At 64.6% G+C, this 57,671-nt stretch carries 45 protein-coding genes (1 of these 45 running past the window's edge); 24 read left to right on the forward strand and 21 right to left on the reverse strand.

Annotated features, from left to right (window positions below; all coding sequences use genetic code 11):
• From ASF04_RS20315 to ASF04_RS20345, 7 genes are all read right to left on the reverse strand, one after another.
• On the reverse strand, positions 1-3,515 hold a 3,515-nt coding region (locus ASF04_RS20315), incomplete at its 3' end, for a YDG domain-containing protein (RefSeq protein ID WP_229205141.1).
• Positions 3,516-3,583: 68 nt separating this feature from the next.
• The gene (locus tag ASF04_RS20320) at positions 3,584-4,546 is read right to left on the reverse strand and encodes a tetratricopeptide repeat protein (RefSeq protein ID WP_229205142.1); all 963 of its coding nucleotides are present in this window, start codon (positions 4,544-4,546) and stop codon (positions 3,584-3,586) included.
• A 141-nt stretch (positions 4,547-4,687) separates the two neighbouring features.
• The gene (locus ASF04_RS20325) at positions 4,688-5,410 is read right to left on the reverse strand and encodes a phage tail protein (RefSeq protein ID WP_082488939.1); all 723 of its coding nucleotides are present in this window, start codon (positions 5,408-5,410) and stop codon (positions 4,688-4,690) included.
• Between the two features lie 433 nt (positions 5,411-5,843).
• The gene (recD, locus tag ASF04_RS20330) at positions 5,844-7,832 is read right to left on the reverse strand and encodes an exodeoxyribonuclease V subunit alpha (RefSeq protein ID WP_056146603.1); all 1,989 of its coding nucleotides are present in this window, start codon (positions 7,830-7,832) and stop codon (positions 5,844-5,846) included.
• A gap of 122 nt (positions 7,833-7,954) precedes the next feature.
• Positions 7,955-11,689 (reverse strand): exodeoxyribonuclease V subunit beta, encoded by a 3,735-nt coding sequence (gene recB / locus ASF04_RS20335; RefSeq protein WP_056145982.1) that lies wholly within the window; start codon positions 11,687-11,689, stop codon positions 7,955-7,957.
• Positions 11,686-15,186, reverse strand: a complete 3,501-nt coding sequence (recC, locus tag ASF04_RS20340; protein ID WP_056145985.1) for an exodeoxyribonuclease V subunit gamma — start codon at positions 15,184-15,186, stop codon at positions 11,686-11,688. Before recC ends, recB begins: the two co-directional genes overlap by 4 nt.
• Positions 15,187-15,235: 49 nt before the next feature.
• Positions 15,236-18,280 carry an ATP-binding protein gene (locus ASF04_RS20345; protein ID WP_056145988.1) on the reverse strand — a complete coding sequence of 1,015 codons (3,045 nt, stop codon included), beginning with the start codon at positions 18,278-18,280 and terminating at the stop codon, positions 15,236-15,238.
• A 127-nt stretch (positions 18,281-18,407) separates the two neighbouring features.
• Here ASF04_RS20345 and ASF04_RS20350 point away from each other — a divergent pair, with 127 nt between their 5' ends.
• The 4 genes from ASF04_RS20350 to ASF04_RS20365 all read left to right on the forward strand — a co-directional run bounded on the left by ASF04_RS20350 (position 18,408) and on the right by ASF04_RS20365 (position 25,483).
• Positions 18,408-19,187, forward strand: a complete 780-nt coding sequence (locus tag ASF04_RS20350) for a hypothetical protein (protein ID WP_056145991.1) — start codon at positions 18,408-18,410, stop codon at positions 19,185-19,187.
• A 27-nt stretch (positions 19,188-19,214) separates the two neighbouring features.
• Positions 19,215-21,653 carry a hybrid sensor histidine kinase/response regulator gene (locus ASF04_RS20355; RefSeq protein ID WP_082488902.1) on the forward strand — a complete coding sequence of 813 codons (2,439 nt, stop codon included), beginning with the start codon at positions 19,215-19,217 and terminating at the stop codon, positions 21,651-21,653.
• 17 nt (positions 21,654-21,670) lie between these two features.
• The gene (locus tag ASF04_RS20360; RefSeq protein ID WP_056145992.1) at positions 21,671-24,331 is read left to right on the forward strand and encodes a M1 family metallopeptidase; all 2,661 of its coding nucleotides are present in this window, start codon (positions 21,671-21,673) and stop codon (positions 24,329-24,331) included.
• A gap of 456 nt (positions 24,332-24,787) precedes the next feature.
• Complete coding sequence (locus ASF04_RS20365) at positions 24,788-25,483, forward strand: YceI family protein (protein WP_056145994.1); 696 nt, start codon at positions 24,788-24,790, stop codon at positions 25,481-25,483.
• A 125-nt stretch (positions 25,484-25,608) separates the two neighbouring features.
• Here the strand turns inward: ASF04_RS20365 and ASF04_RS20370 are convergent, their stop codons facing one another.
• On the reverse strand, positions 25,609-26,238 hold the full coding sequence (locus ASF04_RS20370) for a LysE family translocator (protein WP_056145997.1): 630 nt from the start codon (positions 26,236-26,238) through the stop codon (positions 25,609-25,611).
• A gap of 166 nt (positions 26,239-26,404) precedes the next feature.
• Here ASF04_RS20370 and ASF04_RS20375 point away from each other — a divergent pair, with 166 nt between their 5' ends.
• Together ASF04_RS20375 and ASF04_RS20380 are read left to right on the forward strand one after the other, a co-directional pair.
• On the forward strand, positions 26,405-29,284 hold the full coding sequence (locus ASF04_RS20375; RefSeq protein WP_082488903.1) for a hybrid sensor histidine kinase/response regulator: 2,880 nt from the start codon (positions 26,405-26,407) through the stop codon (positions 29,282-29,284).
• A gap of 70 nt (positions 29,285-29,354) precedes the next feature.
• Positions 29,355-30,731: an MFS transporter gene (locus tag ASF04_RS20380; RefSeq protein ID WP_056145999.1), complete on the forward strand. Its 1,377-nt coding sequence runs from the start codon at positions 29,355-29,357 to the stop codon at positions 30,729-30,731.
• On the opposite strand, the gene ASF04_RS20385 is transcribed toward ASF04_RS20380, so the two are convergent.
• The gene (locus tag ASF04_RS20385) at positions 30,728-31,621 is read right to left on the reverse strand and encodes a LysR family transcriptional regulator (RefSeq protein WP_056146004.1); all 894 of its coding nucleotides are present in this window, start codon (positions 31,619-31,621) and stop codon (positions 30,728-30,730) included. The two genes, ASF04_RS20380 and ASF04_RS20385, sit on opposite strands and share 4 nt — an antisense overlap.
• A gap of 126 nt (positions 31,622-31,747) precedes the next feature.
• On the opposite strand from ASF04_RS20385, the gene ASF04_RS20390 reads away from it, so the two are divergent.
• The 4 genes from ASF04_RS20390 (at position 31,748) to ASF04_RS20405 (ending at position 34,195) form a co-directional block, all read left to right on the forward strand.
• The gene (locus ASF04_RS20390) at positions 31,748-32,347 is read left to right on the forward strand and encodes an FMN-dependent NADH-azoreductase (protein WP_056146007.1); all 600 of its coding nucleotides are present in this window, start codon (positions 31,748-31,750) and stop codon (positions 32,345-32,347) included.
• A 35-nt stretch (positions 32,348-32,382) separates the two neighbouring features.
• A complete protein-coding gene (locus tag ASF04_RS20395) occupies positions 32,383-33,264 on the forward strand; it encodes a pirin family protein (RefSeq protein ID WP_056146010.1) in 882 nt (293 codons plus the stop codon).
• A gap of 101 nt (positions 33,265-33,365) precedes the next feature.
• Positions 33,366-33,698: a multidrug efflux SMR transporter gene (locus ASF04_RS20400; RefSeq protein WP_056146013.1), complete on the forward strand. Its 333-nt coding sequence runs from the start codon at positions 33,366-33,368 to the stop codon at positions 33,696-33,698.
• A gap of 29 nt (positions 33,699-33,727) precedes the next feature.
• The gene (locus ASF04_RS20405) at positions 33,728-34,195 is read left to right on the forward strand and encodes a hypothetical protein (RefSeq protein ID WP_056146016.1); all 468 of its coding nucleotides are present in this window, start codon (positions 33,728-33,730) and stop codon (positions 34,193-34,195) included.
• Positions 34,196-34,203: 8 nt separating this feature from the next.
• On the opposite strand, the gene ASF04_RS28325 is transcribed toward ASF04_RS20405, so the two are convergent.
• Positions 34,204-35,292 (reverse strand): DUF1906 domain-containing protein, encoded by a 1,089-nt coding sequence (locus ASF04_RS28325; RefSeq protein ID WP_229205143.1) that lies wholly within the window; start codon positions 35,290-35,292, stop codon positions 34,204-34,206.
• Between the two features lie 180 nt (positions 35,293-35,472).
• On the opposite strand from ASF04_RS28325, the gene ASF04_RS20415 reads away from it, so the two are divergent.
• From ASF04_RS20415 to ASF04_RS20425, 3 genes are all read left to right on the forward strand, one after another.
• Positions 35,473-38,742, forward strand: coding sequence for a winged helix-turn-helix domain-containing protein (locus tag ASF04_RS20415; protein WP_056146019.1), 3,270 nt, complete (start codon positions 35,473-35,475; stop codon positions 38,740-38,742).
• On the forward strand, positions 38,739-39,107 hold the full coding sequence (locus ASF04_RS20420) for a hypothetical protein (protein WP_056146022.1): 369 nt from the start codon (positions 38,739-38,741) through the stop codon (positions 39,105-39,107). The genes ASF04_RS20415 and ASF04_RS20420 overlap by 4 nt, the downstream gene beginning before the upstream one ends.
• Positions 39,108-39,198: 91 nt before the next feature.
• Positions 39,199-40,167: a succinylglutamate desuccinylase/aspartoacylase family protein gene (locus ASF04_RS20425; RefSeq protein WP_082488904.1), complete on the forward strand. Its 969-nt coding sequence runs from the start codon at positions 39,199-39,201 to the stop codon at positions 40,165-40,167.
• Here the strand turns inward: ASF04_RS20425 and sugE are convergent.
• Positions 40,164-40,481, reverse strand: coding sequence for a quaternary ammonium compound efflux SMR transporter SugE (gene sugE, locus ASF04_RS20430; RefSeq protein WP_056146025.1), 318 nt, complete (start codon positions 40,479-40,481; stop codon positions 40,164-40,166). The two genes, ASF04_RS20425 and sugE, sit on opposite strands and share 4 nt — an antisense overlap.
• Positions 40,482-40,594: 113 nt before the next feature.
• Between sugE and ASF04_RS20435 the strand changes: the two genes are divergently transcribed.
• Positions 40,595-40,954, forward strand: a complete 360-nt coding sequence (locus tag ASF04_RS20435) for a DUF1304 domain-containing protein (RefSeq protein ID WP_056146027.1) — start codon at positions 40,595-40,597, stop codon at positions 40,952-40,954.
• 83 nt (positions 40,955-41,037) lie between these two features.
• Here the strand turns inward: ASF04_RS20435 and ASF04_RS20440 are convergent, their stop codons facing one another.
• Positions 41,038-42,087, reverse strand: a complete 1,050-nt coding sequence (locus ASF04_RS20440) for a hypothetical protein (protein ID WP_056146030.1) — start codon at positions 42,085-42,087, stop codon at positions 41,038-41,040.
• A gap of 192 nt (positions 42,088-42,279) precedes the next feature.
• Between ASF04_RS20440 and ASF04_RS20445 the strand changes: the two genes are divergently transcribed.
• The 8 genes from ASF04_RS20445 (at position 42,280) to ASF04_RS20480 (ending at position 47,885) form a co-directional block, all read left to right on the forward strand.
• Positions 42,280-42,681 carry a CsgE family curli-type amyloid fiber assembly protein gene (locus ASF04_RS20445; protein WP_056146033.1) on the forward strand — a complete coding sequence of 134 codons (402 nt, stop codon included), beginning with the start codon at positions 42,280-42,282 and terminating at the stop codon, positions 42,679-42,681.
• 48 nt (positions 42,682-42,729) lie between these two features.
• Entirely contained in the window at positions 42,730-43,134 is a 405-nt protein-coding gene (locus ASF04_RS20450; RefSeq protein WP_082488905.1) for a curli assembly protein CsgF, read from the forward strand.
• Complete coding sequence (locus ASF04_RS20455) at positions 43,131-44,039, forward strand: CsgG/HfaB family protein (protein WP_056146038.1); 909 nt, start codon at positions 43,131-43,133, stop codon at positions 44,037-44,039. Before ASF04_RS20450 ends, ASF04_RS20455 begins: the two co-directional genes overlap by 4 nt.
• Positions 44,040-44,085: 46 nt before the next feature.
• Positions 44,086-45,054 carry a hypothetical protein gene (locus ASF04_RS20460; RefSeq protein ID WP_056146041.1) on the forward strand — a complete coding sequence of 323 codons (969 nt, stop codon included), beginning with the start codon at positions 44,086-44,088 and terminating at the stop codon, positions 45,052-45,054.
• 105 nt (positions 45,055-45,159) lie between these two features.
• Positions 45,160-45,417, forward strand: a complete 258-nt coding sequence (locus ASF04_RS20465; protein WP_056146045.1) for a hypothetical protein — start codon at positions 45,160-45,162, stop codon at positions 45,415-45,417.
• A gap of 2 nt (positions 45,418-45,419) precedes the next feature.
• The gene (locus tag ASF04_RS20470; protein ID WP_056146049.1) at positions 45,420-46,385 is read left to right on the forward strand and encodes a hypothetical protein; all 966 of its coding nucleotides are present in this window, start codon (positions 45,420-45,422) and stop codon (positions 46,383-46,385) included.
• A 141-nt stretch (positions 46,386-46,526) separates the two neighbouring features.
• Positions 46,527-46,817 (forward strand): helix-turn-helix transcriptional regulator, encoded by a 291-nt coding sequence (locus tag ASF04_RS20475; RefSeq protein WP_056146052.1) that lies wholly within the window; start codon positions 46,527-46,529, stop codon positions 46,815-46,817.
• A gap of 9 nt (positions 46,818-46,826) precedes the next feature.
• Entirely contained in the window at positions 46,827-47,885 is a 1,059-nt protein-coding gene (locus ASF04_RS20480) for an alkene reductase (protein WP_056146054.1), read from the forward strand.
• A gap of 40 nt (positions 47,886-47,925) precedes the next feature.
• Here the strand turns inward: ASF04_RS20480 and ASF04_RS20485 are convergent, their stop codons facing one another.
• Positions 47,926-48,894, reverse strand: a complete 969-nt coding sequence (locus ASF04_RS20485; protein WP_056146057.1) for an MBL fold metallo-hydrolase — start codon at positions 48,892-48,894, stop codon at positions 47,926-47,928.
• A gap of 183 nt (positions 48,895-49,077) precedes the next feature.
• Here ASF04_RS20485 and ASF04_RS20490 point away from each other — a divergent pair, with 183 nt between their 5' ends.
• A complete protein-coding gene (locus ASF04_RS20490; RefSeq protein ID WP_056146060.1) occupies positions 49,078-49,695 on the forward strand; it encodes a 1-acyl-sn-glycerol-3-phosphate acyltransferase in 618 nt (205 codons plus the stop codon).
• 3 nt (positions 49,696-49,698) lie between these two features.
• On the opposite strand, the gene ASF04_RS20495 is transcribed toward ASF04_RS20490, so the two are convergent.
• The 8 genes from ASF04_RS20495 to ASF04_RS20530 are packed head-to-tail and all read right to left on the reverse strand — an operon-like array spanning position 49,699 to position 55,482.
• Complete coding sequence (locus tag ASF04_RS20495) at positions 49,699-50,259, reverse strand: HupE/UreJ family protein (RefSeq protein WP_056146065.1); 561 nt, start codon at positions 50,257-50,259, stop codon at positions 49,699-49,701.
• Positions 50,256-50,903 (reverse strand): urease accessory protein UreG, encoded by a 648-nt coding sequence (gene ureG / locus ASF04_RS20500; protein WP_056146067.1) that lies wholly within the window; start codon positions 50,901-50,903, stop codon positions 50,256-50,258. The genes ASF04_RS20495 and ureG overlap by 4 nt, the downstream gene beginning before the upstream one ends.
• Before the next feature lie 24 nt (positions 50,904-50,927).
• Positions 50,928-51,608 (reverse strand): urease accessory protein UreF, encoded by a 681-nt coding sequence (locus ASF04_RS20505; RefSeq protein WP_056146069.1) that lies wholly within the window; start codon positions 51,606-51,608, stop codon positions 50,928-50,930.
• Positions 51,609-51,620: 12 nt separating this feature from the next.
• Positions 51,621-52,130, reverse strand: coding sequence for an urease accessory protein UreE (gene ureE / locus ASF04_RS20510; protein ID WP_056146072.1), 510 nt, complete (start codon positions 52,128-52,130; stop codon positions 51,621-51,623).
• Between the two features lie 10 nt (positions 52,131-52,140).
• Positions 52,141-53,847, reverse strand: coding sequence for an urease subunit alpha (gene ureC / locus ASF04_RS20515; protein WP_056146074.1), 1,707 nt, complete (start codon positions 53,845-53,847; stop codon positions 52,141-52,143).
• Between the two features lie 20 nt (positions 53,848-53,867).
• Positions 53,868-54,194 carry an urease subunit beta gene (locus ASF04_RS20520; protein ID WP_019919888.1) on the reverse strand — a complete coding sequence of 109 codons (327 nt, stop codon included), beginning with the start codon at positions 54,192-54,194 and terminating at the stop codon, positions 53,868-53,870.
• A 14-nt stretch (positions 54,195-54,208) separates the two neighbouring features.
• Positions 54,209-54,511, reverse strand: coding sequence for an urease subunit gamma (locus tag ASF04_RS20525; RefSeq protein ID WP_019919889.1), 303 nt, complete (start codon positions 54,509-54,511; stop codon positions 54,209-54,211).
• Between the two features lie 38 nt (positions 54,512-54,549).
• On the reverse strand, positions 54,550-55,482 hold the full coding sequence (locus tag ASF04_RS20530; protein WP_056146077.1) for an urease accessory protein UreD: 933 nt from the start codon (positions 55,480-55,482) through the stop codon (positions 54,550-54,552).
• Positions 55,483-55,767: 285 nt separating this feature from the next.
• On the opposite strand from ASF04_RS20530, the gene ASF04_RS20535 reads away from it, so the two are divergent.
• A protein-coding gene (locus tag ASF04_RS20535) for a TonB-dependent receptor (protein WP_056146080.1) crosses the window boundary here: on the forward strand, positions 55,768-57,671 show its 5' portion. It continues 508 nt past the right edge of the window; 1,904 of the gene's 2,412 nt are visible here — the first part of the coding sequence; the start codon lies at positions 55,768-55,770; the stop codon falls past the right edge of the window.

Below are 57,671 nucleotides of genomic sequence, written 5' to 3' on the forward strand. Positions count from 1 at the left end.
GTGTAACTGCTGCCGGCCACGCCAGGTGCATTGTAATTGCTGGCCAAACCGCCGTTGCTGCTGCTGCCCAGGCTCARRCCCGTGGTGCTGGCGAGCGCGGCACCGCTTTGCACATTCTTGCTGGTCAAATTCGAGGCGTYACCGGCGCCGGTGACGGTGAAGATCTGACCGGCCACGCCGGTCGCCGTCAAGGTGCTGCCTGCCACCGACGTGGTGCCATCGTAGGTTTTGCTGCCGGACACGATGACATCGGCCTTGTTGATGGTGGCGCTGACGCCGGCCGGCTGCACCAGGTTGTAGTTGCCGGCATCGGTGCCGCCCAGCGTGTAGCCGGTGACGGTAACCGCCTTGCCCACCCCGGCGTTGGCATCGGCAAAGCTGCCGGTGCCGGTACCCGTGACCATGACGCTGTCACTGCCCAGCGCGCTGACGGACGCGGCGCCGCTCAGGGTGGCGCCAGTGCTGGCGTTATACGTTTTATCGGCGGCGGCAATGCCCGACACCGCCAGGTTGGCCTTGCTGATGGTTGCGCTCAGGCCGGTCGGTTGCACCAAGGCATAGTTGCCGGCGTCGGCGCCGGACAGCGTGTAGCCGCTGACCGTCACGGTCGTGTTGAGGCCGACATTCTTCGTCGCAAAACTGCCGGTGCCGCTGCCGGCCAGCGACACCGTGTCGCCCGAAACCAGGCCCGAGTAGGCAACGCTGGCAGTGTTGAGCGCGGCCGTGGTCGTGGCGTCGTAAACTTTATCGACCGCAGTGATGCCGGTCAGCGTGATGCCTTTGGCAGTCACGGCATAGCTGCTGCCAGTAGCGCTGAGCGCATTGTAATTGCTGGCCAGGCCGCCGTTGCTGCTGCTGCCCAGGCTCAGTCCCGTGGTGCTGGCGAGCGCGGCCCCGCTTTGCACATTCTTGCTGGCGAGATTGGCGGCATTACCGGCCCCGGTGACGCTGAAGGTCTGCCCGGCCACACCGCTGGCCGTCAGCGTACTGCCCGCCACCGTGGTGGTGCCGTCATAAGTTTTGGTTCCCGCCAAGGTCAGATCGGCTTTGTTGATGGTGGCGGTCAGGCCGGTCGGCTGGGTGACCACGTAGTTGGTGGCGTCGGCACCGCTCAGCGTAAAACCGCCGAAGGTAACGGCTTTGCCAGCGCCGGCATTGGCATCGGCGAAGGTGGCGGTGCCGGTACCGAGCGTGACGCTGTCGCCGCTGACGATACTGGCGGCGGCACTGGCGCTGCCGGACAGGGTGGCCGATGTGGTGCCATCATAGGTTTTGCTGTTGGCAGTGAAGCCAGAGAGGTTGATGGTTTTGGCCGTGATCGTGGCGGTCTTGCTGTCGAGACCGCTAATGAAGTACTTGTTGCTGTTGTAACTGATGACGGTGGTGCCATCGCTGGCGGTGCTGTTGACGGCGCCAGTGCCAGTAGCGGTAACGCCGGTGATGGTGACGGCTTTGTTGACGCCGGCATTCTTGTCGGCAAAGGTGGCCTGCGCACTGGCGGTATTGAGCGTCAATCCGGCCGGCATGGCCACTAAGGAAGTCAACCCTGACACCGACGTTGTCGCGGAGCCATTGTAAATCTTCGAGGCAGCTGTGCCGTTCACATTGATGGCCATGTAGGCAGTCAACTGACTGGAGTCAGCTTGCAGGTTGGCGGTAAAGTCGGTCGGCGAGCTATAGCTGGTCGGATTGTAAAAGATGGAAAGGGTGCTTCCACTATCGGCCAACAGGACAAAATTTTGACCCGGATCGGCAAATTTGACCGTGCCTGTACCCGTGGCAGCATTATCTGCCTTCAGTACGACTTTCCCGGCGCCGTAAGCCAAGATGCTCCCGCCAATCGTCCCGCCGGCGGTGTCGCCTTTATACTTCACGTTAGTGGTTACTTTGAAATCAATGTTGCGATAGGCGCTAAGCGTGAGCGTGTTGTTACCGGAGTCCCAATTGACGCCTGGATTGTTGGCCGCATCATAATTCGTCGCGGAACCAATGTAATCGAGCACGATGATATCGCCATTGCCGGACGTTCCCGTACACTGCGGCGTGAGCGTGCAACTGGCCGAAGATCCGGTGGTCTTGATGGTCACGTTGCCATTATTGAGCGCAGCCGACAAAACCCGCGAGTCGACATTGATCGGGTAGGAAACGCTATTCAAACCGCTATTAAAGATACTGTTATTGCCTATCGTAATATCATCGGGGTCCAGCAGCCAGTCGCCTGCCACGCCATGGGGGGCCGCTGTATTGACAGTGGCGCTGACGTTGATGCCCAAGTTCTTGCCGGATGTTTCCACCTGGCCACCGTCGCCTGCAGTACTGCCTCCATGTGCCGTGATGCTGCCGTCGAACTGCGTGGTGCCATCAGACCAGACCGCCACACTCCCGCCGTTACCAGCGTTCATGGCATCGGCCTTGATCGAGGCGCCTGCTGCAACTGTCGTGGTGCGCGCGTTTTGCTCGGCGCCGGCGCCGAGGAAATTTCCGCCTACGAGTGCGGTGCCGCCGCCGGCGTCGCCTGAAACATCGGTCAGACTGCCTGCCGCCAGGGTGACGGCGCCGCCCAGCACCTTCACGGTGCCGCCGGTTTCGCCGTGCCCGAGGCCGGAAGCATCGAGCGTGCCGCTATTGCCGGCGGCGCCAGCACTGCCGGCCTCCAGCACAATCACGCCGTTGACATTCTGCACGCTGCGCGCCTGGATGATACCCGTGTTGTTGACCACGCTGGCCAGCACGGTATCCCGAGCGCCGGCCGACAGCCAGACCGCACCGCCGTCGGCATTGATCAGACCGCCATTTTCAGCCAGGTTGTTCAGCGTGCCCTGGTTCACTTGCAGTTGAACCAGGCTATTACCAGAAAACGACAGCGTGACGTCGCTGCCCGCGCCCAGCGCCACCGTCCCGGCCCTGGCGTTGATCGTCCCGGAGTTGGTGACCTGGTTGCCGATGAAGGCAACGTAGCCGCCGTTGGCGGTATTGATGGCGCCCTGGTTGATGATGCTGCCGCTGCCTGCGCCGTGGAAATTGCGCGTGGCACTATTCAGGCTGGCATCGCCGATATCGAGCGTCGACGCCACCAGGCCGCCGACATTGACTTGCGATCCGGCGCCAAACAGCACGCCGTTCGGATTGATCAGGTAGACCTGGCCGTTGGCATTGAGCGCGCCGTAAAACTGGGTGGCACTATTGCCGCCGATACGGTTGACGGCTATCGCGCTGGCCGAGGGCTGGACGAAATTGACGGTTTCGCCACTGCTGGTATTGAACGACTGCCAGTTCAACGACAGGTTCTGGCAGGCCTGCGTCACCGTGGTGGTGGCGCCGTTCTGGTTGATGGTGCCGTTGCCGGCTGTAACCTGGCCGCCGGTCGGCCCCGCCATGGCCGCGTGTGACGCGGCCAGCAACACGCTGGCGACCAGGCGGCGATTGGCCGACTTGCCCTTGCCCCTGGCGCGTTCGTGGACCACCACCCAAGTCTGTTGAACATGACTCCAGACGAGTCGGTAAATGCGGTTCATGGAAGCATGCATGGTGGTTTTCCCTCGTGATCGGCGCTGCGCGGGCAACGGCGGCGCCTGTGTTTATGCTAGTTGACTGTCGATTTACCGAGATGCTCGGCCACGCGGCGGTCGAGTTCGGGCTTCCACTGCGGTGGCATTATTTGCTGCAGCAGTTGTTCAATACCTTCGATTTCCGCGATGTCCGCCGGGTTGCTGGTGGTGGCTTTGGCCGCGCGGCTCCACATGTAAATCTTGGCCAGGCTGGCCGGGGTGAGCGCGCCCGTGGCAGGATCCGGCGCGCTGTTGCCATACAAGATGGCAACTGGCAAATAAGCGGGTGCGTACCCCTCGGAGGCCGCGTGTTCGAGCCAGGCCAAGGCCAGGCCCGGGTTGGCGGCGCCGCCCTCGCCCTGTCCCAGCATCACGCCGAGGCGGTATTGGGCCACCACCATGCGGTGTTCCGCCGCCTGCTGATACCAGCTGCGCGCAGCCGCCAGGTCTTGCTGCACATCAGGATCGTTCCTGTAGTAATCGCCCAGGCGCAACATGGCCGGCGCCGAGCCGGCCTGCGCTGCCTGCGCACACAGCGTCAGTCCGCGCACAACATCCCGCTCGACCAGCTGGCCGCGAATATACAGCTCGCCGGCGGAGCAGTTCGCGTACGCGATGCCCGACTGCACGGCCTTCTGATACCACGCCAGCGCAGCCTTGCCGTCGGCCGCGCGCCCGGTGCCGCTTGCCAGGCAATCGCCGAAAAACTGTTGCGCCGCCGGGATATGGCCTTGTGCCGCCTTCTCGAACCAGGCACAGGCAGCAACCGGGTTGCGCGCACGCCCCCATCCCTCCCGTTCCATCAATCCCAGGTTGAACCGGGCCAGGGGATTGGCGGCGGCAACGCGCGCATTTTCTTTGTAGGCAAGCGCATAGTCTTGCGCGGCCAACGCCTTGTTAGCAACAGTCAATTCAGTGACGAGGTCGCGCCCGGCGGCGCCGGCGCTCATCGTCGCCGTCAGCAGGGTCGCAGCCACCATCATATGGGCATCAAACACAGCAAATTCCCGGCAAAGTTGTTATCGGTGACATGCCGCCCCACCAGCCATCGACGAGGCCGGTGGCGGGCGGCAAAACGGGTTTCGACGACAACGCGATGCGGCGGCACTGCGTTGCGGATCGGTCGAAGCGCTTGACGGTTAGTCGCGGCTCGGATAAATGCCGTTGGTCGCGATGTAATACGTCATGGCGATATACGACGGCCGGATATCGATCGCCGCGCCCGCTCCGACGACATTCGTATTGCCGCTCACGGTGGCGGCGCCGCCGACGACGCCGGCCATGACTGCGCCGCCCGCCACGGTAGCGGTTCCGGAACTGGCAGGCACTGTCACCGACACCGTGCCGCCGCTGATGGCGCCGGCATTGAGCGTGGCATCGGGCGTGGCGCTGGAATAGACGTTGACGAGAGGGCTGGAGCTCTTGCCGAGATAGTTACCCGATGGCGAAGTGATACCGCCCGAACCACCGACCACATTAAATTTCAGGCCCGACACCGTGCCGGTCGCCGTCGCGCTGGCGATATTCACCGTGGCGCTCAGCGCCGGCAACGTGGTGGAGACGGTCAATCCGGTAAGGGCAACCGGCAGCCCGGTCACGGTGAACAGATGCGGCGGCAACTGAGTGGTCGTCAGGGTGATGGCACTGTTGCCGCCTTTGGCGCCGGTTGCGTAGTTGACGCCGTCGGCGGCGATCACGAACCTGCCGCGCAGGTCGGGCAGCTTGAAGGTCGCCGTGCTGCTGCTGCCATAAATGGTGCCGATCAGCGAGTACAGCGCGGTATAGCTGTTGATCGACAGATCCTGGCCGGCAGCGAGCGTAAATTGGTTATTGAAGTTGCCGAACGTATATGGCACGGCCATCACGCACATACTTGCAAGCACTGGCGTATCGGAGCAGGCAAAGCTGACGGGACTCCAGGCTGCCGCGACCATACCAGCGACCAGAGCGACCCGTGCACAACGATTTCTCACTGCAAATGCCATCATACCCCCCTAGATTCTAGTAAAAACCAGATTATTAATATTTAAATAATCTCCAATGGGAAATTGATTCCTATTGGCAACCCTCCAGATAATAATTTAAAAGCCAGCGCCTGGGCAATATCTGCGCGCAATCTGTGACACAGAAACGTCGCCAATCGCAACATTTTGAACACAAAGCCGGGGGGTCGTTACAATTTGTGAGTATTTATGATTATTTATGAGTATGCGTGATTGTTTGTGAGTATTTATAACGATGCCAGTCGCTTGGGTTTCGGTTGAGAAAAAGAATCGAGAATAATAATTAATTGCATCAGGATCGGCGTTGCGAAGATTCGAGCAATTCACGCAAACCACTGGCCCGCTGCGTGCGCTGGGCTATCGCCTCGAGCAGCACCTGCCCGTTCGGCGTGAGCAGGGTGAAGAACTCGCGGGCCCGGGTGATGCCGGTATAGATGAGCTCGCGCGCCAGCACGCCGCCGCCCTCTTTCGGCAACACCAGCACCGTATGGCGGAACTCGGAACCTTGCGATTTATGCACGGTCATGGCAAACGCCGTATCGACGTTGCGCAGCCGCGTGGCCAGCACGCTGCGCACGGTATCGCCCTCCGAGAAGTACACGCGCAGGGCGCCGGGCCGGGCCGGGTCGGGCAAGGTCACGCCGATGTCGCCGTTGAACACGCCGGTACCGTAGTCGTTGCGGGTGACCATGACCGGCCGTCCGACGTACCATTCGCCGGTACGGCGCAACAGACCGGCCGCCTGCAAGCGCTTTTCGATGGCCTCGTTCAAACCGGAGACACCCCACTCGCCGTCGCGCACGGCGCACAGGATGCGGAAGGTTTCAAACGATTTCAGCACCGCTTGCACCCATGCCAGGTGGTCGCCGGGGTCGTCGCCGGCAGGGCCCTGCTCGACCAGCCGCAGGTAGTCGCGGTAGCCGCCAGGGGCGCCGTCGCGGCCGGCCAGCGCCAGTTGCAGCAAATCGCCCGGCAGCGCCGGATCGGTCCAGGCCACTTTTTTATCTTCGCCCGCACGCAGGATGCGCACCGCGCCCGCCGCATCGCCGCCATTGACCGCCAGCGCCAGCGCGCCGATCGGACCGCCGAAGCGGCGGCTTTCGCGCAGCATCACGGTTTGCTGGGCAATCGGACCGGCGCGGCCCGCGTACTGTTCCGGCAACTGCTGGCCGGTGCTCGCCTGCACATACGACAAGGTTTCCGCATCGTAGCCGCCAGCCTCGGCGTTGTGGCACAGGTCGCCCAGCACGGCGCCCGCCTCCACCGACGCCAGTTGATCCTTGTCGCCAAGCAGGATCAGGGTGGCGGTGGACGGCAGCGCCGCCAGCAGCGCGGCCATCATTTCCAGGTGAATCATCGACGCTTCATCGACGATCAGCACATCGACATCGAGCTGGTTGCCGGCATGGTGGCGGAAGGCACGCGTATCGGGCCGCGCGCCAAGCAGGCTGTGCAGGGTGCGCGCGGCGCCCAGTTCGCGCTGCGGCATCACGGCCCGCACGCGGTCGTCCAGGCCGGCCAGCGCCACGTCGATCGACTGTTTCAGGCGCGCGGCTGCCTTGCCGGTGGGCGCGGCCAGCGCCACCCGCAAACCCGACTGCTGGCCGCCGCTGGTGGCAAACAGCAGCGCCAGCAGGCGCGCCACCGCATACGTCTTGCCGGTGCCGGGTCCGCCGGTAATGATGCCAAGCTTGCCGCGCATGGCGACCGCGCACGCGGTCTTCTGCCAGTCCACGCCGTCCGCGTGGGCGCCCGGTGCGAACAGGATGTCGAGCCAGTGGCGCACGGCCTCGGTCTGGTCGTCGGCGTCGCTGGCGACCAGGCCGCCCAGCGCCCGGGCGCGCACCGCGTGCGCCACCTGGGTTTCATCGCGCCAGTAGCGGCGCAGGTACAGCCGCTCGCCGTCGAGCACCAGCGGTTGCTGGAAATCGAGGGCGCCCACCGGCCATACCTGCTCGCACCCGGCCAGCAGCGTGCGCCAGACAGCGACATTTTTCGGCCACGGCCCGGCAGCGGCCACCGCCGCCCGCAGCGCGGCCCACTCTTCGGTATCGAGCCCCAGCAGCGGCGCCGGGTCGCCAGCGAGTTCGGCCAGCATCAGGCAGCTATGGCCGCGCCCCTCCAGTTCGGACAGCAGCACGCAGGCGATCATCAGTGGCGGCGAGGCGCCGCCGATCGAGGCGATAAAGCGGGCAAAAGCGCCGCTCAGGCGCCGCAGCCGGCCGTTTTCGGTCAGCGCATCGACTGCGGTCAGTAGCGGTGCGGATAATTCAGGCGTCATCATGGTGATCGGTGTCGGTGAATGCGGCGGGTTGCGCCAGCGGCGCCGCCCAAGATGCAGGGGGCACGTGGTGGTTGCTGCCGGATGGCGACCGGGCCTCTGTCGGCAATGGTATCGATCGCTCAGGCATCATGATGGGCCCCGGCGTCGAACAATGCGTCCAGTTGCTGTAGCAGTTCCGGGTCGGGCGCGATCCAGTAGCAGCCGCGCGTGGCGGTGTTGGCGATCCCGCGCAGGAACAGGAAGACTGCGCCGCCCAGGTGTTCGGCCGGGTCGTAGTCGTCGCCCAGGCGGCTTTGCAGCAGCCGGTGCAGCGCCAGCATGTAGATGGCGCCCTGGATGTCGTAGCGGTGTTCGGCCATGGCCGCCATCAGCGCCGGCTTCTGGTAGGCGGCGTCGCCAGCGCCCAGCGCATTCGATTTGTAGTCGAGCACCCAGTAGCGGCCTTCATGTTCGAACACCAGGTCGGCAAAGCCCTTGAGCATGCCGTGCAGCTGGCGCTCGGGCAGGGACGGACGCGCCATGCCGTCGAGCAGCCGCGCCACGCACAGGCGGTCGAGCGCACCGGTGGACAGGCGCTCGCTGGGGAACCAGAACTCCATTTCTGCCAGCGGCGTGTCGATGCCCGACAGCGGCGTTTCAAGATACGGCAGCGGCGTGCGGGCGATTTCGCGCACCCACGCCAGCGTGTCATCGAGGCGGTTGCCCCAGCCGGCACGCTCCACCCGGCGCGTAAGGCGCGCATCGAAGTGCTCGTCATCGACCGTATAAAAACCTTCCTGCCCCAGCCACTCGAGCTGCTCGTGCAGGAAGTTGCCGGGGACGGAGCCGCGCGGGAAGCGGTGCCACGGCGCGTCTTCGACCTTCATGGCCGGCACGGTGGCCGGCAGGGCGGCATCTTCGAGCAGTTTTTCCTGGGCCGCGTCGCGTGGGACCGGCAACGCCGTCACCGGATCGCCGCCGATGGTGGCGGTGGGGCCAGTGCGCCGCGCCAGCGAGCTGAAACTGCCCACCGACCAGTCGCGCTCGAAGCGCCCGGTGTAATGGGGGGCGTCGACCAGCTGCGGGCGGTCGTCCACCCGGTGCAGCATGGTGGGCGGCATGCCATCGCCTTCCAGCGCCACGATGCCAATCGCCGCGCATTCCTTGCAGGTGTCGCTCCAGCGCCCGATCATCGCATCGGTTGGCAACGGCGCGCCGCCCGTGAGCAGGTAGCCGAGCGCCGAGTCGTGCAAGCTGTTGGCGCCACCCTTGCGCGCGCCCAGTGCGGCCACGCCCAGCCACAGGAAGTGACGCGCCCGGGTGAGCGCCACGTACAGCAGGCGCAGGTCTTCCTGCAGCCGGGCATTTTCCACCAGCGCCAGCGCGGTGTCGGTAAGCGCCATGTCGATGCGGCGCGTGCCGTCATCGTCGCTGAATTCGAAGAAGCTGCGGTTGCGGCGGTCCACCTTGCGCGCCGTAACCGCGAACGGCAGGTACACCAGCGGATATTCGAGGCCCTTCGATTTGTGGACCGTGACCACTTTCACCAGTTCGGCGTCGCTCTCCAGGCGCAGCACCCGCTCGTCGCCGGCGCCCTCCCCGGTTTCGATCTGTTCGGCCAGCCAGCGGATCAATGCCTGTTCGCCATCGAGCTGGCGGCTGGCAGATTGCAGCAGTTCGGCCAGGTGCAGCAAATTGGTCAGGCGCCGCTCGCCGCCCGCCTGCAGCAGCAAGGCGGCCGGCAGTTGCAGCTCGTGGATGAAGCGGCGCAGCATGGCCAGCACGCCCTGGCGCTGCCACACGATGTGCAGGCCCTTGAGCTGTTCAACCCGCGCCTCCCACGCCAGTTCGTCGGACGACAGCGCGGCCAGTTCCGCCAACGGCAGGCCGGCGGTACGGGTGGCGTACGCGGCGCGGGCCAGGCCGCCGTCGAGCGGATTGGCGACTGCCGACAGCCAGCGCAGCACGTCGCCCGCTTCCTCGCTGTTGGTGACCGAGTCCTTGTCGGACAGGTACACGCTGGCCACCTTGCGCCGCTGCAGCGCGCGGCGGATGGCAGCGGCCTCGTTACGGTCGCGCACCAGCACGGCGATGTCGGCGGGTTTCAGGCGCTGCAAGCCGCCCGGACCAGCAAAGCCGGCCTTGGCGTCGTTGAGACGGGCGACGATGTCTTCGGCGCAGTGATTGGCGAAGAACTCGCGGTATTGGTCGCTTTTCAGTTGCAGGCCGGTGCAGGCCACCACCAGCGCGGGTGCATCGCCAGCGCCGCCCACCAGCCGGTCGGCGCGCCCTTGCGCCGCCACCGCCTCGAACGGCAGCGGATTTTTGCGGGTGCCGGGATCGCGGAAACGGAACGCGCCGCGACCGAAACCACCGGCACCGGATGCGCCTTCGGCGTTGAGGAACAGGTGGTTGACGGCAGCGACCACCGGACCGGTGGAGCGGTAGTTGGTGCCGAGCTGGTAATGCCGGCCCTCGGTGGCGGTGCGCGCCGACAGGTAGCTGTGGATGTCGGCGCCACGGAAGCCGTAAATCGACTGCTTGGGGTCGCCGATCAGGAACAGGCCCGTATTGCGGTCGTTGTCCGCCACCCGGTACAGCAGGTTGAAAATCTGGTACTGGTTGGGCGCCGTATCCTGGAACTCGTCCACCAGCGCCACCGGGTATTGCTCGACGATGCGCTGGCGCAGCGCCGCCGCGTTCTCGCCTTGCAGCGCCGCGTTCAGGCGGTCGAGCATGTCGGCAAAGCCGAACTGGCGGTTGCGTTTTTTCAGTTCCGCCATGCGCAGCGCCACCGATCCCGCCGCGTGGCGGTACAAGGAATGCGCGAGCGGCTCGAACTGGTCGAGCGCTTGCTTCAGTACGGCGATGGCGTCGAAGTCGTCGGGCACCACCGCGTGGCTGTCCTTGGAAAACGCATCGGCGATGCCGTCCGGCGTGAGCCGGTTCCAGGCGGTGGCGGTAAGGTCCGGCATGACGGCGGCCGGATCCTGGGCCCAGGACCGCAGCGCCTCGAACCACGCCGCCACCGATGCGGCGCGCATCTTGACGCCGTTGAAGAACTTGGGCGTGGCGGCGGTAAGCTGGGCGATCCACTGCTCCATGCGGTTGGCGCGGTCCACCCAGCCGGTTTTCAGAACAGCCAGTGCGGCCTGCTGTTCGCGCTGCACGGTGACGATCAGCGTGCCGAGCGAGCGTTGCAGGTCATCGTCGCCGATGATGTCGGCGCGGCGCACCAGGTCGCTAATCGATTTTTTCAGCACCTCGACGTCGCCCCAGCAGGCCAGCAGTGCTTCGAGTTCCGGCGCGGCCAGCGGATACACCTGCTGGCGCCAGTAATCGTTGGCGGCATCCTCGAACAGCGCCTGCTCGTCGCTGATCAGTTCCTCGTCGAACAGGCTGCCACTGTCGAACGCGTGCTCGCGCAGCATGCGCTGGCACCAGGCGTCGATGGTGAAAATCGCCGCTTCGTCCATGGTTTCCGCCGCCAGCATCAGGCGGTGTGCGGCGCGCTGGCGTTCGCCCCGATCGGGGTACGATTCGAGGATGGCGTCGAGGTAGGCATCCGGTGCGATGGTTTGCGCTTCGTCGCTATCGACGTTGCGGAAATACGCGGCCGCTGCCACCAGGCGCTCGCGCACGCGGTTAGAGAGCTCGCGCGTGGCGGCGCGGGTAAAGGTCATCACCAGGATGTCAGCCGGCAGCAGCGGGCGGACAAAACCGTCGTCGCCGCCGTGACCCAGCACCAGCCGCACGTACAGCGCGGCGATGGTCCAGGTCTTGCCGGTGCCGGCGCTCGCTTCGATCAGGCGCGAACCGTGCAGCGGAAAGGTGAGCGGTTTGAGCTCATTGGCGGTGTTTGGTACGGTGCTCATGCTGCGTCCTCGCCGTCGATCGGCGCCATGGTGATACATTGCTCGAGCCAGCGCGCCAGCGGGCCGTACAGGTCCTGCGATACGCGTTCGAAATCCGGCTGCGCCGACAAGGCGCTGTAATCGGGCCACAGGCGCGCCAGGCACAGGTCCTGGTTTTCGCCTTGCAGCTCGAAGCCGCCGTCGTATACGGTCCGGGCGTTGGCCTTGTTCTCGCCGCTACCGTTGCCGTCGCCGTCGCCAACCAGCGCCAGCGCCGTCTTGCAGGCGGTAGGCAGCGGACGGTCCATGCTATCGCGCCACAACGCCGCCAGCACACGCAGCGCCTGCAAGGCTTCGTCGCCATCGAGCGGCGCCATGGTGACGACCATGTCGCGCGCCACCAGGTAACCGGTAACGGACAGCCCGGCTGCGGCTGCGGCCAACTGGCGCACCCACATGGCGATCAGCTTGTCGCCACGGGCTTTGCCCTGCTTGTCGGCCACGCGCGAGGACAGCTGCATCAGCCACACGGTTTGGGCGCCATCGCTGCGCAGCTGGTCGAGCCAGTCGTCGAGCTGCACCGGGCCCAGGTCCAGGCTCAGCGCCACCTTGGCGGCCGGCTTGCTGTAGCGCTGGCGCAGCGTCAGCCATGCATGGCGCACGGGCGCCAGCGACGCGACCAGCTGGCGCTGGTACTGGCGGCCGATCAGGCCGATGGGCAGCACGCCTTCGCGCGCCAGCTGTTCGGCGCGTTCGGTGAGCTTGTCGTGGATTTCTTCCAGCTGCTCGGTGTCGGCATCGTTGTCGAGCATGGTGTGTTCGAGCAGGTAGCGCTCGAGCGCGTTGAACGAGAACGGTTCCTCGTCATCGCCCAGCTGCGCCGCCTCGCCGAACACCACGGCCAGGCGTTCGCGGAAGAAGTAGCGCACCGGCTGGCGCACAAAGCCCGCCAGTGCGCCGAGTTTAAGACGGTATTTTTCATCCAGCGCGAACGGTGGCAGCACGTCCGCTGGCGCGTCGGCGTCCACCTCGTCGGCATGGGCAACGTCATGCGCAGCCCGCCATTCGCGCGCATACGTGAGCAAGCCGTCGCGCTCGAAATAGCGGCGGCTGAACGGTTGCAGCGCGTGCTCGGTGGTGCGCTCTGCCAGTGTCATGTTCCAGCCGGCTTTCAGGTAATCGCACAATTGCGAGACCAGCACCGACGGCGGCTGCTCGCTGTTGTCGCGTACATTGCGCCCTACCCAGCTGATATACAGTTTTTCGCGCGCAGCCAGCACGGCTTCGAGCATCAGGTAGCGGTCGTCGTCGCGGCGCGAGCGGTCGCCGGGACGCGCCATGCCGGGCAACGCCAGCAGGTCGAAGTCGGCCTTGGGGGCGCGGCGTGGGAAGTCGCCATCGTTCATGCCCAGCAGGCACACCACGCGGAACGGCACCGCGCGCATCGGCATCAGGGTGCAGAAGGTGACGCCGCCGGAGACGAACTGGTGGTTCAGCGTAGGCTCGTCCATCAGTCCCAGCCACGCCTCGCGCAGCACGGCCAGCGGTACTTCTTCGTTGTACTGGGCGCTGTCGCAGGTTTCCAGCCAGGTGTTGAGCGCATGGTCCAGTTGCGCCAACGTGAGGCGGTCGCCCTCCTCGCCGGCCTTGAAGAACGTCGCCATCAGCGCGCGCGCCTGCACGCCCCAATCGGCGGGGGTGCGCGCCTGCGCCAGCGCCGCGCGCCATTGCAGCAACGACTCCACCATTTGCGCCAGCGAACCGGCCAGCGCGGCATCCAAGCCACCCACTTCGCCGTATGGTTCGATGCCAGCAAAGCTGGCGGTTGGGCCGCCGCCACCACCGCCACTGGCGTAACCGAGCAGCATGCGGCGCACGCCGAAAATCCAGGCATTCTGTTCGCCGGCGGAACCGAGTCCCAGCCCGCTGCGGTGCTCGATATCGAGGCCCCAGCGCACGCCCGAGCCTTCGATCCACTGGCCCAGCGTGGCCAGATCGTCGTCGCCGAGGCCAAAGCGCGCCGCCAGTGCCGGCACGTCGAGCAGGTCGCGGATTTCGCTCTGGCGGCAGCGCTGTTGCGGCAGCCGCAGCAGCCACTCCAGCGCAACCAGCAGCGGATTGACGCTGCGGTCGTTGACGTCGCCGATCTCGAACGGGATATAGCGCGGGTCGCTGCGGCGGTGCTGGGCGAACACGGCGTGGATGGCGGCGGTAAAGGTGTCGATGTCGGGCACCATTACCACCACGTCGCGCGGGCGCATCGGCGTGCCGCCATTGGCGGTATTGGCAAACATTTGCAGTAACTGGTCGTGCAGCACCTCGACCTCGCGCTGCACGCTGTGGGTGACGTGGAATTCGATCGAGCGGTCTGCCGCAGCCGGCGGCGCGTGCGGGTGCTCGGACAGCGGCAGCAGGTCGCGCACGGCGGCCTGCACCTGGGCCAGCAGCGTGCCGCCGTCCTCATCGCCGAACAGGTCCACGCGCAGCGGCGTCACCGCGTCGTCGTCGCCGGAAGCGGCTGCGGCATGGGCCGCCGCTTCGTCGAATTCGTCGAGCATGCGGATGAAATCGCGGCCCTGGCGTCCCCAGCTGGCCAGCAGCGGGTGGCTGTGGGCGTGCAGCTCTTCGAGCGGCAGTGCGCCCAGGTCCTGGCCGTTGCGCAGTTGCTGGCGGCGGTACGCGGAGCGCAGCAGGTCGCGGCCCTCGATGATGTCGCCCCAGTAGTAGCGGCACGGATTGGGCACGGCCAGCACCACCTGTGTGTGGCGCGCCAGCGTGGCCAGCGCTTCGAGCGTCTGGTACGGCAGCGCCGAGACGCCGAAGATGACGATGCGGCGCGGCAGGCGGCCCAGTGGCAGTTCGCCGGCGGCACTGGCGCGCACGAATTCGGTGTGGACGGTGGCGCGGCCCAGCGCGCGTTCGTGCGGTTCGACATCGTCGATCACCGCGCGCCACAACTGGCCCTGCCAGCGCTGCTCGGGCGGCAGTGCGATGATTTCGCCACGGGCGCAGCGCAGCTGGTCGCGGCCGCCGGCCCAGTCGTCGAGCCAGTCGGCGCGGTACACCTGGTACTGGTCGAACAGGTCGGCCAGCCGTTCGGCCAGTTGCAGCCGGCGTTCGGCCTCGCCGTCGGCCAGGAAGTGGCGCAGCGGCGCAAAGACCGGGTCGGCCAGCAGCGTGGGCAACAGGCGCATCAGACGCCACGTGAGCGGGCCCTTGTCGAACGCGGAGCGCCGGGGGACGCGTTCGCGCCCCAGCATGCCGCGATAGGTCTCCCACAGGAAGCGCGCCGGCAGCGCCACGCGGGTGGCGGCGCACACGCGCATTTCCTCGGCCAGCGCAATCTTGAGCCACTCGGCCACGCCGTTCGATTGCACCAGGAAGGTTTCCGGCTCCAGGGGCCCTAACGGATGGTTGTGCAACCACTGGAACACGGCCGCGCGCAGTTGCTCCATCTGGTTGCCGTGCAAAATCAACAGGCCGGGGGTGATCATCGTTGGGGTGACGCTGGAATGCATGGGGCTCTTGGTGGCGTGGCGAAACGCGGATTAAAACCCTATTATCTCCCTAGCCGGGATCGTAGGCCAGCAGTTCCTGTTCCATGTGCGGGCCCAGCACCAGCAGTAGCGCGTGCATTTTCGCCACCAGCGCACCTGCCCTGGCCGTGTCGGCGTCCTGGCGGCCCTGTTCCAGCGCCAGGCACAGGTTACCGAAGCGCATGGCGCCTACCGCGCGGGCCGACGACTTGAGACGGTGGCCCAGTTCCGACAGCCGCGCCAGGTCGGCAGCGGCCAGTGCGGCATCGATTTCCACCATGGTGTCGCGCGCGGAGTCGAGGAACAGCTGGGTGTACTTGCGCATCTTGTCCGGCTTGCCGGCAAAGGTTTGCGCCAGCGCGGCGATGTCGAACAGTTCGCCTTCGGCCGGCGGCGCTGACGGCGACGATGGCGGCTGCGGTGCTTGCTGTGATGGCGGCTGCGGTGCTTGCGGCGGCAACGCTGTCGGCGGTAGCGCTGACGGCGGCATTGGCGCGCCCGGCGCAGCGGCCGGCACGTCCGCCGCCAGGCTGGCCGCAGCAGCGGCCTGCGGCTCAACCGTCAACGCGGCCTGCAACACCACCGCGCCGGCGACCGTGGGCTGGCCGTCGGCCATGGTGAAAAACGACGGTGGCGGCGGCACCACCGGCCGCAGCGCCGCTTCCGGCGTGGCGGCGCGCTGGTCCAGCCACTTGGCCAGCACCGCAAACAGCAACCGTGGCGCCACCGGCTTGGTCACGAATTCGTCCATGCCGGCGTCCATGCAGCGCTGCTGGTCATCGCGGCCGGCGTTGGCGGTCATGGCAATCACCAGGGTGCCGGACAGCCTGGGGTGGGCGCGGATCAGGCGCGTGGCCTCGAAACCGTCCATCACCGGCATCTGCACGTCCATCAGCACGCAATCGAAGCGCTCCTTGAGCAGCAGGTCGATCGCCTCCTTGCCGTTATTGGCCACGCACACGGTGGCGCCGCCGTCTTCCAGCAATTCCTGTCCCACCTGCTGGCTGAAGATATTGTCTTCCACCAGCAGGATCGAGGCACCTCGAATGCTCTCGAACAGGCCCGCCTGCTGCGGATCGTACACGTTGGCGCCGTCGCCGCTATCGCCGCCATCACCTTCGTCGGGCATGGCGCGGGACGGCCGGTCCAGGCGCGCCGTGAACCAGAACGTGCTGCCTTCTCCGAGCCGGCTCTCCACGCCCACCCGGCCGCCCATCAACTCCGCCAGCTGCTGGCTGATCACCAGTCCGAGGCCGGTGCCGCCGTAGCGGCGCGTAGTCGAAGTGTCGGCCTGGTGGAATGACTGGAACAGCTGCGCCACCTCGTCCTCGCTCATGCCGATGCCCCGGTCCTGCACTTCGAAACGCACCACCAGGTGCTGGTCGCGCTCTTCGAGCAGGCGCGCGCGCACGTGCACCCTGCCCTGCTCGGAAAACTTGATGGCGTTGCTGGTGAAATTGATCAGCACCTGCTCCAGGCGCAGCGGATCGCCGCGCAACTGGCGCGGCAGGTCGGGATGGATCTCGTACACCAGCTCCAGCCCGCGCGCGGTGGCTACCTCGCCCAGCTGGCTGGTGAGGTTGGACAGCAGCATGTCGATGGAAAAATCAAGCACCTCGAGGTCCATCTTGCCCGCCTCGATCTTGGAAAAATCGAGGATGTCGTTGATGATGCCCAGCAGGTGCTGACCCGAGTGATAAATCTTTTGCAGGTAGTCGCGCTGCTTGGGATGGGTGACCGTTTTCAGAGCCAGGTGGGCCATGCCGATGATGCTGTTCATCGGCGTGCGGATCTCGTGGCTCATGTTCGACAAAAAATCGCTCTTGGCGCGGTTGGCGGTATCGGCCCGGTCTTTCAACTGGTGCAACTCGGTGACATCGGTCGAAACGCCAATCACCGCCGTCACCGAGCGTCCCAGCGTGACCGGCACCCGCACATTCCAGTGATACTGCGCCACGCCGGCGGGACAGGCGAACTGCGTTTCGCTGGCGCGCTTGACGCCATCGGCAAACACCGGCCGCTCCAGCGCCCACGCGGCATCGGCCTTCTCCTCGGGCATCAGCTCGCGGTCGCGCCGGCCCACGATTTCCGCCGCAGGCAGCCCCAGGTGCTCGGCCATCTTCGGGTTGACATAGTTGTAGCGGCGGTTCTGGTCCTTCATGTACACGTGCGCGTCGAGGTTGTTGAGCACCGTATCGAGCAGCACGCGGTGCTTGACCGCGCGCCGCCGCGACAGGTACAGCACCGCCAGGTAGCTGTACAGCAGCAGCGTGCCGGCCCCGCCCACCAGCGCCGACGCCAGCGGGAAGTACACATCGAAACCGTTGCGCAGCGCCGTCTTGCGCACCTGGAACCGCGCCTTCCACAAAGCGCCGTTGAAATCGACCGGCAGCACCGACTCGAAATAGTCGCCATCCGCCAGCGCCGCACCGTGTTCGCTGAACAGCAGCCGGTCGCGCGGCTCGATCACCAGCCGGCGGCGGTCGGGATCAACGCTGCCATCGGCGTACAGGTCCAGGCGCACGTCGCGCACCATGGTTTCGTCGAGCACGATCTGCATCAGCTTCGCGACCGAAAAATTCAGGCCCGCCATGCCGCGATAAGCGGCGCGGCGCTGGGCCGCATCATCCTGCGGCATCCCATCCCGGTACACCGGCAGGCCGATGCCGAACACGCCCCCGGCGCCGGCATGGCCGGCAGGATAGGCGCCCTGCTCGGCGACGAAACCGGCGCCGGTCTCGGGCTTCCAGGTCATCGCCACCACGGCGGGAAACTGGCGCGGCAGGTCCAGGCCGGCGACATACTGCTGGAACTGGCGGCGATCGAGCGCGTCGCTGGTCTGCAACAGCGCCGCCAGCCCGCGCGTGACATTGGCGTATGCCTTGATGCGCACGGACATCGCGTACTGGGTGCTGCGGGCCAGGTGGTCGAAACGCTGGCGGGCATCGGCATCGACAATGCGGTCGCCCACGCAATATGCGGCAACGCCCACGGCCATTGCCAATGCCCAGCCGGCGCCCCAAAGCAGCAGGCGCGCGCTGTTGGCAGATTTCCTGTGAATACCCGATGTGAGCATGAGATCGCTTCTCGAACGCAAAAAGTTGCAGCGGAAGCATACTATTAATGCCGAAATGTAACCAGTAGAAGAATTGGTGAGAATTGTCATGTAGGATACTCGCTTGATTTAATCACATTGAGACCGCATGACCGACCAGACCTTTGACCCCGCTGCCGCCACCGCGCGCCTTCAGGAAGCCGGTCGCACGGCCCAATTGCTGGTGGCCCTGCCGCCGGACGAACGACCCACCACCGTGGACGACGGCTACCTGGTGCAAACCACCGTGCTGGCGTTGGGCGGCGAACCGGTGGTCGGCTGGAAGATCGCCGGCGCCTCGCCGCGCTGCCTGCGCGGTGAACTGCCGGCCGTGCCGCTGATCGGCGCGGTGGTGCCGTCGCGGCTCGTGCACGCCGGCGCCACGCTGACCATCCACGCCGGCGCGCCGCTGACGCTGGAGGCGGAAGTGGCGGTATCGTTCGGGCGCGACGTGGTGCCGGCCGACGAACCGTTCGACCACGCCATGGTGGACCGGGTGTTCGCTGCCATCGAAGTGGTGCGCAGCCGCTTCGTCGACCGCAAGGCCGTGGGCCAGCCCAGCTTTGCCGCCGACAACGTGGGCTTTCACTCGCTGGTATGCGGCGACGCCGTGGACCTTGCGCGCACCGAGCCGTTCCTGGCCCCCGTCGAGATGCGCTTCAACGATGAAGTGATTGCCACGTCGCTGCAAGGCGATGACCGCACCCAGCCCTTTGCGGCCCTGGCTTTCCTGTGGAGCGAGTTCGCCCGGCGTGGCATCGCCATTGCGCGCGGTGCGGTCATCACTACCGGCACGCTGACGGCGCCGGTGGACGTGACCGGACCAGGCCTGGTCGAAGCGCGCGTGGGCGGCGTGCGCGTGGCGCTGCGCCTGACCGCTGGCGTATGATCGAAGGCTAGCGGAGGATCCCCATCGATGAACCCCATGACCGGCCCGGACGACCAGCTTGACGCCGGCTTGTTGCTGCAAACGCTGACGGCGCTGAAAAACGGCGACTTTTCCGCGCGCATGCCGTCCGGCGGCGCCGGGGTGGCCGGCCAGGTAGCGGATACGCTCAACCAGATCATGGCGGCCGGCGAGAAAATGAATGCGGACAGCCGGGCCGGGGCCCTGCTCACGCAGTCGCAATCGCTGGCGCAGGAACTGCGGCAGACCAACCAGGAACTGGCGGAAAAGGCGCGGCTGCTGTCGGAGCAGAATATCGAGGTGGAGCAGGCCAAGCTGGCACTGGAGGAAAAGGCCACCCAGCTGGCGCTGTCGTCCCGGTACAAATCCGAGTTCCTGGCCAATATGTCGCACGAGCTGCGCACGCCGCTCAATTCCCTGCTGATCCTGGCGCAGCAACTGGGCGACAACCCGGACGGCAACCTGTCGGACAAACAGGTGGAATTCGCCCGCACCATCCACGGCTCCGGCTCCGACCTGCTTACCCTCATCAACGACATCCTCGACCTGTCCAAGATCGAATCGGGCACGGTCACGCTCGAGTTTTCCGAATACCGGTTCGAGCACCTGCACCAGTATGTCGAGCGCACCTTCCGCCACATGGCCGAGGCCCGGCACCTGGATTTTTCGATCGAGCTGCAAGGCGACCTGCCCGCCGCGCTGATGACCGACACCACGCGCCTGCAGCAGGTACTGAAAAATCTGCTGTCTAACGCGTTCAAGTTTACCTCCCACGGCCGCGTGGCGCTGACGATCGGACTGGCAGACGGCGGCTATTCCAGCGACCTGCCCACCCTGTGCCGCGCCGACGCGGTGCTGGCGTTTGCCGTCAACGATACCGGCGTGGGCATCGTCGCCGACAAGCTGCAACTGATCTTCGAGGCGTTCCAGCAGGCTGACGGCTCCACTGCCCGCAAATACGGTGGCACCGGCCTGGGGCTGTCGATCTCGCGCGAACTGGCCCGCCTGCTGGGCGGCGAGATCCGGGTGGAATCGGTGCTGGGCGGAGGCTCCACATTTACCCTGTTCCTGCCGTGGTATCGGGCCGGCGGTGTTGCATCCGAACCCGCACTGGAACCGACGCCAGCGCCCAAGGCCATGGCCATGCAAGTCGTGGAACTGCCGGAGCTGCTCCACGAGGAAGCGGAAGACGAGATCGACTACCACGACGACCGTGCGCTGCTGGCCCCCGGCGATCCGTCGGTGCTGATCATCGCGGACGACGAGCGCCTTGCCGCGATGCTGCTGGACCTGGCGCGCGCCCATCGTTTCAAGGGCGTGGTGACCGCCAACGGCGACTCGGCCCTGAGCCTGGCGCGCGATTACCTGCCCTGGGCCATCCTGCTCGACCTCGACCTGCCCGACATCGACGGCCTGACCGTGCTCGAACGCCTGAAACGCGATCCGGGCACGCGCCATATTCCCGTGCATGCACTGTCCAACCGGCGCGAACAGGAACGCGACCGGCAGCAGGCGCTGCGCCTGGGGGCCCAGTCCTATCTGTACCTCTACCTGGATCTGTACCAGTACCAGCCGGCCGACCGCGAAGCGCTGCGCGACCTGTTCGCGCGCATCCGCGCCTTCCTTGCGCGCAGCCAGCGCAGCCTGCTGGTGGTAACCGGCGACGCCACCGGGCGCGACGCCACCGTGGGGCTGCTCGGCGCGGCCGACCTGGACATCGTGGCCGTGGATACCGGCGTGGCGGCGCTGGCAGCACTGCGCGCGCGGCGCTTCGACTGCATGGTGCTGGACATGGCGCTGCCCGACATGAGCGGCTTCGAACTGCTGGGCGCAATCGCTGCCGACCGTGCGCTGCGCGACGTGCCGGTGGTGGTCAACACCGCTGGCGACGTCGATCGCAAGCAGCTCGAGCGGCTCGCGCGCCTCGAACGCGGCGCCAACGGCATCGTGATCCGGGAAGCGGACACGCCCGAGCGGCTGCTTGACGAGACGGCGCTGTTCCTGCACCGGTCACCGGCCAATCTGTCCGAGTCCCAGCGCCGCATGCTCGAAGAGATCCACGAAGCCGAGGGCAGCCTGACCGGACGCAGTGTCCTGATCGTCGATGACGACGTGCGCAATATCTTCGCCCTGTCGTCGCTGCTCGAACGCCAGCAGATGCAGGTATCATTCGCAGAAAACGGCCGCGATGGCATCAAGGTGCTGGAGCGCGATCCGTCCATCGAGATCGTCCTCATGGACATCATGATGCCGGAAATGGATGGCTACGACACCATGCGCGCGATCCGGCGCATCGCCAGGTTCCGTTCGCTGCCGATTATTACGCTTACCGCCAAGGCCATGAAGGGCGATCGTGACAAATGCATTGCCGCCGGCGCGTCTGACTACATCAGCAAGCCGGTCGATGTGGGACAACTGCTGTCGCTGCTCAGGGTCTGGCTGAATTAACCATTACAAGGAAATACATGCAACGCAGTTTGATGTCGGTCGCCGTGACAGCGGCATTGGCCCTGGGCCCTGTCCTTCCCCATGCCGTCCATGCAGCGCCGGCGGCGGCCAAGCCAGCCGCCCGGCAAGCCACCCAGCTCCCGCGCAATGCCGCGCCCACGCACTACGCGGTATCGCTCACGCCTGACGCCGCCAGCCGCACCTTCAGCGCCAGCGTCGTCATCTCGCTCGATATCACGCAGGCGACCGACCGCCTGGTGCTCAATGCCGCCGACCTGGCATTTTCCAGCGCTGCGCTCCGCGCCGGCGCCGGCCAGCCGGCACAAGCGGCCACCGCCATCGACCTCGACGCCGACCAGCAAACCGCCACCTTCCGCTTCGGCCGCAGGCTGCAACCGGGCAGCTACCAGTTACAACTGGCGTACACGGGCCTGATCGGCACCCAGGCCGCCGGCCTGTTTGCGCTCGACTACCAGAACGGCGGCGCAGCCAGGCGTGCGCTGTACACCCAGTTCGAAAACTCCGAAGCGCGCCGCGTGATCCCGTCGTGGGACGAGCCGTTTTATAAAGCCACGTTCGCGCTGGAGGCGACCATTCCCGCCGGCCAGATGGCGGTGTCGAACATGCCGGTGGCAGCCACCACCAGGCTGGCCGACGGGCGCGAACTGGTGCGCTTTGCCACGTCGCCGAAGATGTCCACCTACCTGCTGTTCTTCGGCCTCGGTGAATTCGAGCGCGCCACCACGTCCGAAGGCGGCACCGAGATCGGCGTGATCACGCAAACCGGCACGCTGAACCAGGCCCAGTTCGCGCTCGACTCGTCGCGCGCCGTGCTGCGCGAGTATAACGACTACTTCGGCGTCAAGTACCCGCTGCCAAAACTGGACAATATCGGCGCGCCGGGCCAAAGCCAGTTCTTCAGCGCCATGGAAAACTGGGGCGCCATCTTTACCTTCGAATACGCGATCCTGCTCGACCCGCGCACCGCCACCCAGGAAGACCGCGAAGGGGTGTTCGTCACTGCCGCCCACGAAATCGCCCACCAGTGGTTCGGCAACCTGGTCACCATGGCCTGGTGGGACGACCTGTGGCTCAACGAAGGTTTTGCATCGTGGATGGAATCGCGCACCACCGCGCGCCTGCATCCGGAATGGGACTGGCACCTGCGCGCGGTGCACACGCGCGAAGGCGCAATGGCCAGCGACGCCCTGGCTTCCACCCACCCGGTGATACAGCGCATCGCCACCGTGGAACAGGCCAGCCAGGCGTTCGACAACATCACCTACCAGAAGGGCGAAGCGGTGATCCGCATGCTGGAAGAGTACGTGGGCGCGGACGCCTGGCGCAACGGCGTGCGCGCGTACATCGCCAGGCATGCGTACGGCAACACGGTGTCCGACGACCTGTGGCGCCAGGTGGAAAAGGCGGCTCGCAAGCCGGTCACCGCCATCGCCCACGACTTCACGCTGCAACCGGGTGTGCCGCTGATCCGCGTGGCCGATGCCGTATGCAGGAATGGCAAGGCCACCGTCGCCCTTACCCAGGGTGAATTCGCCAAGGACGACGCCCCCCGTAAACCTTTGAGCTGGCGCGTGCCGGTCATCGCCGCGACCGTGGGCGGCGCCACCGTGCGCACCGTGGTTGCTGGCGGCAAGGCCACCATCACCCTGCCAGAATGCGGCGCGGTGCTGGTCAACGCCGGCCAGAGCGGCTACTACCGCACGCTGTACACGCCCAAGGGCTTCGCCGCGCTGGCCGGGCGTTTCGCGGACCTGCCGGCCATCGATCAAATGGGTTTGCTGGCCGATGCCGCAGCGCTGGGCATGTCCGGCCACATGCCGGCGCCCGGCTACCTGGAACTGGTGGCCACCACGCCGGTGGCAGCCGCGCCGCAGGTGTGGGAAGACATCGCCTGCACGCTGGCCGGCCTGCACGCCAGCTACGAGGGCAAGCCGGAACAGCGCGCCGCCTTCGACAGCTTTGCGCGTGCGCGCCTGGCGCCGGTACTGGCGCGCGTGGGCTGGACTGCCGCCCCCGGCGAAGCCGCACCGGTCGCCAACCTGCGCGCCACGCTGATCGCCGCCCTCGGCGACATGGGCGACCCTGGGGTGCTGGCCGAAGCGCGCCGCCGCTATGCGCTGCGCCACAGCGATCAGGACGCCATGCCGGTGGCCCTGCGCCGTCCGATCCTGGGCGTGATCGCCGCCAACGCCGATGCAGCGACCTGGGATGCACTGCTAGCCGAGGCGCGCGCCGAAACATCCGCCATGGTCAAGGCCGAGCAATACGGTTTACTGGGTTCCAGCCGCGACCCGGCACTGGCTCGCCGCGCGCTGGACCTGGCGCTGACCGACGAAGCAGGCGCCACCAACAGCGCCAGCATGATCAGCCATGTCGCCAATCAGCATCCGGACCTGGCGTTCGACTACGCGGTGGCGCACCGCGAGCAGGTGGAACAGAAGATCGACGTCACATCGCGCAGCCGCTTCTTCCCCGGCCTGGCCCGCCGCTCGGCCGATCCGGGCATGGTGGCCAAACTGAACACCTACGCCGACCAGCACCTGGCGGCCGACGCGCGCGGCGACGTCAAGATCGCGATCGCCTCGATCGAGTACCGCGTCAAGGTGCGCAAGGAGCGGCTGCCAGAAATCGACGCCTGGCTGGCGCATCACCATTGAAACATCGGGGGCCGCGCAGCAGGTTTGCGAGCCCCCACCATAAAAAAAAACCAGCGCCACCGTGAGGTGATGCTGGTTGCAAAACGCTCGAAAGCGTGGGGATGGCCGGTGGTCCGGCGGCTGGTCTGCGCCGCCTGGACTGAATTTGTGCCGGAATGAAGGTCCGGCAGCCGGGCGCTTGGTTTAACCGCGCGCTACAGGTACTACTTTGCCAGTTAATCGAAAAGACAGGCTTAGGACTTCATTAAACTTCATGAAGCCTGCCGTTGGGGGGGCATTGAGATGATTGAATTGGTGCCGGTGTTACAGGCCACCGGCAAGCCCGCTGAGCGATGTTCCGTGAAATCCCGTGCCAACCTGGACACGGCGACCAACTGGAAGATGCTGGGACCAGCGCTACGCATCATAATCGGGCAATATGACCAGCCAATGACGGATACTACAATGCATACAACTATGTTATCGACATCACCACTGCGCGCGCACCTGCTGGCGGCAACGTTCATCGTGGCGCTGGCCGCCTGCTCGCCGCTGCCGCCTTCCACGCCCGCCACCGCGCCAGCGACAATCACGCAGGCGCCACCCGCTGAGCCGGCGCCGCCAGCCGCTGTCGCAGCGGGGGCACTCGCCATCGACAGCGCCAACTCGCTGATCGCCGTCACCGTGCGGCGCGGCGGCGTGCTGGCGCGGCTGGGCCACGACCACGTGGTGGCCGCACGCGCCATCACCGGCACCGTCACGCCCACCGACAACCGCGCGCAGTTCCAGTTCCGCCTCGACCAGATGACGGTGGACGAACCGGCGCTGCGCCAGGTCGCGGGCCTGGAAAAACAGCCGTCACCGGAAGCCGTCGCCGGCACCCGTACCAACATGCTGACCAAGGTGCTCGACGCCGACCGCTACCCGCTGGTCACCGTGCGCGCCGAACGGATTGCCGACGACCAGCCGCTGCGCGTGGCCATTACCCTGCACGGTGTCACCCGCACTTACCAGATTCCGGTGGTGTTCGCCCGCGAGAGCAATACCCTGACGGTGAGCGGCACGGTCGATCTGAAGCAGACCGATTTCGGACTGGTGCCGTTCTCGGTGATGGGCGGCGCCATGGCGGTGGAGGACCGGATGGAGCTGCGCTTCACGTTGGTGGCGAAATAATGGCGCGATAAAAAAAAGCCCGCGGCACATACGGCGCGGGCGGAAAGGTTTCAAATCGGGAGAGACTTGAAAGAGCAAGTGCAGTATCTCCCCTCAACATGACGGCGTGATGACATCAACACGCGCTATCTCGAAATAATCAGTTTTAATCCCAGGCCCACGAATACCGCCCCCGCCACCCGGTCCATCCACATGCCGGCGCCGGGGTGGCGATTGATCCACGCCCCCACCGCGCCGGAAAAATAGCCGAGCAGCGAAAACAGCACCACCGCCTGCGCCGTGAACAGCAAGCCCAGTTGCGCGGTCTGCCAGCTGGCATCGCCGCGGTCGGCCACCACGAACTGCGGCAAAAACGACAGGAAGAACAGCACCACCTTGGGATTGATGGCATTGGCGAACAACCCCTTGGCAAACAGCCGCCCCAGGCTTTGGTCGGGCAAGCCGGCTTGCGCCACGCGCGCTCCGCCACGGCTGCGCAGCGCGCCGATGCCGAGCCACACCAGGTAAGCGCCGCCGATGATCTTCAATGCGGCAAACGCCGTAGGGGAAGCGGCGATCAGCGCGCTCACGCCTAGTGCGGCCAGCACCGTGTGACTCAGGCAGCCCAGCGCGCAGCCGATGCCGAACACCATGCCCTGGCGGCGGCCGCGCGAGACGCCCACGCTGAGCACCATCAGGTTGTCCGGGCCGGGCGAGATCGTAATCAGCAAGGCAGCACTGAGAAAACCGATGAACTGTTCTGGCGAAATTAACATGTGAAGGCTCGATAAAGGCTGGAACCCATGATGATAGCTGTCGCATGGGTATGTCACAACTACATCATATTTTCTGAAAACAACATGTTCTCGTATAAAATGACCGAATTCCTGCCTCCGCAACGGCGGCCGACATTCCTACATATCAATAACCAAAGCTTGCACGATGTACCACGCGCTGAGCGCCTTTGCGGGCCAAGTCCCCCGCCACCTGTCGTCGCCGCTGCTATTGTTACGCATCTTGGCGCTGCTGCTGGCCGCGCTGTGCATTGCCGGTCCGACGCGCGCGCAGGCGTCGGCGTTGCCGCAAATTGGTCTCACCCACGCCGGCATCGATATCGCTCGCACCGGTAAGCTCTACCTGGACGAAGGCGAACTGGCGCCGGCCAGTGCCGGTGCGCTGCCGGCGCTGGTGGCCGGCCTGCGGCCTGCGGACAAGGTGGATTTGCTGGGTGGCGGCTACTGGCTGGTGGCCGAACTGCGCAACGACGGCGTGCTGACCGACTGGGTCATCGATCCCAACGACACCCTGATCGACGTGGTCGACATCTACCTGTACCAGCCCGACGGCACGGTGCGGCTTTTGACAACCGGCTATCGCCAGCCGCACGATTACCTGCTCCACTACGGCAAGGATGTGCAGCTCGAACCGGGCAAAAGCTACCCGGTGCTGATCCGCTTCTCCAGCCCCTATTACGCGCGCACGCCGATGTTTACCGCGCTGCCGCGCAGCGAATACCAGCGCCTGGTGGCGCGCGAAAACGTCATGATCATCGGCTCCATCGGCGCGCTGCTGGCGCTCACGGTGTTCAATTTCTTCATCTACTCGATCACGCGCGACCGCTCGTCGCTGTACTACTCGCTGTACGTGCTGTGCTACGCGGTAGCCTGGGGCATGACCTTCCACCTGTCGGCCGACATGTTCGACTGGCACGACCTGCACTGGCATTACGTGCCGTTCTTCCTGCTGCCGGTGATCAGCACCCTGTTCTACACCAGCTTCCTGCGCCTGCGCGAGACCGCGCCGCGTCTGTTCCTGCTCAGCCGCGTCAACATCGTGCTGCCCTTGCTGACGCTGCCCTCGTGCTTTTTGGCGCTCAGCTACGCCCACACCATCGCCACCGTCGTCATCGCGATCTGGGTGTCGATGGCGCTGGTGACCGGCATCGTGGTGTGGCGCCGGGGCTATCAGCCGGCGCGTTTCTTCGTGCTCGGTTTCCTGGCGCTGCTGTTACCGAGTTTGGTGATCCTGCCGGCCAACGTGGGCCTGATCCCGGCGCTGGTGACCAACGCCCAGCTCTTCACGCTATTGGGCGGCACGCTCGATGGCGTGCTGCTGGCGTTTGCGCTGGCCGATCAGATTCGCCTGCTGCGCAACACCTTGGAACAACGCGTGCAGGAGCGCACGGCCGAACTGACCGAGGCCAAGGAACACGCCGAGGTGGTGAGCCGCCACCGCATCGATTTTCTGTCGGCCATGAGCCACGACATCCGCACCCCGCTGGCCGGCGTGATCGGCATGATCAAGTTTGCCATGCGCGACCAGTCGGTGCGCGGCCGGACCGAGGAATACCTGCGCATCGGCCTGCAAAACAGCGAGTCGCTGCTGGCCATCCTCAACGACATCCTCGACTTTTCCAAGATCGACGCCGGCCGCCTGTCGATCGAAACCGTGGACTTCGACCTGATCGCGCTGATCGACGACGCCATCGGCATCCTGCAAGGCCAGGCCGACGCCAAGAGCCTGCTGCTGCGCTGCGAACTGGCGCCGGACCTGCCGCGCTTCGTGCGCGGCGATCCCACCCGCCTGCGCCAGATCCTGCTCAATTTGCTCGGCAACGCCATCAAGTTCACCGACCGCGGCGAAGTGCGGCTGCATGCTTCCGCGCTCGATCCGGTCGCCGGTCTCACCAGCGTCAGCTTCGAGATCATCGACACCGGTCCGGGTATCCCGCCCGACACCCTGCCGCGCCTGTTCCAGAAATTCGAACAGGCCGACCATTCCACCACGCGCCGCTACGGCGGCACCGGCCTGGGACTGGCCATCTGCAAGGAGCTGGTGGAGCTGATGGATGGCGCCATCGCCGCCGAAAGCCGGGTGGGCGTGGGCTCGACCTTCAGCTTTACCCTGCCGCTGGCGGTGGGCGCCGCGCCGCTGGCCGGCCCGGACACGGGGCCGCACCGCGAGTACCACGCCTACCGACTGCGCATCCTGTGCGCCGAGGACGTGCGCACCAACCAGATCATCGTCAGCACGCTGCTCGAGAACATGGGCCACGACATCCGTATCGTGGAAAACGGCCTGCAGGCGCTGCATGCACTGGCCGAATCGGACTACGACCTGGTGCTGATGGACGGGCGCATGCCGATGATGGACGGCGAACAGGCCACGCGCCTGATCCGCGCCGGCGGCAACGAGGACTACCGCATGCGCGATGCCAGCATTCCGATCATCGCCCTCACCGCCAACGCCAGCGACCATGACCGCGCGCGCTACCTCGGCGTGGGCATGGACGGCTTCCTCAGCAAGCCGGTCGATGAACGCCTGCTCTACGACCAGATCGAAAAGATCATTGCCCTGCACCTGGCCCGTGGACGTCCGTTGCGTGCGGTCGATCCGGCGCAGCTGCCGTCCGCGTGCCATGCGGACCTCGACGCCCAGTTCGGCGTGGCGCCGGCGGCCTGCGCTGAAGATACCGGTGCCGGCAAGGCGGTGCAGATCATGCCGCTGGCCGGCCTGTCGCACAAGCATTTGCAGCGCATCACCGACGCCTTCCTCGACGAAGCGCCGCGCCGCCTGCGCACCGCGCGCGCGGCGGTCAGCGCCGGCAATGCGCAAGCGGCAGCCGCCGCCATCCACGCCCTGAAGGGCAGCGCCGGCTACCTCAGTTCCAACCACCTGCACGCGCTGTGCGCGGAACTCGAAGCGGAAGCGAACGCCGGCCGCATCGACCACGTGGCGCGCATGCTGGTGGAGGTGGAAGCGGCGCTGGACCAGGCGTGCACCGATTTGCAGGCCTCATCCACCGCTGCTGCTGCAGACTGAGGCCGCCGCCTGCAAGGCCGCCGCTTTTTTGCGACAATGGCAGGCTCAGTCACCCAAGCATCGGATTCGTATGACCACCACCTCCCTGGCCGACCGCGACGGCCTGCCGCCCGATGCGCGGCGCTGGGCCATGCTGTCGGTCGCCATCGGCGTGGGCATGGCCTCGCTCGACACGGCAATCGCCAACACCGCGCTGCCGGCCATTGCCGAACAGTTGAACGCCACCCCGGCCGCCTCGGTCTGGATTATCAATGTCTATCAGCTGGCGATGGTCGCCACCCTGCTGCCGTTCGCCGCGCTCGGTGAAGTGATCGGCTACCGCAAGGTGGCCATCTTCGGCATGGCCTTGTTCACCCTGGCGTCGCTGGCCTGCGCGCTTGCGTGGTCGCTGCCGTCTCTGGTCGCCGCCCGGCTGTTCCAGGGCGTGGGCGGCGCGGCGCTGATGGGAGTGAATACCGCGCTGCTGCGGGCGATCTATCCGGCCAAGCTGGCCGGGCGCGGGTTCGGTTTCAATTCGCTGGTGGTGGCCACGTCGTTTGCCATCGGCCCCACTGCCGCGTCGCTGATCCTGGCCGTGGCCTCGTGGCCCTGGCTGTTCGCCATCAACGTGCCGCTGGGGCTCGTGGCGATTTTCATGGCGCGCCGCGCGCTGCCGGCCACCGCGCTGGCGGGCCACAAGATCGACGTGCTCACTGTCGTGTATAACATGTTCGCCTTCGGCCTCCTGATCCTGGCGTTTGGCGAAGGCGCGCACTTGCAGGACTGGCATACGCTGGTGCCGGAGATCGCGCTGACGGTGCTGTTTTTTGTGCTGCTGCTGCGGCGCCAGGCCGGCCATGCGGCGCCGATGCTGCCGGTGGACCTGTTCCGCCGGCCGTTGTTCGCGCTGTCGTCGCTCACCGCCATGTGCACGTTTGCCGCGCAGGGGCTGGCGTTCGTGTCGCTGCCATTCTTCTTCGAGCATACGCTGGGCCGCTCGCCGATCGAGACCGGATTCTTGATGACGCCGTGGGCGGTGCTGGTGGCGGTGATGGCGCCGATCGCCGGGCGCCTGAGCGACAAATATTCGCCCGGAGTATTGGGCGGGATCGGCCTGGCGCTGCTGTCTTCGGGCCTGGTGGCGATGCTGCTGTTGCCGCCAGCGCCGACCGCGTTCGACATCGGCTGGCGCATGGCGTGGTGCGGCATCGGCTTCGGCTTCTTCCAGGCGCCGAACCTGAAAGCGATCATGGGCAGCGCACCCAAATCGCGCGCGGGCAGCGCCAGCGGCATCGTCGCCACGTCGCGCCTGACCGGCCAGGCCACCGGCGCGGCGCTGGTGGCCTACTGCTTCACCATCTCGGCTACCAACGGCACCCGCTACGCGCTGATGCTGGGCGCAGCATTTGCCGGCGTAGCCTGCGTGGCAAGCTTCGCGCGCCTGGCTTTTACTGCCACCGACGACTAGGAACCTAAGGTAGCTTCCAGCGCATCGATGAATACCCGGGTCTTCGCGGGCATCAGCCGCCGCCCCGGGAACACGGCCCACGCGGTCACCTGCGGGAACGACCACTCGGGCAGCACCCGCACCAGCGCGCCCTTCTCCACGTACGGCCGTGCAATCGGCTCGGTGGAAGCGCCAATGCCGATACCGACGCTGGCCATGCGCACCACCAGCTCCGGCGAATTGGCCAGCACCCGCACCGGCAACTCGCGCTCCCAGCGTACCTTGCCGCGTTCCAGCGTCCAGCGTACCAGGCCGTTCAAGCGTGGCGGCAAGCTCAATATGTCGTGGCGAAACAGGTCGTCGGGATGCTCGGGCAGGCCGCGCACGCTGGCGTACCCGGGCGCCGCGTACAGCGCCAGCGAACTGCCCAGGATGCGGCGCGCAGCCAGCGTGGCGTCGTCCGGCAGGTCGCCCATGCGGATCGCCAGGTCGTAGTTCTCCGCCACCAGGTCTACCCGGCGCGGCGACAAATCCAGCTCCAGCGAGATCGCCGGATATTTTTGCAGGAAGGTCGCCAGCATTTCGCTCAGCGCCAGGTTGGCGAAATCGGCCGGCATCGATACCCGCAGCAAGCCGCCCGGCGCGCCCTGCCGGTGCTGCGCCAGCGCGCCCGCCGCTTCGGTTTCGTCGGCCACGCGGCGCGCGTGCTCCAGCAGGCTCGAACCGAACTCGGTGAGCATCAGCTTGCGCGTGGTGCGCTGGAGCAGTCGCTCGCCCAGGTGCGCCTCCAATAACGAAATGCGGCGCGAGACGGTGGACTTGGGCAACTGCACGCGCTCGGCAGCCAGGCTGAAACTGCCGCATTCGACGATGCGGGCGAACAGCAGCAGGTCGGCGGGATCGATATCCATGATGATTGTTCCATTGGTGGATGAATGTTATCCATTTTAAGGGATTCCGCATTGGTTTTGAAACGATTAAAGTAACTCCATCGCAGCACACAACCCGCAGTGCACAACCATTACAGGAGCCCCACCATGAACATCTTGCAAATCAACTCCAGCGCCCGCAGCACCGGTTCCGAATCGACCCGTCTGGCCGACGCCATCGTCGCCAGGCTGCAGGCCGCCAATCCCGGCGCTACCGTGGCGCGCCGCGACCTGGCCGCCACGCCACACCCGTTGCTGGACGAAGCCGCACTGCAAGCGCTGTTCACTCCGGCCGACCAGCGCACCACGGAACAAGCCGCCCGCGTGGCGCTTGACGACGCCCTGATCGCCCAGGTGCAGGCGGCAGACGCCATCGTGATCGGTTCGCCGATGTACAACTTCGGCATCACGGTGCAGCTGAAAGCCTGGTTCGACGCGATTGCCCGCGCCGGCGTGACGTTCAAATACGGCGCCACCGGTCCGATCGGCCTGGTCACCGGTAAAAAAGTGTATGTCGCGATCGCCCGTGGCGGTTTGCACCGCGATGGTCCGAGCGACACCCAGCTGCCGCACCTGAAAATGTTCCTGTCCTTCCTGGGCATGACCGATGTGCAGTTCGTGTACGCGGAAGGCCTGGGCATGGGTCCCGAAGCCGTAGCAAAAGCGCAGGCGCAGGCCGACGCCGACATCAACGCCGTGCTGGTGTAATCGACTTTGTCATCAACGTTAAAAGGAGCAGCGCCATGAACAACGTAGCAAGTGATACCGTCAACCGCGAACGCGGCGTGGAACGCGTGCTGGCCGGCCAGTCCGTGATGGATGGCGCTGGCGTGAAGATCAACCGCGTGGTCACGCAGCCGCTGCAACGCCGGCTCGATCCGTTCCTGATGCTCGACAATTTCGCCAGCGGCGAAGCCAACGACTACATCGCCGGCTTCCCCAGCCATCCGCACCGGGGCTTCGAGACCGTGACCTATATGCTGGAAGGCCGCATGCGCCACAAGGACAGCGCCGGCAACGAGGGGCTGCTCACCAACGGCGGCGTGCAATGGATGACCGCGGGCCGTGGCGTGATCCACTCCGAGATGCCCGAGCAGCAGGAAGGCCGGATGGAAGGCTTCCAGTTGTGGCTCAATTTGCCGGCCAGGGACAAGCTGCGCGACCCGTGGTACCGCGACTTCAACGGCGACGAGCTGCCGCGCTTTGTCACCGCCGCCGGCGTCAGCGTCAAGGTCATCGCCGGCAGCAGCCATGGCGTGGCGGGCGCGGTGCAGCGCGAGGTGACCGAACCGATTTATCTCGACGTCGAGATACCGGCCGGCGCGTCGTTCAGCCAGGTGCTGCCCGCCGGGCATAACGCATTCGTGTTCGCCTATCGCGGCGCGGTGCGGTTGGGCGACAAGGACGTGGCGGCCGGCCGCATGGCGATCCTGGCCAACACCGAGGGCGCGGACGGCATCAACGTCCACGCGCTGGAAGCGAGCCGTCTGATCCTGGTGGCCGGCAAACCGCTGAACGAGCCGATCGCCCAATACGGCCCGTTCGTGATGAACACGCAAGCCGAGGTGTTCCAGGCGGTTGAAGACTTCCGGGGCGGTAAGCTGGGCGAAGAAGCACACGTTTGATGGGCAATGCACGGCGTGTGCGCACAGTTTGCCGGTTCTGAACAGTCTGGTGCGCTCCCGGGGCGCCGTGCATAATGCGGCAACAACCTCGGGAGCACCTCATGAAGAACTGGCTTTTCCTTGCCATCGCCATCGTTTCGGAAACCATCGCCACCTCGGCCCTCAAGTCCAGCGCGGGATTCACCCGGTTGATGCCATCGCTGCTGGTGGTGGCCGGCTACGGCATCGCCTTCTATTTTCTTTCGCTCACCCTGCGCACCATCCCGATCGGCATCGCCTACGCGGTGTGGTCGGGCGTGGGCATTGTGCTGATCGCGCTGGTGGGCTGGCTGGTGTTCGGACAGAAGCTCGATATGCCCGCGCTGCTGGGCATGGGGCTGATCGTGGCCGGCGTGGTGGTGATGAACGTGTTTTCCAGGACCGCCCAGCATTGAAAATGTCCGTCTCGGGATAAAATACGCGGATGAATCCCTTATTCCTGAAATGGCTGCGCAAGCTGAGCTACATGCTCGGTTTTGAAACCGTATCGTCCTTCCCGCCCGGCCATCCGTACGAGCGCACGCGCTGGAACGCCGCCTACTTCGACATCGCCTCCTACGTCAAACCCGACGCAATCGAGCACCGGCTGTGCGAAGCGATTACCAACACGCCGCTGGTGTTCGGCCAGATCGACAATCCCACGCCGCGCATGCAGCGCGCGCTGCTGGCGGTGCTGGAAGAACGCATGCGCCACAACCGCGGCCGCGCCACCGAACTGGCCGTGCAACTGGTACACGCCTACGACAGCGCCCACATCACCGAGGTGATCCCCGGCCTGCGCGCCCAGGTGGCCAGCACCCGCCACGACGACATCGGCGAACGCGCCCGCAGCGTGATGGCGTTCCTCTCCTCCACCCAGTCGCCGTTCGACGTCATCGACATGCAGGCCTAGGTTTTTAATTAAAGAATCTGGAAAAAGCCGGTAGGAAAACCCTCGTTGCTGCGCGCCAGCTCGACGTGGATGCGGCGGCCGTCGTCAACCGGCAGCACTGCGGGCGCCAGTTGCTTGAGGTTGAACGACTCGAACTTCGACGCATCGGGCGCCGGCTGGGTCTTGTCCGGCGCCGGCGCCAGCCAGCTCAGCGTCGCCAGGCCGGCACTGACCATGGCCTCGCAACACGCAGCCGAGCCGTACACCCCGACCTGGTACACCGGCTCGCCCGGCCGTGCCGCCTTGAACGCCTGGTTGATACCTTCGAAATAGCGCGTGATCGGACCGGCGATATCGTCCGAGTTGGGATTGCAATCCACCTCGAAATAGATGGCCGAGCCCGACGGCTGGGTGATGCCCGACTGCGCCATCAAATACGCTGATGCGCCATCGGCCATGCCCTGTGCCCGGCTGAACGAATGCAGGTGGGCGCCGATGGTCTCCCACACCACGCCGATGTGGATGCCGGCATCGGTCAGCGCCCGCGCTTCGGCCATCGACAAATTCTTGCTCGCGCTATGGCTGTAGTAGCGAATGGCAAAATCGATCCCCTGTTGCTTGATTGATATCGCGTGCTGCGTCAGTTCGAAAGCGGCTTTCACGCCGGTGAGGACAACCATGGGTGCTCCAGTAGGAATGGTGGATGAAGGCGCGGGAACCGACCGCAGGCGTGGCATCGGACCAGGCAGTGCCGCCGGCTCGACCCGCTCGATGCGCACCCGGTAGCCGTGTACCGGCACGCGGATCCGCAACGGATTGCCGCGTCCCTCGCCGACGTAGTACTGGGCGAGCTTGCTGCGCAGGCGCACCAGTTGCAGCCCGACCACGGGGTCGTCGGCGGGATCGAAGTCAGTGACTGAGCGGCCGAATACCTCGACCCCGATCGAGTAAGCGTTGTACAGCTGCTCGTCGCGGTGACGCACCAGGTAGTCGAGCAACTGGTAGCTGGAACCGGCGTAGGCGAACGTGCGGCTGACCGCGATCCGGTGCAGTTCGGCACGCACATCGTTGGCGTGCGGCGCGCAGGCGGCAAACGGCGCGCGGCGCGCCGATGTCACACTTAACGCAACAGTGGAAGAAGAATGTTTAATAGTTTCTCCAGCTTAATGTTATATTCTCAAAAATGATGCAGCGATGAAAGAACTTTACCCGGACAGCATCAAAACCGCCTTCTGGAAACCTTCCCTGGCATAAGTCTTTGATTAATTGGAGTTTTATTTCTTTCCTAGAAGGTTAGTTTGAACCATAAGAGCTTCCGTTTTGGTCAATGGCGTGTCGATCCCGCCACCAATACGCTCAACTCCGGTGAACTGAGCCGGCAGATCGAGCCGCGCGCGATGGATGTTTTGTTACATTTGGCGCGGCATCCGCACACGGTGATCTCGGCCGAGACCCTGCTCGACGCCTGTTGGGGCGACTCCCCGGCAAGCGACAACGCGGTGCATAAAATCATCACCCAGCTGCGCCGGGCGCTTGACGATTCGGCCTCCGAGCCACGCTATATCGAGACCATCCGCAAGCGCGGCTACCGCCTGGTTGCCGAGCTCAGCTATGAAGACGACGTCAGCCAGGGCAGCTGGACCCATGCCTCGCCGTTCCGTGGCCTGGAAGCATTCGAGGAACAGCACGCGGCGATTTTCTACGGCCGCAAGCTCAGCGTCGACCGCCTGGTGCAGGTCGTGGTGGACCAGGTCCAGGCCGCCTGTGCGATGGTGCTGGTGCTGGGACCGTCCGGCGCCGGCAAGACCTCGCTGATCCAGGCTGGCCTGATTCCCGCTCTGAAAGCCGGCGCCGCCCCGGCCGAAGCGGGCGTTGCCATTACCGACCATGTGCAGATCGACTGCGCCGACATGGGCCAGTCCGGCCTGCTGGAAACCCTGGCCAGCACCCTGCTCGACGCCGAGATCGACGGCCGCCAATTGTTCGAAAACACCAGCGCCGCCGCGCTGGCAAACTACTTGGCGCAGGATTTGCCGGGGCTGATCGCCCATTTGCAGGCCGCGCTGCCGAGCTTGCGGCTGGTGTTGTTCATCGACCGCTTCGAAGCCATCTTCCGCCTGCCGCACGTGACCGCGCAAGAACGCGAAGTCTTCATCGACGTACTGGACCAGCTGGCGCGCTCCGGCTGCCTGCTGCTGATCCTGGCCTGCCGCAACGATTTTTATCCGCAGTTGACCGCCTATTCGGCGCTGATGAATGTCAAACTGCGCGGCGGCCACTTCGACCTGGCGCCACCAGGCAGCGCCGACATCACCCAGATCGTCCGTCACCCGGCCCAGGCTGCGCAACTGCGCTACACGGTGGACGAACAAGGCGAGGCGCTTGACGACGTGCTGTGCAGCGCCGCCCGGTCCGGCCCCGACACCCTGCCCTTGTTGCAATACTGCCTGCAAGAACTTTACCGCCAGCGCACAGACAATGGCGAGCTGACCCACGCCGCCTTCCACGCCATGGGCGGCCTGGAAGGCGCCATCGGCGCCCGCGCCGAGCAAGTCATTTCCAGCCTGGGCCCGGCACAAATCGCCGCCCTGCCGCAACTGCTCTCGCGCCTGGTGCTGGTGGCCGAAGACGACACCACGGTCACCTCGCGCCGCGTGCCGTGGTCCGATGTCTCGAACGACGACGAAACCAAACTGGTGCAAGCGCTGGTGGACGCCCACCTGTTCGTGAGCGACCTGCACGGCGGCGCCCCGGCCTTCGGCATCGCCCACGAAGCCTTGCTGCGGCGCTGGCCGCGCGTGGTGGCATGGGTGGAAGAACACCGACAGTCGCTGCAAACCCACAGCCGCATCAGCGCCCAGGCGCGGCGCTGGCAGGACAGCGGCCGCAAACGCGATATGTTGCTGCCATCGGGCACGCAGGCGAACCAGGCGCGCGAGCTGGTCAAGGCGGGAGTCTTCAGGTTTGCGCCGGAGGAACGCAGTTTTATCGACTCGTCGCTGGCAGGTGCACGGCGGGCGGAGCGCTTGCGCCTCGGCGTGATGGTGCTGATGAGTTGCCTGGTGCTGCTGGCAGCGGCGATGGGATTAAAGGCGCGGTCGGCGCAGGTGGAGGCCGAAGCGCACCGGACCGAGGCTGAGGGGCTGATGGGGTTCATGCTGGGGGAGTTTGTCGAGAAATTAAGACCGTTGGGTAAGCTCGATTTGCTCGATACGGTGAGTACAAGGGCGCTGTCGTATTTGTCAGCGCCCGGGCGCAATGGCGATAGCAAGGCCGACCTGATGCAGCGCGCGAAGTCGCTGCAGATCATCGCCGAGGTTCAACTGGCGCGCAGCGACAAGGAATCGGCCATCAAATCACTGAATACCAGCCGCGCGATTCTTTCCAAGTTGCTTGAAAAACATCGTGACGATCCGGCGGTGCTGAAAAGTGCCGGCCAAAGCGCTTACTGGCTGGGGCAAATTCAATTTGATGCCCAAGACTTGGTGGGCGCGCAGCGTCATTTTGGAGAGTACCGAGAATATAGCGACCAGCGGGCTCACCTCGATCCTTCCGATGTGGATGGCTGGATTGAGCAGTCGTATGCGCGTAATAACTTGGGAAGTGTGGCACTGCGACGCGGAGACCCACAACGTGCATCCCTGGAGTTTGCCCACTCCGTGCAATTGAAGACGCGCGCGTCGCAAAGCTCCCCTGAAAATAAGCAGCTCATTTCCGATCTTGCCGATAGCCTTTCATGGCAGGCGAGTGCGCAAATCCAACTTGGCAATCTTAATACGGCAGACAGCTTGCAACGTCAACAATTACAGCTATTGGAAAAATTGAACCGGGCCGATCCTGGCGCGGCTGTATGGGTCAAGCGCTTGGCGGCTGCAAAATCTCGGCGCTCCGAGCTAAAGCAGGCCCAAGGCAATATGGTCGAAAGTTATGATGATGCCAAACAAGCGTACGACTTGCACCTCAAGGCTTACGAGCGAGACCCCAGCAATAAAACCTGGCAGCGCTTGTTGTATTTATCTGAGATGCGGGTACTCGATACGTCGCCTGTCAAAATTTCCAACGATGAGACGCTGAGGCGATGGAATGACTTACAAATGCGACTGGAGCGATTAATCGCTGCGGAGCCCAATAGCAAGAATTTAAAGGCATCAATAATTTTAATTCACCAGCGCAAGATTAGAGCCATGCTACGCAATTACAACTTCAGAATGGCAGAGCAAGAAAACAGTTTAGCGGATGATAAGTTGCGTGCTATTAATGCGGAAAGCGCATCTGATCCCGCAACACGGGGGGTCTGGTTCGATAGCCTTTTACTCAAGGCAGATATTAATGTGCTTCAAGGCAGCAGCAACAACACACCTTGCCGGACATTACGCCAGAAATTACTTCCGCTTATTGCCAATACCCACGACTTCAAACTCCTGTCACCCTGGGTGAAAGTCAATGCCTGCCTAGCTAGCCCAGCAGAGTCTCAATCCGCCCAAGATGCCTTGCTGGCTATGGCCTACCGTGAACCTGATTATCTAGAATACATTTCAACCCACCCACTGAAGAAAGCGTCACAATGAAAACTGCGTATCCAATCACTCCTTTCATCAATATCCAAGTGTGGGTAAAGCGAAATAGCGACCAGGCCGGATATGAAGTCCGCTGCGAACCGGTCGTGCCTATGGTATTGCAGAAAGACACCGTCATCAATTATCAGATTGTTGAAACCTATGGACAAGACATCGTATTCAGCGGCCTTGAAGTCACGCCAGATGGTTTGAATCAGATTAGCATTCCATCGATCAGCCTGAGCGGCAAGCAGTTGACCGTCAGCGATGCCAATACCCAATGCTGTCGCCTCAACCTGTTCCTCGAATTTACGGACAAGACGCTGGGCCATAGTTTCAAACACGACCCTCAGGTCGAAAACGACACTCAGATATAACTATCCAAACTAGGGCAAGCCACTGCAGGTAATTCCTCCCAACTCCAGTCGCACATAAATGATGGGCAGGGGTGTGGAAGCACTGATATCAATGCATATATCGTCAGAACAATTCCTACCGCCAAGCTACTTCGAATATGCGAGAGGAAACGGACCCGGCCCACGCCTCATCATCACCGGCGCCATCCACGGCAACGAAACCTGCGGCACCGAGGCCATCACCCGCGTGCTGGCCGACCTCGACAGCGGCGCGCTGACCCTGCGCAGCGGCCGCGTCACCTTCGTCCCCATCACCAATCCCCTGGCCTACGCCAGGCGTACCCGCAACGGCGACCGCAATCTCAATCGCAACCTGTTCCCGACCGCGCACCCGCAGAACTTCGAAGACCACGTTGCCAACTGGCTATGCCCGCTACTGGCGCGGCATGACGTGCTGCTCGACCTGCATTCATTCAACGCGCCTGGTGAACCGTTCGTCATGGTCGGCCCGCGCAACAACACCGGCCCTCTCGAACCGTTCCAGCATGAACAGGCCGAGCGCGCACTGGCGCGCCATCTTGGCGTGCAGCGGTTTGTCGATGGGTGGTTGCGCACGTATGGCGACGGCGTGCGGCGCCGCCTGGATGACGCGCAGCAGATCGAGACCGTGCTGCGCTACGGCATAGGCACTACAGAATACATGCGCAGCACCGGCGGCTATGCGCTCACGCTCGAATGCGGCCAGCACCAGGATCCGCAAGCGCCCGAGGTGGCGTATCGCGCCATTCTGAACACGCTCGCCTTCCTGGGCATGACCGATGGCCCGCCACCGGCGCCCGTCGATCCGCACGCCATCGAGGCGCTGAGCATGGTGGCGGTGGTCGATAAAATCTCGGCCGGCGACAGGTTTTCGCGGCCGTGGCGCAGCTTCGATGTCGTTGCCAAAGGCGAGCGCATTGGCAAACGTGCAGATGGCACACCGGTGCTGGCAGGGTTCGACGGCCGCATGCTGTTTCCCGACAGCGCAGCGGTCGCTGGCGGAGAATGGTATTACCTGACCCGCACCAACCCTGAATTTTAAGCGTTGGTCAGTTTCAGGCCGATGATGCCGCCGATAATCATGGCGATGCACGCCAGGCGCATGGCGCTGGCCGGTTCGTCGAGCGCGACGATGCCGTAGATGACGGTGCCAACCGTGCCGATACCAGTCCAGATGGCGTAGGCGGTGCCCAGCGGCAGCGTGCGCAGCGCCAGGCCCAACATGCCGACGCTGCCAAGCATGGCGCTCAAGGTCCATAGCGTGGGCATCAGCTTGGTGAAGCCTGCCGTGTATTTCAGGCCGATGGCCCAGGCCACTTCGAGCAGGCCGGCGATGATGAGGATAATCCAGGTCATAAAAATCTCCAGGGCGCGGCAAGGTGGTCCCTGCCAGTCGGCGCGCAACACAAAAGTATACCATTCGCAACAATCTCGGAGATAATCATTGCTTAACAAAAACAGGAGCAAGCATGCAGTTACTGGCCCAGATCGTCACCGGCTTTGTCGCGCTGATACACATCTATATTGTCCTGCTGGAGACGGTACTGTTCGATACGCGCGGCCGCAAGGTGTTCGGCTTATCGACAGAAAAAGCGGAGATCGTGCGCCCCGCGATGTCCAACCAGGGCTGCTACAACGGCTTCTTGGTGGCGGCGCTGGTAGTCGGCTTTGCCCATCCGAATACCGTGGTGGGCTCGGCGTTCACCGTATTCGGCCTGTCCTGCGTGGCGGTGGCCGGCGTGTGGGGCGGTTTGACCGTCAAGCGCAGCATCCTGTTGATCCAGACCTTGCCGGCGGTGGTGGCGTTGGCTTTGCATTTTGCAGCGTAGGCAGGCGCAATCGCGACGCTGCCGCTCCAGGCTTGCTGCCGCGGGCGGCGCCAAAGGTCGCTGACGCGCCGCCCACCGAAGTGTTACGGCGCAGCGCCCTGCCGCGGCGCTACACTCAGACTCGGCAACACCGTCACCGACGTCGCCGGCACCGATTCCACCGGCGGCTTGACGCCGGTGCCGCGCAGCGCCAGCAGCCAGCCCACGCCGTCGAACCAGAACGGCGCACCGAGCGACGAGGCGAATGCCGTGATGATCCATCCGAGCAGCGCAAACCCCAGCGCCAGCAGCCACGCGCCAGCGCCCTGCCCGCCCAGGTTTTCAAAACGCGATGACGGCCAGCCGACCGGCAGGCCCGCCACCTTGTCGATTTCCTTTTGCGCCGCGACGGCCTGGCCCAGCGCCTGCGCCGGCGTAGCGTTCGCGTCGATTTTAACGCGGCCGGCGGCGATGGTCTCGGCGCTGGTCTTGGCCAGTTCGGCCGCCACGCTGTCGTCCTGCCACAGGCGCTGGCTCAGCACCAGCGCATCGATATTCATCGCGCCTGCATAAAACAGGCCAATACAGAACAGCACCAGCTGCGAGCGGCGCTTGTACCAGCCGGTGATGCGTTCCATTACTGTCTCGTACCAGATGCGCACGGCATTCTCCAGCGCGGCGGCATCGTCGGGACCTTCTCCCATGATGGCCAGCAGGGTGCGCGCCAGGCCGTCGTTGCGGGTGCTGGCCAGCAGCAGTTGCGCCGTGTGGCCCTTGCCGTACCGCGCGATCAGCGTGGCCACGAACGCGCGTGCAAAGATCGGCGCCGGAATGTAGGACGGCATGCGGCCACGCTGCGCCATGCCGACGATCAGCGGATGGCGCATGACGTCGGCGGTCAGCGAGGCATCGCCTAGCCGGTCGAGACCGAAGCAGTTGTCACGCCGCAGCAAACGCGCAAGCGAGGGACCGATGCCGCGCAGGCGCGGCATCGCTGCCGACTCGTGCAACATCGTCAGCACGCCGTCGAGCAGCACCTTGGCGCGGGTTTGAAACAGCGAGGCGATCGCTTCGCGTGTAGCGCTGCATAACAAACTCATCGCCAGGAACGTGAACGACAAGCCGATGGCAACGTCGAGATAATGATTGGACATGACGCTCTCCCGAGCCGATTTCGATACCCATACACTAATTGATTTCACAGGCTCAAGCACGTTTTTCCGCTTCCTTTCCCGCACAAAATCATATCGTCTCCGCGCGTGATCGTCGTCAAATTTGAGGCGAACGCGACTTCTATACTCGACTGACGACTTGGCCATTTCCGGCCCAACCGCAGCGAGGATCACATGTTTTTACGCGTCATTTTTATTGCGGCAACAGCGCTGTGTGCGCTACGCGCCGCTGCCGCCGATGCCGAGCCGCCACGCGCGGTGGGCGTGATCACGGTACAGACCATGACCACCGCCGGCCACGATTTTTCCCAGCATTTTCTGGCGGCCTGGCGCGACCAGGACGGCAGCGACCAGGTCACGCTGGCGATCCGCGAACGGCCGTCGGCGCGCTTCGGCAGCGAAGTGTGGATCGACTACTCGCAGCGCACCGTGCTGCAACTGCGCCTGCCGCCGGCCCGCGCGGCCTTGCCGGAACTTGCCGCCAACGCCGTGCAGCACGTGTGGGCCACCGTGCAGCGCACCGATGCCGAACGCAAGCTGTTCCACGACGCCGACCTGGCGCCCGATGAATTCTGACCTCACAACAAGGAGACCATGATGCGCACGCACTCCCTTCGCACTGGCATGCTGCTACTGCTTGCCGGCGCCATGCACTTCCACGCCAACGCCACCGAACTGGTGTACCAGGCCGTTAACCCGTCCTTCGGCGGCTATCCTGCCAACGGCCAGCACCTGCTGGCCGTGGCCAGCGCCACCAACAAGCACGTGGACAAGGGCCTCGGTTACTCGTCGCTGCTGGACCAGTCGCCGCTGACGCAGTTCAACCAGACGCTCGAGCGCACGGTACTGAGCCAATTGGCGTCGGCCGCGACGTCCAAGCTGACCGGACCCGATGGCAAGCTGCTGCCCGGCACCTTCCAGACGTCCAACTTCACCATCACCGTCACCGACCTGGGCGGCGGCATGCTGCGCATCACCACCGTCGATAAAACCACCGGTGCATCCACCTCGTTCGAGGTGTCGCAATGAAGCCGCGCACAATCATGCTGGTCCTGGCCGTGGCGCTGGCCGGCACCGGCTGCGCCATCTCGCATCCGCCGTCGGCGCCGCGCGACGAGGCCGGGTCGGTGGCGCAACTGACCACGCTCACCGCCGCCAGCCGCGACCTGCTGCAACTGCCGCCACCGAAGGGCAAGATCGCGGTGGCCGTGTATGGCATCCGCGACCAGACCGGCCAGTACAAGCCGTCGCCGGACAGCTCGTTTTCCACCGCCGTCACGCAGGGCGCCTCGTCGCTGCTGGTCAAAGCCCTGAAGGATTCGGGCTGGTTCGTGCCGGTGGAGCGCGAGAACCTGCAAAACCTGCTCACCGAACGCAAGATCGTGCGGGCGCTGGAAATGCCGCAACCGGCCGATACGCCGCCGGTGCAAATGCCGCCGCTGCTGGCCGCGTCGGTACTGGTCGAAGGCGGCATCGTCGCCTACGAAAGCAATGTGCGCACCGGCGGCGCGGGCGCGCGCTTCCTTGGCATCGGCATGTCGTCGCAGTACCGGGTGGACCAGGTCACGGTCAACCTGCGCACGGTCGATATCCGCGCCGGCCAGATCCTGCAAAGCATTTCCACCACCAAGACCATTTACTCGTACGAACTGCATCCGAGCATTTTCAAATTCGTCAGCGTGAAGGACCTGGTGGAAGTGGAAGCCGGCATGACGCGCAACGAACCGGCGCAGCTGTGCGTGAGCGAAGCGATTGCCGCCGCGCTGGGCCACCTGATCGTGCAGGGCGTGCGCGAGCAGCACTGGGCGCTGGCCGACCCGGCCCAGTGGTCGAACCCGGTGGTGCAGCGCTATGCGGGCGAACAACTGGCCGCGTATGCCGTGGCTGCCCCGCCTGCAGCACCGGCCACCGAACAACAGAGTTTCACCCAGTAGTACCGGTAGTACCCGAAGTACCCACTCAACCAAAGGAGATACTGTCATGAGAACCACCATTGTTTCCGGCGCCGTCGCCGCCGCCCTGAGCCTGATGTGCGCACTGCAACCGGCCTCCGCCCAAAGCAACCGCGCCACGCTGACCCAGAACGGGTCCAACAACCTGGCCAACATCGAGCAAATGGCCAGCGCGCAAAACGCCGTCGCCACCATCACGCAAACCGGCAGCTACAATGTCGCCGGCACGCCCGGCGGCGCTGCGGGCATCATGCAAATGAACTCGCAAAACGTCACCGCCACCATCAACCAGAACGGCAACTACAACCAGGCTGGCGTGGTGCAGGACGACGTGGACAACAGCACCGCCGCGTTCGCGCAGATCGGCAACAACAACGAAGTGGCAGCACGCCAGGAAGCGGCCAGCTATTCCAACATCTCGGCGCGCCAGGAAGGCAACTATAACTTCGCCGAATTCGCACAGTCCGAAGTGGCGACCGGCACCGTGACCACCCGCCAGGTGGGCAACAACAACGAGCTGTCAGTGCGGCAGGAACGCGCCGGCAACACGTCGCCGGTGGTCGAGCAGCAAGGTACGGCCAACGTGGCCAATATCCAGCAGGTGCTCGACTACTATTCGAACCCGTCCATTTACCAGAATGGCATGCGCAACGAAGCCAACGTGGTGCAGAACAACGCCCGCGACACCCAGAACATGACGGTGCGTCAAACCGGCATGGACAACCGCGCCAATGTCAGCAACGGCGGCATGCGCAACGCCTCGATCGTCACCCAGACCGGCAACAACAACGTGGCGACCGTGAACAAAACCATGAACTTCAACGAATCGGAGATCCGCCAGATCGGCAACCTGAACACTGCCACCATCACCCAAACCGGCACCGCGATGACGGCCGCCCAACCCAACGTGGCCATGATCATGCAACTGGGTAACAACGGCAATGCCGCCCTGGCCCAAACCGGCAGCAACAACCGCGCGACCATCGTACAACGTTGATCGTCAGCGTCACCACAGGGAGCCCCCACCAGGGGCTCCCTGCCCGTGCGGCACCGCGCAGTACCCGACCAACATCGCATTCACGGCAGCCGACAGGGAGCCATCATGAAACACCATTCCAGCGCCAGCGGCATCCTGCTGCGGGCCACCGGCACCGACAGCATCCAGGGCACCATCGATCAGGCCGCGACCGTGCACAGCAGCGCTTTTGGCACCGACTTGCGCATCACCCAGACCGGCGCGCGCAACCTCACAACCACCGGGCAGCACGGCAAGCTCCAGGACGCCACCATCATCCAGGACGGCGGCAACAACCGGGGCGCCGTCGTTCAACACGAGTCCGCCCCACCACCGAAGGAGTGACCATGAAAACTACCCTCACCGCCCGCAGCGCCGCGCTGCTGGCCACTGCGCTGACGTGTTCGTTGTGCGCCGCCCAGGACGACAACAACGCCAGCGCCAGCCAGTCCGGCGACGGCAACCGCGCCTATATCGCCCAAACCGACAACCTGGGCGGGATTTTCGCCACGGTGGTCCAGAATGGCAACAACAACCTGGCGGGCAACCCGGACAGCCAGGGCGGCGGCGTGCGGCAGTACGAAGCGTCGAACCTGCGCTTGGAAATCCGCCAGACCGGCGACGCCAACCGCGCCACCGGCACCCAGCGCAGCGGCGAGCGCACCTGGTTCATCCTCGAGCAGACGGGCGCCGCCAACATTACCGCGGTGCGCCAGGATGCGGCCTTCGAATCGGTGACGCGGGTGCGACAATCGGGCACCAGCAACCGGGTCGATGGCGACGCCGCCAGCGTGCTGGCCAACGGCTTCATCGCGTTGCAGACCGGTGCCGACAACACCGTCAACATCTTCCAGCGCCGCAATGGCTTTTCCGATTCCAACATGGACCAGAACGGCACAGGCAACCAGATCGTGGTCGAACAGACCTTTGCCGACTATACGCAGCACGACATGGCCCAGTACGGCGAACGCAACCAGATTACCGCCTTGAGCAGCGAATCCCTGTTCACCGACTACACCATCACCCAGAACGGCACCGAGAACCGCGCCACCACGCGCACCTCGGCAACGGTCAGCGGCGGCGACCTGCTCCAGTCCGGCATAGGCAACATGGCCAGCACCGACCAGCAAGGACGCAGCAGCGACTACAACGTCACCCAGAGCGGCACGCTCAATACCGCCACCCTGACCCAGAACGGCAATATTGCAGCGGAAACCAGCAACCTGGCCACCATCCGCCAAAACGGCCAGCGCCTGAACGCCAGCCTGGTTCAGACCGGTGGCGGCAACCAGGGCGTCATCGCCCAGCAATAACCTCCGTTCTTTCACTGGCACCCGCATTTTTACGCGGGCGCCAGCACGTTTTCGATTTATATCGTAAGATCACGATATTGGCATCGGAAAAAGACGATATGCATGTCGTTCCAACCCGAAGTCATGTTTGAAGGAAATACGATGAATATCGACGCGATCCACAAGGCCCTGGCCAATCCCACGCGGCGCCAGATTCTGGCGTGGCTGAAGGATCCTGAGCAATACTTTCCGACCCAGTCGCACCCGTTCAGCAATGGCGTGTGCGCGGGCCAGATCGACCAGCGCGTGGGGCTGTCGCAATCGACGGTGTCGGCCCACCTGGCAATTTTGCTCAAGGCGGGGTTGATCACGTCGCAGCGCGTCGGCCAGTGGAACTATTTTCAACGCGATGAAGCCACGATCCGGGCTTTCATCGACCAAATGACCCTATAAAGGAAACATATGCCTACCCTCTTCGACCCGATTACCATTGGCGACCTGACCCTGAAAAACCGCATCGTCATGGCCCCGCTCACACGCGCCCGCGCCATCGGCGGCGCCCGTGTGCCGAACGCCCTGATGGCCAAGTACTACGAGCAGCGTTCCACCGCCGGCCTGATCCTCTCGGAAGCCACTTCGGTCACGCCGCAGGGCGTCGGCTATGCCGATACGCCGGGCCTGTGGTCCGACGAGCAGGTGGAAGGCTGGAAGCAGGTCACCGCTGCCGTGCACGCGGCAGGCGGCGTGATCTTCGCCCAGCTGTGGCACGTGGGCCGCATCTCGGACCCGAGCCTGCTGAACGGCGACGCTCCGGTAGCGCCTAGCGCAATCGCAGCCGAAGGCCACGTCAGCCTGCTGCGCCCGATGCGCCCTTACCCGGTGCCGCGCGCGCTCGCTACGGAAGAGCTGGCCGGCGTGGTGGCAGCCTATAAACTGGGCGCGGAAAACGCCAAGAAGGCTGGCTTCGACGGCGTGGAAATCCACGGCGCCAACGGCTACCTGCTCGACCAGTTCCTGCAAGACAAGACCAACCAGCGCACCGACAACTACGGCGGCACCATTGAAAATCGCGCCCGCCTGATGCTCGAAGTGACCGATGCCTGCATCGCCGTGTGGGGCGCCAACCGCGTGGGCATGCACCTGGCGCCACGCCGCGATGCGCACGACATGGGCGACTCCGACCCGACCGCCACCTTCGGCTACGTGGCGCGCGAGCTGGCCCAGCGCAAGATCGCTTTTATCTGCGCTCGCGAAGCCGTGGGTGAAGACAGCCTGGGGCCATTGCTGAAAAAAGAATTCGGCGGCGTGTACATCGCCAACGAAAGCCTGGACAAGGCCGGTGCCCAGCAGCTGCTCGACAACGGCACCGCCGACGCAGTAGCCTTCGGCAAGGATTTCATTTCAAATCCTGACCTGCCCCGCCGCCTGGAAACCGATGCGCCGCTGAACAAGTGGAATGCGGAGACGTTCTATGGCGCGTCGGCTGAAGGTTATACCGACTACCCAGCCCTGGCCGCCTAAAAGCCACTGCCCCGCCAGCCGCGCGGGGCGCTGTAATCGCCTAGCGCGGCTGCGTGTAGCTGACCGGCACGAACTGGTAAGCCTTGCCGTTGGCACGGACATGGCCCAGTGCCGGGAACGACAGGTGCGCCGCGCCAATCAGGTAGCCGCCCTTGGCCGCTGCCGCGAACGCCGCGTTGCGCTCCTTGATCGCCACCGAGCTGTCGGTATCGAAGGCGATGCCGACATTCGGATCGTCAAACTGCACCGACTGCACATGCAGCAGGTCGCCCAGCAACACCAGCTTCTGCCCCTTGCTCTCCACCACGTAACTGATATGTCCCAGCGTATGGCCGCCATTGAACTGCGACCGGATGCCGGGCGCCAGTTCGCCATTGGCGGTAATCGGCTGGAATTTTCCGGCTTTCACGTACGGCGTGAGCGACACCATCGGTCCTTCGAAATTGGCCTTCGCGTCGGGCTTGGCCTGGTCCAGGTTGGCTTGGCTCAGGTAATAGTCGGCATCCTGCTTGCCGGCGCGGACGATGGCATTCGGGAACACGCGCTGGTCCTTGCTGGCCAGGCCACCGACGTGGTCGCTGTGCATGTGGGTGATGTAGATTTCATCGACCTGGTCCGGCGTGTAGCCGGAAGCCTTGAGGCTCGCCGCCAACTGGCCGGCGGTGGGGCCGAACAGGCCGGCGGCGCCCGTGTCGATCAGCACCAGCTTGCTGCCGGTGTTGATCAGGAAGGCGTTGACCGAGGTCTGCAGTGGCTCTTTGAGGAACGATTTGTCCAGCGCCGCCTTGGTTTTTGCTTCCGGCTGCTTGAGCAGCTTGCTCACCGGCAGGTCGAGCGTGCCGTCGTTGAGCACGGTCACTTCGAACTCGCCGAGCGTGGTGCGATAAAAGCCGGGGGCCTGGAATTTGGCAAACGGCGCGGCAGCGTGCACTGGCGCCATGGCGCCAGCCAAAACGGCGGCGACGGCAGTCGCCATGGCAACCCGGGAAGAACGAGCGATGTTGATCATGATTTCACCTTCTTGTTGATATTCTGGAACCTGACAGCTTACCGCATCCGCACACCAACACCTGCCTCGAAAGGATGAATAACTTGCCCCCCATCCGGCCCCAATATAGAATGCGCCGAGTTTTTTGACGAGGAAGATGTCGCCGTGTCAAGAGTATAAATAAACCAATACAGGGTGCATGACATGAGCGAATTCGAACTACAGGTAGCGGCGCTGCCACGGTGGCGCCAGCGCGCAGCGCTGCGGGTATTGAACTTTTTCGGCTGGAAGGTGCTGTTCCGGCCCCTGCCCGGCCCGCGTGGCATTTGCGTGATTTATCCGCACACGTCGAACTGGGATTTCCCGATCGGCTTGCTGGGCAAATGGGCGATGGACCAGCCATTCCGCTTCCTGGCCAAGGACTCGCTGTTCAAGTCGCCGCTGGGGCCATGGTTCCGCTGGCTGGGCGGCGAGCCGGTGCAACGCGGCGCGCCGCAAGGCACCATCAAGGCCCAGGCCGAGCGCATGAACGCGTCCGAATACTACTGGGTGGGCATCACGCCCGAAGGCACGCGCGCATACCGGCCGAACTGGAAGAGCGGCTTTTACCATCTGGCGATGGAGGCCAAGGTGCCGCTGGTGCTGGTGTTCATGGACTACCCGAGCAAGACCCTGAGCCTGGTCGATCACATCCACCTGACCGGCGACCAGGAGGCCGACATGGCAGCCATCCGCGCGGTGCTCGAGGGTCACCAGGGCCTGCATCCGGAAAACGCGGCGCCGATTATCCTGGCGGAGCGGCGCGCGGAGCCGCGCGGCTAGCCTTTACAGCGCCGCAGCAAGCACCATGCCGGTCGCGGCAATCCCCGCCCCGGAAAATTTCACCGCCAGTGCCGGCCCCACGCGACCCAGCAGGCGACCGCCATACACCAGCATCGCGCTGGCGACCAGCAAACCCAGCGCACTTGATACGGCCGGCAGTTCCAGGCCGTGCGCATTGCCGTGCAAGAACGCAAACGCGCCCACCATCGCCACACTTGCCGCTGCCGGCAAGCGCGCGGCAAAGGCGATCAGCGCACCGAGCGCCGCCACCGTCAGCGCGTTGCCCAGCTCCAGGCCAGGGATTGCCATGCCGAGCGCGCCGGCCAGCATGCCCGCCATCACCATGCCGATGAACGTCGGCGGCAGCCACTGCGCGGTAGACTGGCGCGCGCTCCACACGCCCACCGCCAGCATCGCCAATAAATGATCGATGCCGGTGAACGGATGGGCAAAGCCGTCGAGGAAGCCGTGCGCGTGCGCGCCCGCCTGCGGGTGGGCGACGGCGGCGGTGCTGGCCAGCGCCAGCGTCAGCGCTGGAACGAGGAATTTGACGGTGCGTTTCATTTGGTCTCCTGGGCAAAGTGCGGGGTCGAGCCGAGCAGGCCCTGTTCGCGAATAAAATCGATGACAGCGGTGACGCCGTCGCCGCTGCGCAGGTTGGTGAAGATGAATGGCCGGCTGCCGCGCTGCTGTTTGGCATCGCGCGCCATCACGTCCAGGTCCGCGCCCACGTGCGGCGCCAGGTCGGTCTTGTTGATGATCAGCAGGTCGGAGCGGGTGATGCCGGGACCGCCCTTGCGTGGAATCTTCTCGCCACCAGCCACGTCGATCACATAGATGGTCAGGTCGGACAGCTCGGGGCTGAAGGTGGCGGCCAGGTTGTCGCCGCCCGACTCCACCAGGATCAGGTCGAGATTGGGAAAATCGGCCTGCATGCGGGCGATGGCTTCCAGGTTGATCGAGGCATCTTCGCGGATCGCCGTGTGCGGACAACCACCCGTCTCCACGCCCATCAGGCGCTCGGCCGGCAGCGCATCGGCGCGCAGCAGGATTTCCATGTCTTCCTTGGTGTAGATGTCATTGGTGATGACAGCCATGTCGTAGTGGTCGCGCATGCCCTTGCACAGCATTTCGCACAGGGCGGTCTTGCCGGAACCGACCGGGCCGCCGATGCCGACGCGCAGGGGATTGGAAGTCATTTGAGTCATATCGTTTATCTCGTTTTTGTAAAATTATGATCGGTAAAGCCGGCTGTACTGCACCTCGTGCTGCATCGACAGCAACGACAGGCCCGGCGCCCAGTTGCACATGTCGTCGTCAGCCACGGTTTGCGCATGGCGGGCAGCCGCCTCGATATCGTCGCGCAGCGACAGCAGCATGCGCTGCCCCGCTACCTGCCCCAGCGGCACGGATTTGACGCACACCAGCACCTGGTTTTCGGCCCAGGCGAACAGCATGGCCAGGAGCGCGGCGTCGTGCGGAATCTTCAGTGCCGCCACTGCGCAGGCAAACGCGGTGGGCAGCGCCACTTCGGGTTCGCGCTGCAAGTGGGCTTGGGCGTCGGCATCGAGGATATCGAGTTCGCCCAGCAGCTTGACCAGCGAGTAGCCCATCTGGATGGTCTCGGCGCGGAATTCGGCACTATCGCGCGAGGCGATGAAGCGCTCGCTCCAGTCGTCCACGGCCTGCCAGTCGCGCTTGGTCCACGCCTGCATCAGGCGCCAGGCGACCGGCGCTTCCCATTGCGCCACCACTTCGTGCAGGTGGCGCAAAATCCAGGCGCGCGCGGTGGGGGCGTTGTGCACGGTGCCGTTTTCCAGCGCGGCCTCCAGGCCTTGCGAGTAACTGTAAGCGCCGATCGGTAGCGCAGGGCTGGCGAATTGCAGCAGGTTGAGCAGCGCTGATGCTTGCATCGATACGTGACCTTATGCCGCGTCGCCGGGACGATGGATCTTCTGCCGCACCGGGATCGGCGCCAGCGGATGGTTGTCGTGGTGATGGCCATGACCGCCGCCATATGCGCCCGACTCCGGCTCGAAGGCGGCCGATTCTTCCACCACCACCGCGCCCAGCCCCGCCAGCATTTCCTTCAATACCGCATCGGCGCGAATGCGCAGGAAGCCGTCGCCCACTTGCGCCTGGGTGTGGCGGTTGCCGAGGTGGAAGGCGCAGCGCAGCAGCGTATGCGCATCGGCACAGGTGACCTTGTAGGTCGGTTCAGCCGCCGCCACCACGGCGATCACGCGCCGGTCTTCGCCGGTGAGCAGGTCGCCGTCGCGCAGCACCGTGCCGCGCGTGGTGAAGACCGCGACGTCCTCGCCGTTGTCGAGGGTGGCGCGCAGGCGGCATTTTTCGCGCAGTTCGTAGGGCAGTACCAGCCGCGCGGCGATGGGGCCAGCTTCGGCCGCTGAAATTTTGGTGTGAAAGGTGAACATGTGGTTTTGCTTAGAACAGGAAGTAACGCTGCGCCATCGGCAGCACGCTGGCCGCTTCGCACACCAGCAGCTCGCCATTGGCGCGCACTTCGTAGGTTTCGGGGTTGACGTCCATCTTGGGCGCCAGGTCGTTGTGGATCATGTCGGACTTGCGCAGCGCGCGCATGTTCTTCGCCACGATCAGCGTTTTATTGAGCTTGAGGCGGTCGCCGATGCCATCGTCGAATGCCGACTGCGAGACGAACGTAAACGATTTTTTCAGGCCGCCGCCAAAGGCGCCGAACATCATCCGGTAGTGCACCGGCTGCGGCGTGGGGATCGACGCGTTCGGGTCGCCCATCGGCGCGGCCACGATCATGCCGCCCTTGATGATGGTGGATGGCTTGACGCCGAAGAACGCCGGCTTCCACAGAACCAGGTCGGCGATCTTGCCCACTTCGACCGACCCCACCGCATGCGCAATGCCGTGCGTGATGGCCGGGTTGATCGTGTACTTGGCGATGTAGCGCTTGACGCGAAAGTTGTCGTTGTTCGACGAATCCTGCGGCAGCGGGCCGCGCTGCACCTTCATCTTGTGCGCGGTCTGCCAGGTGCGCAGCACCACCTCGCCCACGCGGCCCATGGCCTGCGAATCGGACGACATCATCGAAATGGCGCCGATGTCGTGCAGGATGTCTTCGGCGGCGATGGTCTCGCGGCGGATACGCGATTCGGCAAACGCCACGTCTTCCACGATGGCGGGGTCGAGGTGGTGGCACACCATCAGCATGTCCAGGTGCTCGTCGAGCGTGTTGACGGTGAACGGCCGGGTGGGATTGGTCGATGACGGCAGCACGTTCGATTCACCGACCGCCGCGATGATGTCCGGCGCATGGCCGCCGCCCGCTCCTTCGGTGTGGAAGGTGTGGATGGTGCGATCCTTGAACGCAGCGATGGTGTCGGCCAGGTAGCCGCCTTCGTTGAGGGTGTCGCTGTGGATGGCCACCTGCACATCCATCTCGTCGGCGACAGTGAGGCAGTTGTCGATGGCGGCCGGGGTGCTGCCCCAGTCCTCGTGCAATTTGAGGCCGATGGCGCCGGCCCGCACCTGCTCTTCCAGTGGCGCGGGCAGACTGACGTTGCCCTTGCCGAGGAAGCCGAGGTTCATCGGGAAGGCATCGGCCGCCTGCAGCATCGAGTGCAAATGCCACGGGCCGGGCGTGCAGGTGGTGGCCGAGGTGCCGGCCGAGGGACCGGTGCCGCCGCCGATCATGGTGGTCACGCCGCTCATCAGGGCTTCCTCGATCTGCTGCGGGCAGATGAAGTGGATATGGGTGTCCACCCCGCCGGCCGTGACGATCTTGCCTTCGCCGGCAATGATCTCGGTGGCGGCGGCGATGATCATCGTCACGCCGGGCTGGATGTCCGGATTGCCGGCCTTGCCGATGGCGGCGATCATGCCGTCGCGCAGGCCGATGTCGGCCTTGACGATGCCCCAGTGGTCGATGATGACGGCGTTGGTGATCACGGTATCCATCACCAGCGGGTCGGTGCGGCAGCGCTGCGACTGGCCCATGCCGTCGCGGATCACCTTGCCGCCGCCAAATTTCACTTCTTCGCCATAGATGGCGTAATCATGTTCGATTTCGATAAACAGTTCGGTGTCGGCCAAACGGATGCGGTCACCAAGGGTGGGACCGAACATCTCCGAATAAGCGCGGCGCGAGATTGTAGCCATGTCTGCCTTTAGCTGAGTTTTTATTCTTTGGGGGGATTCGGGTCCAGCTTGCCCATGACTTTGCCGCTGAAGCCATAGACTTCCATGTCGCCCGACAGCGTGACCAGTTCCACCGTGCGCTGCTGGCCCGGCTCGAACCGGACCGCAGTGCCGGCAGCGATGTTGAGGCGCTTGCCGTAAGCCTTCCAGCGCTCGAACTTGAGCTCCGTGTTCACTTCAAAAAAGTGGAAGTGCGAGCCGATCTGCACCGGGCGGTCGCCCTGGTTGGTCACCACCACCGTGGCGGTCTCGCGGCCTTCGTTGAGACCTATCTCGCCTTCCTTGAGTCGATATTCACCGGGAATCATTGCGATCTCCTCGTTCAGGGTATGGGATTGTGGACGGTGACAAGCTTGCTGCCGTCGGGGAAAGTGGCTTCGACCTGGATGTCCGGGATCATCTCGGGGATGCCGTCCATGACATCCTTGCGCGACAGGATGGTCTGCCCCTCGGACATCAGCTGCGCCACGGTTTTGCCGTCGCGCGCGCCTTCCATGATGGCGCAGGTGATCAACGCCACCGCTTCCGGATAATTGAGCTTCAATCCGCGCGCCAGGCGGCGCTCGGCCACGATGCCGGCGGTGAAGATCAGCAGTTTGTCTTTTTCTCTCGGTGTCAGTTCCATGTGCTTCCAGTCATATTCGTATTCTGTTCGTCGGCGGTTCAGGTTTGCCAGATGCGCGGTGTGACTGCTTCGCGCTCGAGCAGTTGCGGGCGCACGCGGCGCCACACCGCCAGCATCAGGCGCCGCGCGGTCTCGCTGTCGTCGCCCAGGTGGCGCGCCACGAGCACGCCCCTGGTATGGGTAACGCCGAACACGTGCCCGCCGTTGACCGCCGCGCCGGTCGAGCCGTTGGCCGCACCGTTGGCAGCACTAACGGCCGCACCGTCCGCCGCAACATCGGCACGGATATCGGCCAGCAGCTGGTTCATCTGCGCCGTTGGCAGCGCCTTGCCCGCCGCGATCAGGGTGGCGCACACGGTGCGTCCGCCCAGCGCCAGCGGGCTGTCGAGGCGCCCGCCCAGCATGGCGCCCTGCTCCCACCACAGCAGCTTGCCCTCGCGCCGGATGGTGCTGCGCTGGGTGACGGTGCCGGTGTTGAACACTTCGCCCGAGCCGCGCCTGCCCATGCACAGGATCTCGCAGCCGATATAGGTGGCCTCAAGCGCCAGCTCCACGTGCTGGTCGAGGATGACGTCTGCCGTGTCGAAGAAAATCGTCTCCTGCGGCAGCCATTCCAGCGCGGCGTGCTGGTTCACATGCAGGTGCACGGTCTGGCGCGAGCGCTTGCCGTTGGCCTGGTACCACTTGGCCGCGCCGGGCGTGGTAATGCAGGCCTGGGCGCGGTCGCCCACGCCGATGTCGATGGCCAGCTGGTCGCCGCCCACCACGCCGCCCGGCGGATGGACCACGATGGCGTGGCAGACTTTTTCATCTTCCGGGTACAGCGCCTTTTGCACGCGCAGCGGGCCGTGGTGGCGGTTGTTGAACAGGCGCGTGGTGCCGCCGTCGTCCGCGAAACCGAGCGTGAGACCGGCCTGCCAGGCGGCGGCTTGGCGGGCAGTATGGTCGCTCGGTGAGGTGCAATCTGGCATGGCGCAATCGTTCACAAATAATGTCGTGTCGTATGCAAGCCGCGTGCCAGCCTGCCAAGATTATTCATAGCGGTTTTAGAAACCTCACGCACCGCAACGGTGCATTTGCACCAATGTAGCGCAATTCTCACGCCCGCAAATAAATGTTGACATCAAAATCGATTCCTATATCCTTACTAAATCGTTGCACTAAATCGATTTAGTAAGGCTCAGACCGGACAAATCGCCTGATTGGTGTATCGATGCAGTAGAGGCTTACTATAAAAACCACAACGGAGACAACCGATGGTCACAACGCATTCCGGCAGCCCGCTGCCGCGCTATCCCAACATGAAGCCCATGGCTGCAGCCCTGGCGCTGCTGCAGATGTCGTCGATGACCCAGGCCCAGGAAGCCGCCCAGACCGGCGCGCCGCAACTGGAACAGGTAATCGTCTCGGCCAACCGCCGCATCGAAAAGCTCGAAGACGTGCCACAATCGATCTCGGTGCTGACCGGCGAAACGCTGGAGCGCAACAACGTGCGCGAATTCGACGACATCGTCAACCTGTCCCCTGCCCTGACCATTTCCACCGGCACCCAGGTGGGCACCAACAGCATCAATATGCGCGGCATCGGCACCACGTCCAACAATATCGGCATCGAAGGCGACGTGGCCGTGATCGTCGATGACATGCCGTACGCCCAGGCGCAGCAGGCGTTCCGCGACCAGTCCGACGTCGCGCGGGTGGAAGTGCTCAAGGGTCCGCAAAGCACCATGTTCGGCAAGAGCGCGATTGCCGGCGCGGTGGTGATCACGACCAAGCCGATCGGCGCGGGGCCGATGAAGGGCAAGCTGTCGCTGTTTCGCAGCAGCGACGACGAGTACCGCGTGCAGACGTCCGTAAGCGGGCGCATGTCCGACACCGTCGGTGTGCGGGTATTCGCCAGCAAGACCAACTTCCCGGGCCTGCTCTACAACCTCACCACGGACAGCATGCAGAACGGCTCCGGCGGCAAAACCTTCTTCGCCAAGGTGCAGTGGCAGGTCACGCCGGACCTCGACGTGCAGTTGGCGCCGCGCTACGACCACGCGCTGCGCACCGGGAACACCGCCGCCATCAACTCGATCGGGCCGGGCGTGGGCTACCTGTACAACAAGAACTACAAGGCGCTGTCCAATACCGAGGTGCTGCGCGGGATTAACGTCTCGCAGTTCAACACCACCATCCGCAACGACTCGCCCACCGGCCTGGAAGCGACCGATCGCGGCATCGGCGTGCGCGTGAACTACCTGTTCCCCGACAGTTCGCCGATGGCCGGCCACGCGCTGACGTCGATCACGTCGGTGGACAACAACAAGTCCAACGACTTCCGCGACAACGACAATATCGACCTGGTGTCCACGTTCTACCAGCTCGACCACTTCGGCAAACCGTCGGGCATCAACGAGTCGCCCGAGATCAACGGCACCATGGACACCAAGATGACCAGCCAGGAATTCCGCCTGACGTCGCCGGACAGCGGCAATTTTCGCTACCTGGCCGGCCTGTGGATCGCCCGCACCAGCATCGACCGCACCTACCGGCGCGGCAATCCGTTCGTCAAGGAGACCAGCTGGACCAACTACGAGACGTCGTCGTCAGTGCTCAACCGCGCGCTGTACTTCAACGGCAGCTGGGACTTCATCCCGAAACACACGCTCACCGGCGGCGTGCGACTGACGCGCGAATCGAACGACTACATGTTCCACACCATCGACAGCCTGCTGTCCTCCGCCCCGAACAATGTGCACACGGGCGAGAACCACTACAACGCGCCCAAGCACCACGAAAACTACGTGACCGGCAAGCTCGGATACGGCTACAAGCTCACGCCCAACACCATGGTGTACGGCACCGCATCGACCGGCACCAAGGGCGTGGCGTACGACATGACCAGCGGCGCCAACAACGTCAACGTGTTCAAGCGCCTGCCGCTGGCGCCCGAAGAAGCCACCAGCTACGAAGCCGGCTTCAAGGCCAACCTGTGGAACAACCGCGCCACGCTCAACCTGGCCGTGTTCAAGACCCGCTTCCGCGACTATCAAACGTCGGCCACCGAGCGCTTCTCGGACGGCAGCCAGGCCAGCGTGCTGTACAGCATCCCGAAGATCCAGACCCAGGGTTTCGAGGCCGACGCCACCGCGCTGATCACGCGCGAATTCCTGCT

Source organism: Duganella sp. Leaf61 (genome assembly GCF_001421905.1).
GTDB classification, from domain to species: domain Bacteria; phylum Pseudomonadota; class Gammaproteobacteria; order Burkholderiales; family Burkholderiaceae_D; genus Rugamonas; species Rugamonas zoogloeoides.

Excerpts from the sequence above, each read along its gene's own strand:
- ASF04_RS20405 (WP_056146016.1), top strand. The coding sequence starts at position 33,728 with ATGAATCCCTTATTCCTGAAATGGCTGCGCAAGCTGAGCTACATGCTC.
- ASF04_RS20355 (WP_082488902.1), top strand. The coding sequence starts at position 19,215 with ATGAACCCCATGACCGGCCCGGACGACCAGCTTGACGCCGGCTTGTTG.
- ASF04_RS20455 (WP_056146038.1), top strand. The coding sequence starts at position 43,131 with ATGAAGCCGCGCACAATCATGCTGGTCCTGGCCGTGGCGCTGGCCGGC.
- ASF04_RS20480 (WP_056146054.1), top strand. The coding sequence starts at position 46,827 with ATGCCTACCCTCTTCGACCCGATTACCATTGGCGACCTGACCCTGAAA.
- ASF04_RS20435 (WP_056146027.1), top strand. The coding sequence starts at position 40,595 with ATGCAGTTACTGGCCCAGATCGTCACCGGCTTTGTCGCGCTGATACAC.
- sugE (WP_056146025.1), bottom strand. The coding sequence starts at position 40,481 with ATGACCTGGATTATCCTCATCATCGCCGGCCTGCTCGAAGTGGCCTGG.
- ASF04_RS20395 (WP_056146010.1), top strand. The coding sequence starts at position 32,383 with ATGAACAACGTAGCAAGTGATACCGTCAACCGCGAACGCGGCGTGGAA.
- ASF04_RS20325 (WP_082488939.1), bottom strand. The coding sequence starts at position 5,410 with ATGGCCGTGCCATATACGTTCGGCAACTTCAATAACCAATTTACGCTC.
- ASF04_RS20440 (WP_056146030.1), bottom strand. The coding sequence starts at position 42,087 with ATGTCCAATCATTATCTCGACGTTGCCATCGGCTTGTCGTTCACGTTC.
- ASF04_RS20490 (WP_056146060.1), top strand. The coding sequence starts at position 49,078 with ATGAGCGAATTCGAACTACAGGTAGCGGCGCTGCCACGGTGGCGCCAG.
- ASF04_RS20520 (WP_019919888.1), bottom strand. The coding sequence starts at position 54,194 with ATGATTCCCGGTGAATATCGACTCAAGGAAGGCGAGATAGGTCTCAAC.
- ASF04_RS20530 (WP_056146077.1), bottom strand. The coding sequence starts at position 55,482 with ATGCCAGATTGCACCTCACCGAGCGACCATACTGCCCGCCAAGCCGCC.
- ureG (WP_056146067.1), bottom strand. The coding sequence starts at position 50,903 with ATGACTCAAATGACTTCCAATCCCCTGCGCGTCGGCATCGGCGGCCCG.
- ASF04_RS20485 (WP_056146057.1), bottom strand. The coding sequence starts at position 48,894 with ATGATCAACATCGCTCGTTCTTCCCGGGTTGCCATGGCGACTGCCGTC.
- ASF04_RS20425 (WP_082488904.1), top strand. The coding sequence starts at position 39,199 with ATGCATATATCGTCAGAACAATTCCTACCGCCAAGCTACTTCGAATAT.
- ASF04_RS20400 (WP_056146013.1), top strand. The coding sequence starts at position 33,366 with ATGAAGAACTGGCTTTTCCTTGCCATCGCCATCGTTTCGGAAACCATC.
- ASF04_RS20375 (WP_082488903.1), top strand. The coding sequence starts at position 26,405 with ATGTACCACGCGCTGAGCGCCTTTGCGGGCCAAGTCCCCCGCCACCTG.
- ASF04_RS20525 (WP_019919889.1), bottom strand. The coding sequence starts at position 54,511 with ATGGAACTGACACCGAGAGAAAAAGACAAACTGCTGATCTTCACCGCC.
- recD (WP_056146603.1), bottom strand. The coding sequence starts at position 7,832 with ATGACGCCTGAATTATCCGCACCGCTACTGACCGCAGTCGATGCGCTG.
- ASF04_RS20350 (WP_056145991.1), top strand. The coding sequence starts at position 18,408 with ATGACCGACCAGACCTTTGACCCCGCTGCCGCCACCGCGCGCCTTCAG.
- ureE (WP_056146072.1), bottom strand. The coding sequence starts at position 52,130 with ATGTTCACCTTTCACACCAAAATTTCAGCGGCCGAAGCTGGCCCCATC.
- ASF04_RS20360 (WP_056145992.1), top strand. The coding sequence starts at position 21,671 with ATGCAACGCAGTTTGATGTCGGTCGCCGTGACAGCGGCATTGGCCCTG.
- ASF04_RS20465 (WP_056146045.1), top strand. The coding sequence starts at position 45,160 with ATGAAACACCATTCCAGCGCCAGCGGCATCCTGCTGCGGGCCACCGGC.
- ASF04_RS20370 (WP_056145997.1), bottom strand. The coding sequence starts at position 26,238 with ATGTTAATTTCGCCAGAACAGTTCATCGGTTTTCTCAGTGCTGCCTTG.
- ureC (WP_056146074.1), bottom strand. The coding sequence starts at position 53,847 with ATGGCTACAATCTCGCGCCGCGCTTATTCGGAGATGTTCGGTCCCACC.
- ASF04_RS20460 (WP_056146041.1), top strand. The coding sequence starts at position 44,086 with ATGAGAACCACCATTGTTTCCGGCGCCGTCGCCGCCGCCCTGAGCCTG.
- ASF04_RS20390 (WP_056146007.1), top strand. The coding sequence starts at position 31,748 with ATGAACATCTTGCAAATCAACTCCAGCGCCCGCAGCACCGGTTCCGAA.
- recB (WP_056145982.1), bottom strand. The coding sequence starts at position 11,689 with ATGAGCACCGTACCAAACACCGCCAATGAGCTCAAACCGCTCACCTTT.
- ASF04_RS20505 (WP_056146069.1), bottom strand. The coding sequence starts at position 51,608 with ATGCAAGCATCAGCGCTGCTCAACCTGCTGCAATTCGCCAGCCCTGCG.
- ASF04_RS20380 (WP_056145999.1), top strand. The coding sequence starts at position 29,355 with ATGACCACCACCTCCCTGGCCGACCGCGACGGCCTGCCGCCCGATGCG.
- ASF04_RS20495 (WP_056146065.1), bottom strand. The coding sequence starts at position 50,259 with ATGAAACGCACCGTCAAATTCCTCGTTCCAGCGCTGACGCTGGCGCTG.
- ASF04_RS20385 (WP_056146004.1), bottom strand. The coding sequence starts at position 31,621 with ATGGATATCGATCCCGCCGACCTGCTGCTGTTCGCCCGCATCGTCGAA.
- ASF04_RS20365 (WP_056145994.1), top strand. The coding sequence starts at position 24,788 with ATGTTATCGACATCACCACTGCGCGCGCACCTGCTGGCGGCAACGTTC.
- ASF04_RS20475 (WP_056146052.1), top strand. The coding sequence starts at position 46,527 with ATGAATATCGACGCGATCCACAAGGCCCTGGCCAATCCCACGCGGCGC.
- ASF04_RS20345 (WP_056145988.1), bottom strand. The coding sequence starts at position 18,280 with ATGCTCACATCGGGTATTCACAGGAAATCTGCCAACAGCGCGCGCCTG.
- ASF04_RS20470 (WP_056146049.1), top strand. The coding sequence starts at position 45,420 with ATGAAAACTACCCTCACCGCCCGCAGCGCCGCGCTGCTGGCCACTGCG.
- recC (WP_056145985.1), bottom strand. The coding sequence starts at position 15,186 with ATGCATTCCAGCGTCACCCCAACGATGATCACCCCCGGCCTGTTGATT.
- ASF04_RS20420 (WP_056146022.1), top strand. The coding sequence starts at position 38,739 with ATGAAAACTGCGTATCCAATCACTCCTTTCATCAATATCCAAGTGTGG.
- ASF04_RS20450 (WP_082488905.1), top strand. The coding sequence starts at position 42,730 with ATGCTGCTACTGCTTGCCGGCGCCATGCACTTCCACGCCAACGCCACC.
- ASF04_RS20445 (WP_056146033.1), top strand. The coding sequence starts at position 42,280 with ATGTTTTTACGCGTCATTTTTATTGCGGCAACAGCGCTGTGTGCGCTA.